The 57,671-nt window shown below is 62.6% G+C and carries 50 protein-coding genes, 1 tRNA gene and 1 pseudogene (1 of these 52 running past the window's edge); 34 read left to right on the top strand and 18 right to left on the bottom strand.

Translation table 11 applies throughout. The features are described 5' to 3' along the window. The 12 genes from DYI42_RS07030 to DYI42_RS06975 all read left to right on the top strand — a co-directional run. On the top strand, positions 1 to 1,833 hold the 3' portion of the coding sequence (locus DYI42_RS07030; RefSeq protein ID WP_213545224.1) for a BCCT family transporter. 6 nt of this gene lie to the left of the window's left edge; 1,833 of the gene's 1,839 nt are visible here — the last part of the coding sequence; the start codon falls outside the window, past its left edge; the stop codon is at positions 1,831 to 1,833. 143 nt (positions 1,834 to 1,976) lie between these two features. After that, positions 1,977 to 3,104: a vWA domain-containing protein gene (locus DYI42_RS07025; protein WP_213545223.1), complete on the top strand. Its 1,128-nt coding sequence runs from the start codon at positions 1,977 to 1,979 to the stop codon at positions 3,102 to 3,104. A gap of 259 nt (positions 3,105 to 3,363) precedes the next feature. Continuing rightward, a complete protein-coding gene (locus DYI42_RS07020; RefSeq protein ID WP_213545222.1) occupies positions 3,364 to 4,803 on the top strand; it encodes an alanine/glycine:cation symporter family protein in 1,440 nt (479 codons plus the stop codon). A 129-nt stretch (positions 4,804 to 4,932) separates the two neighbouring features. Then, the gene (locus tag DYI42_RS07015) at positions 4,933 to 6,315 is read left to right on the top strand and encodes a cryptochrome/photolyase family protein (RefSeq protein WP_213545221.1); all 1,383 of its coding nucleotides are present in this window, start codon (positions 4,933 to 4,935) and stop codon (positions 6,313 to 6,315) included. 137 nt (positions 6,316 to 6,452) lie between these two features. Beyond that, entirely contained in the window at positions 6,453 to 6,959 is a 507-nt protein-coding gene (locus DYI42_RS07010; protein ID WP_213545220.1) for a TrgA family protein, read from the top strand. Between the two features lie 47 nt (positions 6,960 to 7,006). After that, positions 7,007 to 8,140, top strand: coding sequence for an NUDIX domain-containing protein (locus DYI42_RS07005; RefSeq protein WP_213545219.1), 1,134 nt, complete (start codon positions 7,007 to 7,009; stop codon positions 8,138 to 8,140). Positions 8,141 to 8,347: 207 nt separating this feature from the next. Further along, positions 8,348 to 9,385, top strand: a complete 1,038-nt coding sequence (locus DYI42_RS07000; RefSeq protein ID WP_213545218.1) for a cysteine synthase A — start codon at positions 8,348 to 8,350, stop codon at positions 9,383 to 9,385. After that, entirely contained in the window at positions 9,382 to 12,030 is a 2,649-nt protein-coding gene (locus DYI42_RS06995; RefSeq protein WP_213545217.1) for a DUF3772 domain-containing protein, read from the top strand. The genes DYI42_RS07000 and DYI42_RS06995 overlap by 4 nt, the downstream gene beginning before the upstream one ends. Further along, on the top strand, positions 12,027 to 12,743 hold the full coding sequence (locus DYI42_RS06990; protein ID WP_213545216.1) for an alanyl-tRNA editing protein: 717 nt from the start codon (positions 12,027 to 12,029) through the stop codon (positions 12,741 to 12,743). The genes DYI42_RS06995 and DYI42_RS06990 overlap by 4 nt, the downstream gene beginning before the upstream one ends. 120 nt (positions 12,744 to 12,863) lie before the next feature. Then, on the top strand, positions 12,864 to 13,337 hold the full coding sequence (locus DYI42_RS06985) for a hypothetical protein (RefSeq protein ID WP_213545215.1): 474 nt from the start codon (positions 12,864 to 12,866) through the stop codon (positions 13,335 to 13,337). A 49-nt stretch (positions 13,338 to 13,386) separates the two neighbouring features. Continuing rightward, on the top strand, positions 13,387 to 13,725 hold the full coding sequence (locus DYI42_RS06980; RefSeq protein ID WP_213545214.1) for a hypothetical protein: 339 nt from the start codon (positions 13,387 to 13,389) through the stop codon (positions 13,723 to 13,725). 156 nt (positions 13,726 to 13,881) lie between these two features. After that, positions 13,882 to 14,334 (top strand): hypothetical protein, encoded by a 453-nt coding sequence (locus DYI42_RS06975; protein ID WP_213545213.1) that lies wholly within the window; start codon positions 13,882 to 13,884, stop codon positions 14,332 to 14,334. Between the two features lie 74 nt (positions 14,335 to 14,408). Here the strand turns inward: DYI42_RS06975 and DYI42_RS06970 are convergent, their stop codons facing one another. Further along, the gene (locus DYI42_RS06970) at positions 14,409 to 15,365 is read right to left on the bottom strand and encodes an MBL fold metallo-hydrolase (protein WP_213545212.1); all 957 of its coding nucleotides are present in this window, start codon (positions 15,363 to 15,365) and stop codon (positions 14,409 to 14,411) included. A gap of 262 nt (positions 15,366 to 15,627) precedes the next feature. On the opposite strand from DYI42_RS06970, the gene DYI42_RS06965 reads away from it, so the two are divergent. Further along, positions 15,628 to 15,717 (top strand) — tRNA-Ser (locus DYI42_RS06965). A 332-nt stretch (positions 15,718 to 16,049) separates the two neighbouring features. Here the strand turns inward: DYI42_RS06965 and DYI42_RS06960 are convergent. The 12 genes from DYI42_RS06960 to DYI42_RS06905 all read right to left on the bottom strand — a co-directional run bounded on the left by DYI42_RS06960 (position 16,050) and on the right by DYI42_RS06905 (position 28,572). After that, positions 16,050 to 16,778, bottom strand: a complete 729-nt coding sequence (locus DYI42_RS06960) for a M48 family metallopeptidase (RefSeq protein WP_213545211.1) — start codon at positions 16,776 to 16,778, stop codon at positions 16,050 to 16,052. Then, positions 16,768 to 19,833, bottom strand: coding sequence for a type I restriction endonuclease subunit R (locus DYI42_RS06955; RefSeq protein WP_213545210.1), 3,066 nt, complete (start codon positions 19,831 to 19,833; stop codon positions 16,768 to 16,770). Before DYI42_RS06955 ends, DYI42_RS06960 begins: the two co-directional genes overlap by 11 nt. Positions 19,834 to 19,839: 6 nt before the next feature. Beyond that, positions 19,840 to 20,580, bottom strand: coding sequence for a hypothetical protein (locus tag DYI42_RS06950; RefSeq protein ID WP_213545209.1), 741 nt, complete (start codon positions 20,578 to 20,580; stop codon positions 19,840 to 19,842). An 8-nt stretch (positions 20,581 to 20,588) separates the two neighbouring features. Beyond that, positions 20,589 to 21,002, bottom strand: coding sequence for a hypothetical protein (locus tag DYI42_RS06945; RefSeq protein WP_213545208.1), 414 nt, complete (start codon positions 21,000 to 21,002; stop codon positions 20,589 to 20,591). Next, the gene (locus DYI42_RS06940; protein ID WP_213545207.1) at positions 20,999 to 22,192 is read right to left on the bottom strand and encodes a restriction endonuclease subunit S; all 1,194 of its coding nucleotides are present in this window, start codon (positions 22,190 to 22,192) and stop codon (positions 20,999 to 21,001) included. The genes DYI42_RS06945 and DYI42_RS06940 overlap by 4 nt, the downstream gene beginning before the upstream one ends. Before the next feature lie 2 nt (positions 22,193 to 22,194). Beyond that, on the bottom strand, positions 22,195 to 24,648 hold the full coding sequence (locus DYI42_RS06935; protein WP_213545206.1) for an N-6 DNA methylase: 2,454 nt from the start codon (positions 24,646 to 24,648) through the stop codon (positions 22,195 to 22,197). A gap of 12 nt (positions 24,649 to 24,660) precedes the next feature. Beyond that, positions 24,661 to 24,855 carry a type II toxin-antitoxin system Phd/YefM family antitoxin gene (locus tag DYI42_RS06930; protein ID WP_213545205.1) on the bottom strand — a complete coding sequence of 65 codons (195 nt, stop codon included), beginning with the start codon at positions 24,853 to 24,855 and terminating at the stop codon, positions 24,661 to 24,663. Between the two features lie 92 nt (positions 24,856 to 24,947). Beyond that, a complete protein-coding gene (locus DYI42_RS06925; protein ID WP_440870628.1) occupies positions 24,948 to 25,256 on the bottom strand; it encodes a hypothetical protein in 309 nt (102 codons plus the stop codon). Between the two features lie 77 nt (positions 25,257 to 25,333). Further along, positions 25,334 to 26,644 carry a recombinase family protein gene (locus DYI42_RS06920; RefSeq protein ID WP_213545203.1) on the bottom strand — a complete coding sequence of 437 codons (1,311 nt, stop codon included), beginning with the start codon at positions 26,642 to 26,644 and terminating at the stop codon, positions 25,334 to 25,336. After that, a complete protein-coding gene (locus tag DYI42_RS06915; RefSeq protein ID WP_213545202.1) occupies positions 26,641 to 27,096 on the bottom strand; it encodes a DUF2924 domain-containing protein in 456 nt (151 codons plus the stop codon). The genes DYI42_RS06920 and DYI42_RS06915 overlap by 4 nt, the downstream gene beginning before the upstream one ends. Before the next feature lie 202 nt (positions 27,097 to 27,298). Further along, on the bottom strand, positions 27,299 to 27,622 hold the full coding sequence (locus tag DYI42_RS24205) for a helix-turn-helix domain-containing protein (RefSeq protein WP_244867656.1): 324 nt from the start codon (positions 27,620 to 27,622) through the stop codon (positions 27,299 to 27,301). 284 nt (positions 27,623 to 27,906) lie between these two features. After that, positions 27,907 to 28,572, bottom strand: a complete 666-nt coding sequence (locus tag DYI42_RS06905; protein WP_213545201.1) for a hypothetical protein — start codon at positions 28,570 to 28,572, stop codon at positions 27,907 to 27,909. Positions 28,573 to 29,348: 776 nt separating this feature from the next. Here DYI42_RS06905 and DYI42_RS06900 point away from each other — a divergent pair. Continuing rightward, positions 29,349 to 30,632: a site-specific DNA-methyltransferase gene (locus tag DYI42_RS06900; protein WP_213545200.1), complete on the top strand. Its 1,284-nt coding sequence runs from the start codon at positions 29,349 to 29,351 to the stop codon at positions 30,630 to 30,632. Next, a pseudogene (locus DYI42_RS06895) lies at positions 30,629 to 31,107 on the top strand (phage terminase small subunit P27 family). The gene DYI42_RS06900 and the pseudogene DYI42_RS06895 overlap by 4 nt, the downstream one beginning before the upstream one ends. A 1,590-nt stretch (positions 31,108 to 32,697) precedes the next feature. Here the strand turns inward: DYI42_RS06895 and DYI42_RS06885 are convergent. After that, positions 32,698 to 33,270, bottom strand: a complete 573-nt coding sequence (locus DYI42_RS06885) for an NADPH-dependent FMN reductase (protein ID WP_213545197.1) — start codon at positions 33,268 to 33,270, stop codon at positions 32,698 to 32,700. 149 nt (positions 33,271 to 33,419) lie between these two features. On the opposite strand from DYI42_RS06885, the gene DYI42_RS06880 reads away from it, so the two are divergent. From DYI42_RS06880 to DYI42_RS06850, 7 genes are all read left to right on the top strand, one after another. Further along, positions 33,420 to 34,685: an aromatic ring-hydroxylating oxygenase subunit alpha gene (locus DYI42_RS06880; RefSeq protein ID WP_213545196.1), complete on the top strand. Its 1,266-nt coding sequence runs from the start codon at positions 33,420 to 33,422 to the stop codon at positions 34,683 to 34,685. Next, positions 34,682 to 35,167 (top strand): aromatic-ring-hydroxylating dioxygenase subunit beta, encoded by a 486-nt coding sequence (locus DYI42_RS06875; protein WP_213545195.1) that lies wholly within the window; start codon positions 34,682 to 34,684, stop codon positions 35,165 to 35,167. The genes DYI42_RS06880 and DYI42_RS06875 overlap by 4 nt, the downstream gene beginning before the upstream one ends. Then, on the top strand, positions 35,167 to 36,138 hold the full coding sequence (locus tag DYI42_RS06870; RefSeq protein ID WP_213545194.1) for a PdxA family dehydrogenase: 972 nt from the start codon (positions 35,167 to 35,169) through the stop codon (positions 36,136 to 36,138). Before DYI42_RS06875 ends, DYI42_RS06870 begins: the two co-directional genes overlap by 1 nt. Beyond that, a complete protein-coding gene (locus DYI42_RS06865) occupies positions 36,135 to 37,145 on the top strand; it encodes a 2Fe-2S iron-sulfur cluster-binding protein (RefSeq protein WP_213545193.1) in 1,011 nt (336 codons plus the stop codon). The genes DYI42_RS06870 and DYI42_RS06865 overlap by 4 nt, the downstream gene beginning before the upstream one ends. A 25-nt stretch (positions 37,146 to 37,170) precedes the next feature. Continuing rightward, positions 37,171 to 38,718: an acetolactate synthase large subunit gene (locus DYI42_RS06860; protein ID WP_213545192.1), complete on the top strand. Its 1,548-nt coding sequence runs from the start codon at positions 37,171 to 37,173 to the stop codon at positions 38,716 to 38,718. A gap of 71 nt (positions 38,719 to 38,789) precedes the next feature. After that, a complete protein-coding gene (locus DYI42_RS06855) occupies positions 38,790 to 39,803 on the top strand; it encodes a TAXI family TRAP transporter solute-binding subunit (RefSeq protein WP_213545191.1) in 1,014 nt (337 codons plus the stop codon). A 102-nt stretch (positions 39,804 to 39,905) separates the two neighbouring features. Continuing rightward, entirely contained in the window at positions 39,906 to 41,819 is a 1,914-nt protein-coding gene (locus DYI42_RS06850) for a TRAP transporter permease (protein ID WP_274608799.1), read from the top strand. On the opposite strand, the gene DYI42_RS06845 is transcribed toward DYI42_RS06850, so the two are convergent. Beyond that, entirely contained in the window at positions 41,802 to 42,596 is a 795-nt protein-coding gene (locus DYI42_RS06845; RefSeq protein WP_213545245.1) for an IclR family transcriptional regulator domain-containing protein, read from the bottom strand. The genes DYI42_RS06850 and DYI42_RS06845 overlap by 18 nt on opposite strands. 139 nt (positions 42,597 to 42,735) lie before the next feature. Here DYI42_RS06845 and DYI42_RS06840 point away from each other — a divergent pair, with 139 nt between their 5' ends. Then, on the top strand, positions 42,736 to 43,446 hold the full coding sequence (locus tag DYI42_RS06840; RefSeq protein WP_213545189.1) for a recombinase family protein: 711 nt from the start codon (positions 42,736 to 42,738) through the stop codon (positions 43,444 to 43,446). Between the two features lie 240 nt (positions 43,447 to 43,686). Beyond that, positions 43,687 to 44,781 carry a response regulator gene (locus DYI42_RS06835; protein ID WP_213545188.1) on the top strand — a complete coding sequence of 365 codons (1,095 nt, stop codon included), beginning with the start codon at positions 43,687 to 43,689 and terminating at the stop codon, positions 44,779 to 44,781. Here the strand turns inward: DYI42_RS06835 and DYI42_RS06830 are convergent, their stop codons facing one another. Both DYI42_RS06830 and DYI42_RS06825 read right to left on the bottom strand, forming a co-directional pair. Beyond that, a complete protein-coding gene (locus tag DYI42_RS06830; RefSeq protein ID WP_213545187.1) occupies positions 44,782 to 45,186 on the bottom strand; it encodes a response regulator in 405 nt (134 codons plus the stop codon). Positions 45,187 to 45,279: 93 nt separating this feature from the next. Continuing rightward, positions 45,280 to 45,873: an acyl-homoserine-lactone synthase gene (locus tag DYI42_RS06825; protein WP_213545186.1), complete on the bottom strand. Its 594-nt coding sequence runs from the start codon at positions 45,871 to 45,873 to the stop codon at positions 45,280 to 45,282. A gap of 403 nt (positions 45,874 to 46,276) precedes the next feature. Between DYI42_RS06825 and DYI42_RS06820 the strand changes: the two genes are divergently transcribed. The 10 genes from DYI42_RS06820 (at position 46,277) to DYI42_RS06775 (ending at position 57,496) form a co-directional block, all read left to right on the top strand. Then, positions 46,277 to 47,659 (top strand): sensor histidine kinase, encoded by a 1,383-nt coding sequence (locus DYI42_RS06820; RefSeq protein WP_213545185.1) that lies wholly within the window; start codon positions 46,277 to 46,279, stop codon positions 47,657 to 47,659. A gap of 134 nt (positions 47,660 to 47,793) precedes the next feature. Then, positions 47,794 to 48,738 (top strand): response regulator, encoded by a 945-nt coding sequence (locus DYI42_RS06815; RefSeq protein WP_213545184.1) that lies wholly within the window; start codon positions 47,794 to 47,796, stop codon positions 48,736 to 48,738. Next, positions 48,738 to 49,085, top strand: coding sequence for an Hpt domain-containing protein (locus DYI42_RS06810; protein WP_213545183.1), 348 nt, complete (start codon positions 48,738 to 48,740; stop codon positions 49,083 to 49,085). The genes DYI42_RS06815 and DYI42_RS06810 overlap by 1 nt, the downstream gene beginning before the upstream one ends. Before the next feature lie 594 nt (positions 49,086 to 49,679). Then, entirely contained in the window at positions 49,680 to 51,464 is a 1,785-nt protein-coding gene (locus DYI42_RS06805) for a sensor histidine kinase (protein ID WP_213545182.1), read from the top strand. Positions 51,465 to 52,140: 676 nt separating this feature from the next. Further along, positions 52,141 to 52,446 (top strand): H-NS histone family protein, encoded by a 306-nt coding sequence (locus tag DYI42_RS06800; protein WP_213545181.1) that lies wholly within the window; start codon positions 52,141 to 52,143, stop codon positions 52,444 to 52,446. Positions 52,447 to 52,781: 335 nt separating this feature from the next. Beyond that, positions 52,782 to 53,906 (top strand): TRAP transporter substrate-binding protein, encoded by a 1,125-nt coding sequence (locus DYI42_RS06795; protein ID WP_213545180.1) that lies wholly within the window; start codon positions 52,782 to 52,784, stop codon positions 53,904 to 53,906. Between the two features lie 74 nt (positions 53,907 to 53,980). Further along, complete coding sequence (locus DYI42_RS06790) at positions 53,981 to 54,565, top strand: TRAP transporter small permease subunit (protein ID WP_213545179.1); 585 nt, start codon at positions 53,981 to 53,983, stop codon at positions 54,563 to 54,565. Next, a complete protein-coding gene (locus DYI42_RS06785; RefSeq protein WP_213545178.1) occupies positions 54,562 to 55,980 on the top strand; it encodes a TRAP transporter large permease in 1,419 nt (472 codons plus the stop codon). The genes DYI42_RS06790 and DYI42_RS06785 overlap by 4 nt, the downstream gene beginning before the upstream one ends. After that, entirely contained in the window at positions 55,970 to 57,319 is a 1,350-nt protein-coding gene (locus DYI42_RS06780; RefSeq protein ID WP_213545177.1) for an amidase, read from the top strand. Before DYI42_RS06785 ends, DYI42_RS06780 begins: the two co-directional genes overlap by 11 nt. Positions 57,320 to 57,334: 15 nt before the next feature. After that, the gene (locus DYI42_RS06775) at positions 57,335 to 57,496 is read left to right on the top strand and encodes a hypothetical protein (RefSeq protein ID WP_213545176.1); all 162 of its coding nucleotides are present in this window, start codon (positions 57,335 to 57,337) and stop codon (positions 57,494 to 57,496) included. A 9-nt stretch (positions 57,497 to 57,505) separates the two neighbouring features. Here DYI42_RS06775 and DYI42_RS06770 read toward each other — a convergent pair. Beyond that, positions 57,506 to 57,671, bottom strand: a 166-nt coding sequence (locus DYI42_RS06770) for a transposase (RefSeq protein ID WP_213545244.1), incomplete at its 5' end; no start/stop codon positions are given.

Below are 57,671 nucleotides of genomic sequence, written 5' to 3'. Positions count from 1 at the left end.
GATCCGACAGAAGACGACGGTCAGGGCATACCGGCGCCCGAGGGGGCGTCGGACCTTATCGACACCGAGTACGAGATCGGTCAGGACAATATCGACGGCTCTGTCGGGCCGTTCGGTTTCGACATTCACAACCCGGTCTTCATGATTTCGGGCATCGCGATCGTGGCCTTCGTGTTCTACACGCTGGCGCTGCCGGAGCAGGCCGGGTCGGCCTTCAGCTGGCTGTTCAGCGCCGTGACCAAGGGCTTTGACTGGTTCTTCCTCGGCGCGGCGAACATCTTCGTGCTGTTCTGCATCCTGCTGATCGTCACGCCGCTGGGCAACGTGCGGCTGGGGGGCAAGGAGGCGAGGCCCGATTACACCTACGTGGGCTGGTTCGCGATGCTCTTTGCCGCGGGCATGGGCATCGGCCTGATGTTCTATGGCGTCTCGGAGCCGATGAGCCACTACAGCAGCTCCGTGGGGGGCGTCTCCTACTCGGTGGATTACACCGGGCCGATGCCGGAAGGTGAGGAAGACACGCCCGAGGGCTGGGCCGATCGGGAGAGCTTCGATGCGGCCACCGGCATTTCGGGCGCGACGCCGGCCGATGTGCAGGCCAAGATCGACGCCGCCGTGCCCGAGGGGCAGGCGGGGCTCTTCTCTCCGACACAGGGCCGCACCGATTGGGCACCATTGGGCGCGGCTGCGGGCAACCAGGAAGAGGCGATCCGCCTCGGCATGGCCGCGACCATCTTCCATTGGGGCCTGCACCCATGGGCGATCTACGCCGTGGTGGCACTGGCGCTTGCGCTCTTCAGCTACAACAAGGGCCTGCCGCTGACGATCCGCTCGGCCTTCTACCCGATCCTGGGCGACCGGGTCTGGGGGTGGCCGGGCCACGTGATCGACACGCTCGCGGTCTTCGCCACGCTTTTCGGCCTGGCGACCTCTCTGGGCTTCGGTGCGACACAGGCGAATGCCGGTCTGAATGAGCTCTTCGGCATCCCCGTGGGGGCGACGACCGAGGTGATCCTGATCTCGGCGATCACCGCCATTGCGCTTGTCTCGGTGGTTCGCGGCCTTGACGGCGGGGTGAAGGTGCTCTCGGAGATCAACATGGGGCTTGCCGCCCTGCTGCTGATCTTCGTGCTGCTTGTCGGCCCGACCCTGGCGGTGCTCACCGGCTTCGTCGATTACCTCGTGGCCTACTTCCAGTACTTGCCGCAGCTCTCCAACCCGGTCACCCAGACCATCGCCGGAGACGCCGGGCGGGGCGACGTGAACTTCTCTCAGGGCTGGACGTCGTTCTACTGGGCCTGGTGGATTTCCTGGTCGCCGTTCGTGGGCATGTTCATCGCCCGCGTCAGCCGGGGCCGCTCGGTGCGCGAGTTCGTGATCTGCGTGTTGCTGATCCCGTCCCTCGTCTGCGTGCTCTGGATGAGCGTGTTCGGCGGCGTGGCGATCAGCCAGGTTGTCAACGACGGCTATACCGATGCGCAGGATGCGGCACTTGCCTTGCAGCTCTTCAAGATGCTCGACGTGCTGCCGCTGGCAGCGATCACGAGCTTCGTGGGCATCGTGCTGGTGATCGTGTTCTTCGTCACCTCCTCGGACTCCGGCAGCCTCGTGATCGACACGATCACCGCGGGCGGCAAGGTGGATGCGCCGGTGCCCCAGCGGGTGTTCTGGTGTGTCTTCGAGGGGGCGGTGGCCATTGTGCTGCTGCTCTCTGCGGGGGGCCTTGGAAGTCTGCAGTCGATGGTGATCTCCACCGGCCTGCCGTTCACGATCGTGCTGCTCATAATGTGCTGGGCGATCTTCCGGGGGCTTCAGGCCGAACGCAGGATCTGACCCAGGCGCAGAGCCAACCTGATGCGGCCCCGTCCGGAGCGATCCGGGCGGGGCCTTTTCATTGCTTGGTTTGAGATCTCCGCCGGCTGTGTCAGGCTACCGAGGCGCGCAGGCGCGTGTTTGCACAGGTTTAGGGGTGTTCGATGCGAGGATTGATCTGGACGCTGGCGGGGCTGTTCGCCGCAGGGCCGCTGCTGGCGCAGGAGGAGGGCGGTGGCGCGACGTGCGAAGCGGTCTTCGCCGATCTCGCCAATCGCTTCCCGGTGACCCTCGAGCAATGCGAGCCGCAGGAGGTCAGCTACAGCCTCGAAGACTGCACACCTCCCACCAGTTTCACGCCGGGCGCCGTGACCACCCACATCATCTTGGCGATCGACGCCTCGGGCTCGATGGCCGGAGCGGCGGGCAGCCTGTCGAAGATGGAGGCCGCCAAGCGCGAGGGGCGCAGCTTTCTGGCGGACGTGCATGAGGACATTGCGGTGGGGCTGATGGTTTATGGCCACAAGGGCACGAACCAGCCGGAGGGCAAGGCCGAGAGCTGCGCCGCCCGCGAGATGGTGCATGGCTTCGATGCCCCGCGCGACGCGTTGGAGGGCGCCATCGCCGCCCTGCGCCCTGTGGGTTACACGCCGATTGCCGGCGCGCTGGAAGAGGCGGGCCGCATCATCGCCGCGCTGCCCGAAGGCGCGCAGGAGGGCGAGGGGCCGGTGCCGGTGGTCTACCTCATCTCCGATGGCGAGGAGACCTGCGACGGAGACCCTGTGGCGGCGGCCAGGGCGCTGATCGAGGGCGGGGTAAAGACCACGGTGAACACCATCGGTTTTGCGGTGAACGCCCAAACCGAGGCGCAGCTTCAGGCCATCGCCGAGGCGGGCGGGGGCACCTACTATCCTGCCGAGGACGCGAGCGCCCTGCAACGCCAGCTCGATGCGATCAAGGAGGCGGAGAATTCGCGACACCGCCACGCCTATTGCGTCGACCTGAACGCGGGCAGGATCGCGGCAGCGACCAACAACGAGGTGCAGCGGATCACCGCCTGCTATCAGCAGAACGGTCCCACGGCCCTGCGCGGAGGCACCAACGCCTTCTTTCGCGATGCACAGCGTGAAGGCCGCCCCGAGGCGGCCTGCGCGGGCAAGGTGCAACTCATGGTGACGCGGCACCTGAGCGACAGCTCGCGCTGGCTGGCGGATCGGACGAAGGCCCTGAACGACAAGGCATTGGCCGAGGTGCAGGCCTACCGCGAGGGCGCGGGGCTCGGAGCGGAGTAATCGCCATCCGTGCCGCTGGTGAGGGGTGAGGCCCGCCCCGGCATGCACCCGTGAGGGGCGGCGACCATGCGTGCTGCGGCGGTGAGGTTTGTGTGCAATCCGCATTCATTGAGCGGGCATCTGCTCATTTGAGGGGCGTTTGCGCGGATTTCATGCGGTTTTCCGCCGGGGTGTGTCACGCTCGCGTTACTTGAGCGTCGTCGGTCCGGCAGGCTCAGGGCAAGGACACCGCGAACATAAACACAAGGAGACGCGGACGATGGGATTTCTGGACACGATCTTCAATGTCATTAACGACCTCACCTGGGGCTGGGCGCTCGTGCCTTTCCTCGTGGTCCTCGGATGTTTCTTCACCGTTGCCAGCGGCTTTGTGCAGTTTCGATTTTTCAGGCGCATGTTCAACGTTCTGACCGGCACGAATGAAGACAACGATCCGACCAAGATCAGCGCCCGCGAGGCGCTCTTCGTCTCGGTCGGGGGGCGCGTTGGCGGCGGCAATATCGCCGGGGTGGCGGTGGCGATCACCGCCGGGGGCCCGGGCGCGGTGTTCTGGATGTGGGCGATTGCGCTGGTGGGCATGTGCTCGGCGCTGATCGAGGCCACGCTGGCGCAGCTCTACAAGCGCACCGAGCCGGATGGCAACTACCGGGGCGGCCCGGCGCGCTCCATCATCCACGGGCTCGGGGCCAATTATCGCTGGCTGGCGGTGATTTACGCGGTCTGCCTGATTGCTTCCTTCTCCATCGGGTTCAACGCCTTCCAGGGCAACACGGTGGCGGGCGCGGCGCTCGACAGCATGAACATCCCGCGCATTGCGACGGGCGTGGTGCTGGCGGCGGCGACGGCCTTCATCGTCTGGGGCGGCATCCACCGGATCGCCAAGGCGGCCGATGTCATCATCCCGCTCATGGCCTTCATGTATATCGCCATGGCGCTGGTGGTGATCGTGCTGAACATCGGCGGGCTGCCCGGCGTCATCACCGACATCGTGGCCAATGCCTTCGGCTTTCGCGAGGCAGTGGCGGGCGGCATGGGCGCGGCGATTGCCAACGGGCTGCGGCGCGGCCTCTTCTCCAACGAGGCGGGCCTTGGCTCGGCGCCCAACGTTGCGGCCACGGCCTATGTGAAGCACCCGGTGAGCCAGGGCATCACCCAGAGCTTCTCGGTTTTCATCGACACGATCATCATCTGCTCCTGCACGGCCTTCGTGATCCTGCTGGGCGATGTCTATCAGCCGGGCGCTGAAGGCGTGGACGGGGTGGCGCTGACCCAGCAGAGCATGGTGAACCACGTCGGCGGCTGGGCGCAGTACTACCTGACGGTGGCGATCCTGCTCTTCTCGTTCAGCTCGATCATGTACAACTACTACCTTGGCGAGAACGCGCTGAGCTTCATGACGGGCAGCCCGATGGCGATCCAGGTGCTGCGCTGTGCCATTGTCGGCATCGTCTTTCTGGGGGCAGTGGCCCCGGGGGCGACTTTCATCTTCAGCTTCTCCGACCCGATGATGGGCATTCTGGCGGTGGTCAACCTGCTGGCGCTGGCGATGCTCTTCCCGGTGGCGGTGCGGTTGATCAACGATTTCCGCGGGCAGTTGAAGGCCGGGGTGAAGATGCCGGTGTTCGATCCGGCCAAGTTCCCCGACCTCGACACCGATCCGACCGCCTGGCCGGATGCGCCCAAGGCCCCGGCGGAGTAGTCGGCACGACGGCAAGACAAGCCGTGCCCGGAGCGATCCGGGCGCGGCTTTCGTTTGCGGGCCGGGCAGAAAGAGTGACCCATCCCGGGCTCTGATGCGTTAGGTCATCAGACGTATGAAGGAGCCCCCATGACCCGCACCACCATTCTCTGGCACCGCCGCGACCTGCGGCTTTCCGACCTTCCGGCGCTGACGGCGGCACGGGAGGCCGGCGCGGTGATCCCGGTGTTCATCCGCGAGCGCAAGGTGGATGCGCTGGGGGCGGCGGCGGCCTGGCGGATAGGGCTTTCGCTGGAGGCGCATGGGAAAGAGCTGGAGGGCGTGGGCTCGCGGCTGATCCTGCGCGCGGGCGATGCGCTGGAGGTGCTGCGGGCGCTGGTGAAGGAGACGGGGGCGGAGGCTGTCTATTGGTCTCGTGAGTATGACCCGGTGAGCATCGAGCGCGACAGCGAGGTGAAGGCTGCGCTGCGCGAGGATGGCGTGGAGGCGAAGAGCTTCCCCGGCAAGCTGCTCTGGGAGCCTTGGGAGGTGAAGACGGGGCAGGGGACGCCGTACAAGGTGTTCTCGCCGATGTGGAAGACCATGAAGGGCGAGGCGCCGGGAGAGGCGTGCCCACGCCCGCGCACGCTGGACGCGCCGGGGAGCTGGCCCGAGAGCGAGAGCCTCGACGACTGGGCACTGGGCGCGGCCATGCGGCGTGGGGCCGGCGTGGTGTCGCGCCATGCAGTGGTGGGCGAGAAGGCGGCGCAAGAGCGTCTGAGGGACTTCGTGACGGAGCGGATGCACAACTATCCCAAGGGGCGTGACATGTTGGCCGAGCACTGGACCTCGGGCCTCAGCGAAAACCTGACCTATGGCGAGATCTCCCCGCGCCAGTGCTGGAACGCGGCAGAGGGCGAGGGCAGCGAGACCTTCCGCAAGGAGCTGGCCTGGCGCGAGTTCGGCTGGCAGCTGGGCTTCCACTTTCCACATATGTTCGAGCGGGAGTGGCGCGAGGAATGGAGCCGTTTTCCGTGGAAGGACGATGAGCGCGCCGCCGAGGTGAAGGCATGGAAGCAGGGGCGCACCGGCGTGGAGGTGGTGGACGCGGCGATGCGCGAGCTCTACGTCACCGGCACCATGCACAACCGGGCCCGGATGATCGTGGCCAGCTACCTTACCAAACACATGATGACCGACTGGCGCGTAGGCCACGACTGGTTTGCCGACACTCTGATCGACTGGGACGAGGCTTCGAATGCGCTGGGCTGGCAATGGACGGCGGGCTGCGGACCGGATGCGGCGCCCTATTTCCGCGTGTTCAACCCGGCGAGCCAGGCGGAAAAGTTTGACGCGAGGGGTGACTACCGCGCGCGCTGGCTCGGCAAGGGCGAGGACGCCCGGAGTTTCTACGACGCGGTGCCGAAGCGCTGGAAGCTGGAACCGGGGCAGGACCGGCCCGAGACGCCGGTGGTGGGCCTCGACGAGGGGCGCAAGGCGGCGCTGGCGGCCTATGAGAACCGGGATTTCTGAGCACGCGACAATCGCACCGTGGGCCCGCAACCGTCGCCGCTTTCCCGCGCTCTCGCCTTAATTCTGCCCGCTTCTCATGGTGCATTCGCCCCATTCGAGGGGCCATTCCGGGCCCTGCCATCGTCATGGAGTGCCCCATGCCCACCGCGACTAAGTTGATGTCTGCCCTGGCTTTTGCCGTGCTGGCCTTCTTCGCTTCGGAAGTCTTCAAGCCGCTGCTGCCCGAGGGCACGCAGACGGGGATGCTTTCGATCGTCAACGCGGGCATCGGCTTCATCTGTGGCTGGATGATCATGGGCCGGCTCGCCGGGCGGGGCGTGTTTGCTGCCGCCGGGGGCGGGGTGCGCACCTCGCTGGCCATGGCCTTCTGGTGCCTGCTGTTCTGGTCGGTCTGGGACATGCTGCGGGAGTCCACCCGCCCGGGCACCTACGCCGGGCCGATGGAGGCGATCAACGGGGCGTTTGGCCTGCTGTTCGACAATGCGCTGCTGATGCTCTCGGATGCGAGATTGGCCTTTACCCTCGCGGAGGGAACCTATTTTCTGCCGCAGGTACCGCTGCTGCTGGTCATCGGCGGTATGCTCTGCGGCTGGTTCGCGGAGTGGACCGAGGAGCGCTCCGCAGACGCAGGCAAGATCGCCTGACCCGGCGGCCTGCGCCCTCCAGCACGGGGCGCGCGGGCGAGGCAGGAATGGTCGACATCTTCATTTACGGAACGCTGATGCACATGCCGCTGCTGCGGGTTGTGCTGGGCGCTGATTTTGACGCCGTGGACGTGCAGCCCGCACGGCTGCCGGGCTGGCGCGTGGAGGCGGTGCCGGGGGAGGTCTACCCAATGGTGCGGGCCGATCCGGAAGGCGTGGCCGAGGGGCTGCTGTTGAGCGGGCTCACCGAGGAAGCCCTGGCGCGCGCCGACTTCTACGAAGGGCTCGACAACTACGGCTACCTGCGCAAACCGGTGGAGGTGCAGACCGAGACCGGCACGGCGCAGGCGACGGTTTACGTGCCTGTGTCGGAAGATGGCCAGCGCGGCGCCCCCTGGCTGCTTTCGGACTGGGAAGCGCGTTGGGGAGAGCTCTCGGTGCTGGCCGCCGAGGAGGTGATGTGGTGGATGGGCCGCGCCTCGACCACGGAAGTGGGCAAGCGCTACGGTGTGATCTGCACCCGGGCGCAGGCCCGGCTCAACGCGCGCCAGACGGCGCCCACCACCCTGCGGCGCGCGGCGCAGGAAGGAGATGTGGAGGTGGTGGCGCTGTCGCGGCCCTACGCGGGCTTCTTCGCGGTGGAGGAATACGAGCTGATCCACCGCCGGTTCGGCGGTCGCCCAAGTGCGCAGATGCATCGGGCGGCCTTCGTCTCTGCCGATGCGGCCACGGTGCTGCCCTATGATCCGGTGCGCGACCGCGTGATGCTGGTGGAGCAGCTGCGCACGGGGCCGCTGGCGCGCGGCGATGCGCAGCCCTGGGTGCTTGAGCCCATCGCCGGACGCGTCGACCCGGGTGAGACGCCGGAAGATTGTGCCCGCCGTGAGGCGCAGGAGGAGGCCGGGCTGGAATTGCATCGCCTCATCCCGATTGGTGGGTATTATCCGAGCCCGGGCGCCAAGAGCGAGTTCCTGCATGGGTTCATCGGGCTGGCCGAGTTGCCGGACGGTGTGGCGGGCCTTGGCGGTGCAGAAGACGAGGGCGAGGATATCCGCGCGCACATCGTGGGTTTCGAAGCGGCCATGGCGCTGGTCGAAAGCGGCGAGGCGAACATCGGCACGACGCTGATCTCTTTGCTGAAGCTTGCCGGCCTGCGGGACGGGTTGCGCACCCCTGCCTGACGAATTGTCACGAACATTCTTCCCTCCCCAAAACTCTTTGTGAAAACGTCTTCTCACGCGTGGGCCGGGGCGAACCATGTCGTGCTATAAAGGGGTTTCGTGGGCCAGCGTCCTGCCGCCTCCACCCCGACCGCTGTTGACCTTGCGGGCCGGGGGCCTATCAAGTGGGAAAGTGCCCGCAGAGGGGCCAAAGGAAGGACGCCTGCTATGGATATCAAACCCGATCTTGCCGCCGCCGTGGGCAACACCCCGCTGATCCGGCTCAACAAGGTGAGCGAGGCCACGGGCTGCGAAATTCTCGGCAAATGCGAGTTCCTGAACCCGGGCCAGTCGGTGAAGGACCGGGCAGCGCTCTATATCATCAAGGATGCGGTGGAGAAGGGCATGTTGCGCCCCGGCGGCACGATCGTGGAGGGCACGGCGGGCAACACCGGGATCGGGCTGGCGCTGGTGGGCGCCTCGATGGGCTTCAAGACCGTCATCGTGATCCCGCGCACCCAGAGCCAGGAAAAGAAGGACATGATCCGCCTTGCCGGTGCCGAGTTGGTGGAGGTGGATGCCAACCCTTACCGCAACCCGAACAACTATGTCCGTTACTCGGGCCGCCTTGCCGAGCGGCTGGCGCAAAGCGAGCCCAACGGCGCTATCTGGGCCAACCAGTTCGACAATGTGGCCAACCGGCAGGCCCATATCGAGACCACCGGCCCCGAGATCTGGGCACAGACCGAGGGCAAGGTGGACGGGTTCATCTGCGCGGTGGGCTCGGGCGGCACGCTGGCGGGCGTGGGCATGGCGCTGCAGCCCAAGGGCGTGAAGGTTGGCCTGGCCGACCCGATGGGCGCGACGCTTTACAACTTCTACACCCACGGTGAGCACAAATCCGAGGGCAGCTCGATCGCCGAGGGGATCGGGCAGGGGCGTATCACCGCCAACCTCGAAGGCTTCACCCCGGACATGGCCTACCAGATCCCCGATGACGAGGCGCTGCCTTACGTCTTCGACCTGTTGGAAGAGGAGGGCCTGTGCCTTGGCGGCTCATCGGCGATCAACATCGCGGGCGCGGCGCGGATGGCGAAGGAGATGGGGCCGGGGCATACCATTGTGACCGTGCTGTGCGACTACGGCACGCGCTATCAGTCGAAACTCTTCAATCCCGAGTTCCTGCGCGAGAAGGAACTGCCGGTGCCGGGGTTTCTGACCCGTGGCACCCGCGATGACATGCCGGATGTCACGGTCGAGGCATGAAAGTGATCGGGCGCTTTCTCCAGATCGGGCTGCTGCTGGCCAGCCTTGCCATCGCCGGGCCGGGCGGGCTCTCGGCGCAATCTCTCGCTGAAGACATCGTCAACGGCACCGGTGCGGCGGGCGGCAGCGCCGCGAACGTGGAGCCGGTGAGCGAGGACGAGCAGGTTGTGCCGCCGGTCACCGATGCTTTGGAGACCGCCTCTCTCAGTATCGAAGGCGGGCCCGATTACGAGGCGTGGGAGCGCGTCGCCAACCAGGCCGAGGATGTGCTCGACGGAGGGGGTGCCTCTTCTGTCGCGCTTGAACAGCTGCGCGACCGCCTGACGGAATGGCGGGCGGAGTTTCTGGAGGCGCAATCGGCCAATTCCAGCCGGATCGACATTTTGCGCCGCCAGATCGAGGCGCTTGGTCCGGCGCCTGCTGAGGGCGAGGAGGAAGCCGCCGAACTGGCAGAGCGCCGGTCGGAGCTGAACTCTCAGCTGTCCCGTTTTCTCGTGCCGATCCGTGCCGCCGAGGAAGCCTATATCCGGGCCGACGGGCTGATTGGCGAGGTCGACGCTGTGTTGCGCGAGCGTCAGACGCGGGAGTTGCTCGACGTGGGCCCGAGCCCGCTGATCCCGGGCAATTGGGTCGAGCCGATGGGCGAATTGCTGAGCGTGCTCGGCACGCTTGAAGCAAACCTGCTCAGCAGTTGGGAAAACGAGATTCAACAGGCGGCGCTGCGCAAGAACGCGGCACCTGCGATCATCGTCGCCCTGATCGGGCTCATCCTGGTGATCAAGGGTCGCGGCTGGAGCATGGCGCTCTCGCAACGGCTGCTCACCCGAAAGAATCGCCAACAGCGCACGATGACCTTTGCCATGCTCGTCTCTGTCGGCCAGCTCCTGCTGCCACAGCTGGGCCTTGTGCTGATTGTCCTGGGCCTGACGATTACCGGCATCGGCGGGCTGTTGACCGACAGGATCCTGCAAACCATTCCGGTGATGGGCATCCTTATTTTCGGCGCGCGCTGGCTTGGCTTTCACAGCTTCCCGAAGATGGAGATCCTGCCGCCGCCGCTGGAGCATGACGAGGCGCAGCGGCGCGCGGGGCGCCTTTGGGCCACGCTGGCCGGTGTGTCAGGTGCGCTGAGTGCGCTGCTCTTCTCGCTCACCGCCTTCTCGGGGATCAGCGAAGAAGCGGCCACCTTCCTCAACGTGCCGGCTGTCTTGCTGGGCGCGCTGGCGCTGTTCCGGCTGGGGCAATTGCTGGTGGCGCATGGCCGTGGCAACGGCGAAGAGGCGGCGGAGATAGATGATGCGACGTCCAAGGGCTTTCGCGCCCGGGTCGTCCACCTGCTTGGCCGCGCGGCGATTCTGCTGGCGCTGGCCGGGCCGGTGATGGCGGCGCTGGGCTACCTGAAGGCGGCGGATTATCTCGTATCGGCGCCGCTCTCGACCCTGGCGGTCCTGGCGGTCGTTTCGCTCTTGCAGCGCTTCTTCTCGCATCTCTATGCGCTCTTCTTCGGTCGTCAGGCCGATGGCACCGATGGGCTGGTGGCGGTGCTGCTCTCCTTCGTCATCATGCTGCTGGCGCTGCCGATCCTCGCGCTCATCTGGGGCGCCCGCGTGGCCGACCTGACGGAGCTCTGGGGGCGTTTCATGGCCGGGTTCACCATTGGCGAGAGCACCATCAGCCCGTCGAACTTTCTGCTCTTTGCCGTGGTTTTCGTGCTGGGCTTCATGCTCACCCGCCTGCTCCAGGGGGCGTTGCGCACCTCGGTGCTCCCCAAGACGAAGATCGACACCGGCGGGCAGACGGCGATCCTCTCGGGCGTCAGCTATATCGGCATATTCCTGGCGGCCGTGGTGGCAATCACCGCGGCGGGGATCGACCTGTCGTCGCTCGCCATCGTCGCCGGTGCGCTCTCGGTCGGGATCGGCTTTGGCCTCCAGACCATCGTCAGCAACTTCGTCTCGGGGATCATCCTGCTGATCGAGCGGCCTATCTCCGAGGGCGACTGGATCAGCTCGGGCGGGGTGATGGGGATCGTGAAGAAGATTTCGGTTCGCTCGACCCGGATCGAGACCTTCGACAGGACCGATGTGATCGTGCCCAACGCGGACCTCATCAGCGGGCAGGTGACGAACTACACCAAAACCAACATGTCCGGCCGCCTGATCGTGCCGGTGGGCGTGGCCTATGGCTCCGACACGCGCCGCGTGGCCGAGGTGCTTCAGAGCGTGGCCGAAGAGCACCCGATCGTCATCCTAAACCCGCCGCCGCAGGTGGTGTTCACCGGGTTCGGGGCCGACAGCCTCGACTTCGAGATCCGGGTGATCCTGCGCGATGTCTTCTCGATCATCGACGTGCAGACGGAAATTCGCCACCGCGTCGCCGAGCGCTTTGCCGAAGAGGGCATCGAGATTCCCTTCGCGCAGCGTGACCTGTGGTTGCGCAACCCCGAAGCGCTGGGCGACGCCATTCGCGGCGCGCGCGAAGGCGGCGCGACGGTGGAGGCCGAGCCGGTGGTGCCGGGCACCGAAGCCAAGCCACCAGAGACGCCCGAAAGCCCGTCCCGCGCCGCGGCTCGCGTCGGGCTGACGAAAGATGACGTGGACGGCGCGGATGGCGACGGTGGCGGCGGCGGAGGAGGCGACAGATGACCCTGCATCTTTACCGGGACGATCCCTACATGCGCGATGCCAAGGGCACCGTCATCGCGCAGACCTCGGAAGGTGGCGTGGTGCTGGATGCCACCATCTTCTATCCCACCGGCGGAGGGCAGCCCGGTGACGCGGGGATGCTGCACTGGGAGGGCGGCCAGTTGGAGATCGCCACGGCGGTAAAAGGCGAGGGGGACCATGTGGTGCTGGTGCCCGCCGGGCCCGGCCCGCTGCCCGAGGTGGGCTGCGAGCTGCGCCAATCGCTCGACTGGGAGCGCCGCTATGCGCACATGAAGATCCACACCGCGCTGCACCTGCTGTCGGTCGTCCTGCCCTTTCCGGTAACGGGCGGCAGCATCGGGGCCGAGAAGGGGCGGCTGGATTTCAAGATGGAAGAGCCCATCGAAGATCGCGATGCCGTGGAGAAGGCGCTGAATGATCTGGTGGGGCGCGATCTGCCGGTGAGCGAAGACTGGATCACCGAACAGGAGCTGGACGCCAGCCCGGGCCTCGTGAAGACCATGTCTGTCGCCCCGCCGCGTGACTCGGGCAAGGTACGGCTGGTGCGGATTGGCGAAGGTGAGACCCAGGTGGACCTTCAGCCCTGCGGCGGCACTCACGTGGCCCGGCTGGGCGAAATCGGGGCGCTGAAGCTCGGCAAGCTGGAAAAGAAGGGCCGGGAAAACCGTCGGGTGAACATCACCTTCGTATGATCCCGTAGGGGTTGCCTAAGGGCGCGATGACGGCTTTCTTCACGTTGCGAGATGGCGACCCGGTGCTAAGCTGGTTTCGTTCTGCGGCATGATCGCCGCCTTGAGCGAGGAAGCCCGCCCATGGTCAAGCCGAGCTACGATCTGATCCGAACCTACCCTGCGGTGGCGGAATGGATGCCAATGGGCATCAATGCAGTGAAATCGGACACACGAGTTTTTGACGCCTATGTGCGCTTTTCCGGCCTGACTCCTGGCTTCGCGGCGAAATGCCTCTCACCGGGCTCGCTGCCGGAGGTGCGGCGCTATCCCAACGGGGTCTGGCCCGACGACGACAAGAAGGAATTCGGGTGGACATCGCCATTCATCCTGGAAGCCATTCATGTGAGCGAGCACGTCCTCCGGAAGGCAGAGCGCAAGCTCCAGCGCAACGGTGGAAAGAGCGCGACAGGCACGCTGGAACGCACGATCCTTCATGAAATGGTGCATTGGGCGCATGTGCGCTACGGCGCGCCGGACTGGTTGGCGAAAAAGGGCAAACGGTTCGAGGCGGGTTGGGCATTCGAGAAATGGGCATATGGCATTCCGGGCATCTGACTGCGGAACGCGCGGCGCAAGTTGAGCGTTGCCGCTGAAAGGAGCCCACATGTCTCAGAACACAGCCCTGAGCGTTACGCTCGTGGAAGCCCTGCTGACCCATCCCGATCTTGCCCGCCATCTCGCGGGCCTGAAGCGCCTGCGTGTCGCGGTGAACCCCGAGGCGGGCGTTGTCTCGGGCCACGGGAGTGCAGGTGGCACCGAACTGGTTGTCACAGGCCCTGTGGACGCCGAAACGGCGGAAGAGGCCTTTCACATCACGCGGGTTATCCCCCGGAGTGGCGGGCACCTGCGCCTTGATTTCACATATCCGCCCGCCAACCTGTCGGGCAGCGCCGAGATTGACGCAGAGGGCCGGCTTGTCGATGTGGAGGCATCGGAAAGCTGACGCGGCCCGCGCCCTTCAAGGCGGCGGCTTTGTTGCGGACCGGGCGGCAGGAAACAGCGCATGCGGCGACCCGCGGCCTCTTGCGCGCGTGGGATATTCGCAGATGTGCTAATCTGCTCAAGCCACCGCGTCAGATTTCTAAAAAGGCATTTTGCTATGAGAATCGGACCGAAGATAAAGGCGGATTTTCCGCGCGTGGACAGGCTGCTCGCATTCACCATCCCGCGGCAGGGCCAGAGGCAGAAGGTGGTTGAGATGTTCAGCGCACTTTCAGAACTTGATGAGATCCGCTCGGCGGCATGCTTTCGCGATGGCACTCTGCCCATCATCGACTGCAAGCCGATGGCGGATTATGGCGAGACCAACCGTGATGAGCCGGAAAGGGTGTGGATCGCCCGAGACCTTTGCGAAAAGCTACAGGCTCTCTCGCCGATGCATCGGGACAGCCTGCATCTTTCGGCCCTGATCGAGCAGACCGCCCTGCATGAGATGGTGCATTGGGCTGACCTCAAGAACAACGGCAGCTTTCATGGGCGCTCGGGGCCGGCGGATATCGGCGCCGAGTTTGAATATCGCGTTTTCGGGCGCGTGCTGCACGAACACCCCTGATGGCGCCCGGGCAGGCGGCGCTCCGGGCGCGCAGGCTAGGCGCGCACCGGAGGCCATTCCGCTATGACATTTGACTATCCGTAGGGGAAGGGGGCCGGCGTGAAGCCATAGCCCTCGCTGCGCTTCTCCACCCAGCCGATGCCCGGGAAGCCGATGTGCATGCCTGCCACCCGGGTGCCATCGGTGGCGACCTGGTCGAGCAGGGCGGCGCGGGTTGCAGCGGCCTGGGGCTGGTCGGTGTCAAACCCGATGGTGACCTCTGGCATGGCGAACTGGACCGGGGGCACATGCACGATATCGCCCCAGATCAGCAGCGCATCACCCTCGCTCTCCAGCATTACACCGGAGTGGCCCACGGTGTGGCCGGGCAGGTGCATCGCCGTCATCCCGTGGCCAAGATCGGCCCCGTCTTCGAAGGTTTCGACACGCTCGCCGAAGCCCGCCACAGCGTTTTCGGCGATGTCGAAGAAGCCCTGCGCCTCGGCCGGGGCCTGCTTGCGCACCTCCCCGCCGGTCCAGAAATCGAGATCGGCCGCATGCACCTTCAGCCCGGCCTTGGAGAAGGGGTTGCCCGCGTCGGTCAGCGCGCCGCCGACGTGATCGGGGTGCAGGTGGGTGGCCACAATGGTTTCGATGCTGGCGGGGTCGATCCCCAGCGCCGCCATGTTGGCGGCAAGCTGCCCCAGCCCCGGGCCCATGGCGGTGCCTGTGCCCGTGTCGATCAGCACCCGGGTGCCACCGGCCTCAACCAGATAGGCGTTCACCCCGGTCGGATGCGCCTCGCCGGGCAGGTGGGCGGCTTCGAGGAGAGAGGCAAACTCCTCCGGCGTGACCCCGATGAGCGCCTCGGGTGTGATCGGCAGGAAGCCATCGCTGAGGGCCGTCACGGTCGCGCCGCCGATCGGGAAGCTGCGGGCTGCGGCCACGCCCATGGGGCTGCCATCCTGTGCCATGACAGGCGAGAAGCGCAGCCCTGTGGTGGCCCCGAGGGCAGCGAAGGTGGAGGTGGCGAGAAATCTACGGCGATCCATGATGGGGCTCCCTCAGGTGTCAGATGACATCTGAGATAGGGCGAGCCCCGCAAGAGGCGAGCCGATGCGCAGGTTTTCGCGTTGGTTCAGCATGGCCGCGGGCGTTACGTGGTGCGTAAGGCCCGGGGCGAGAGGCGTGCTGGGCGAAACCGACAGTCGAGGTGCCCAACGACGCATCGAAAACGCAGGCCCCCGGTTTCGTCAAAACCACCCTCGCACCCCCTTGCACAAACCCGGCGGCTTCGTTTAAGAGACGCGGGCCGGAGAGGTGGCCGAGTGGTCGAAGGCGCACGCCTGGAAAGTGTGTAGGCGGGAAACCGTCTCCAGGGTTCGAATCCCTGTCTCTCCGCCACTTGCCCTCGCGAAAGCGTTCTCCCGATCCGGCTGCGGCCGGATTTTTCCGTTGTTTTCGAGGGTTATGCGGGAGGGGTTGAGCACTGGCCCCCGCGCCAGGAGGCCCGGAAGCGGTCTCTCAGGGCCGATATTCTCTGGACCTGTTGCCTGCGCCGATTTGGTGAATAGCTTGCAAGCTTCTGAAACTGTGAGGATTTCTAGAGTCTGAGGCTGAGCACTTCGATGCCAGGGGCGTTGGGCAGACGGGACCGGGATCGAAAACGTAAATGCCGATATCCTGCGTTCTGGGATGCATGCCAGCAGAGCGACGCTCGGACTGCGGCACAAATGCTATGTGCTCCAATCATCATGCGCCAAGGGCTCGGCGTTGAGCTCATCACGAACGATCCGCCAATTCGGAAGCATCCGGTCCAGAAGGGCCACGAACTGCTCTGTGTGGTTGCGCTCAAAGAAGTGCGCCAGCTCATGGACGATCACATATTCAAGACACTGCGGCGGCTTCTTGATCAGTTCGAGGTTCAACCAGACTCGACGTGCTTCGATATTGCAGGTGCCCCATTTGGTCTTCATCCGCTTGATGCCCCAGTTCGGCGTTGCGATACCGTATTCCACCGCGCAGCGCTCCATTAGGGGTCTCGCTCGCGCACGAAGCTCTCGCCGGTACCAATCGAGGAACACCCGTTCTCGAATGTCCAGATCGCTGTCATCGCGCACATGGAGATCGATTGTCTTGCTGTTGCGAACCCGAACCTGCCCTGATCTGGCCCCCTCGATCAGGTTCAGTCGATACCGTTGGCCTAGGAAGAAGTGGGTTTCCCCGGATACGTAGCGTCGCTCGGATTGGCGCGGCTGCGCCGCGAACTTGGCCTGCTGGCGCTTGATCCAGGCAAGGCGGGAGACAACAGCGAGCCGCACGGCCTCGTCACCCATCTCTAGCGGCGCTGCAACGCGGACACGTCCATTAGGCGGGTAGACACCGAGGTGCAAGTTCTTGATCGGCTTGCGAACCACCTCTACCTCTAAGCCTCCAACGGTCAGCTGGGCGGCATCAGTACTCATCCTGGTTCCACACCAGTTCAAAGATTACGTCGAGCTGCCCAGGGTCAGCGACGTGCTTCTTGATCGCGTTCCGAACCTCCTTTTCCTTGAACTTGTTGCCCCGCCACGAGTCCTTTTTGGTGAGGCGGATTTCTTCGTCGATCGCCAAAGCCAGGGCCTCGTCCCCATCGAGATTGTCGAAAAGCGCGCGCTTCGCCTTCGAATTCAGCTCGGCTGAATACGAGGCGGTCGTTTCGGCGCCCTGGGCCTTTTTCGTAAGCTCGACTATCTGAGCGAGATACTCCTGATAACTCAGCGCCTCGCGCTTGCGCTGCTCGATTAGGGCGTCCAGCAGTTCGGACATCTTCTCATAGTACTTCGGATTAATCGGCGTCTCGTCGATGATCAGCTTCCGGACGTTGTTCTCGATCGTCTCCGCCACGGCTTCTTTGCTCTGACGAATGCCCTGGGGCAAGGCGTTGACCGCATCCGCCCCCCTCTCAACTATAAGCTGGATCAGCGAAACATCGTCAAAGGCCGAGATCACTTCGCTTTCTTCGGCGCGGATATAGGTGTCGATCAGGTGCCGCATCGCCGGCTCGTACATCTTCAGATCGATATAGTCACCGCTCGACAGCTTCACCTCATTCCGCACCTTCTCGAAGTGATCGACATCCGCCTTGATACTGGCGACCTCGACCTCGGAGTAGCCGGCCTCGCTCATCTCGTTTGCCACATCGGCGTAGGCGCGCAACAACGAGGCCACCAGCCGATAGAGGGTTAGCCGCTTCGGCTCATTCTCCTTCAGCGCCTCCTTGTCGGCCGTGTCCTTTGCACAGAAGAAGCGCTGGTAGGCGAGGGTATCGCGAGGCGGCCCGACCGGTTCACAGAGAGCCCGGACAGCTTCCAAGGCCTCGTCCAGCCTCTCGCGCGCCTTTTCAAGCCGATCCGAAAGCAGGCCCGCTACATCCGCCTTGTCATAACCATCGAAAACCTCGGCCGTGTAGTCTTTGATCGAGGTCTCAAGGCTCTTGAACAGGTCCTTGTAGTCGATGATGTAGCCGTATTCCTTGTCGTCCCCGTCCAGCCGGTTCACCCGGCAGATCGCCTGGAACAGGCCGTGGTCCTGCATCTTCTTGTCGATGTAAAGATACGTGGCCGAGGGTGCGTCAAAGCCGGTCAGCAGCTTGTCCACGACGATCAGCAGTTTCATCTGCCCTGGCTCATCGATGAACTTCCGCTTCGCCTCCTTCTCGAATGCCTCGGGCTCCTTTCCCCCCAGCATCTTGTTGTAGATATCGTATTGTCCCAGGCGTTCCGTCAGCCCCTCGCCGCTTTCCTCGCCCTTTATGTCGTTCGGCGACGGTTTGTAGGAGGTGACGATCGCGCACTTGCCCGCCAGATCGGTCTTGTCGAACAGCTCAAAGAACTTGCACGCCTGATAGATGCTCGACGACACGAGCATGGCGTTGCCGCGGCCGCTTTGAAGCCGGTCCCGGGTCTCCATGTCCATCAGGATATCGGCCACGATCTTTTCCAGCAGCGACTGGCTGGACAGCACCTTCTGCAACGTGCCCCAGCGCTTTTTTAGCTGCGCCTTGGCCATATCGGTCAGGCCCTTGGTCTTGGCCTCGAACCATTTGTCGATCTTCGCCTGCGACGTGATGTTTTGATCGATATCCCGGGCCTCATAGCGCAGGTCCAAGACCACACCGTCCGACACTGCCTCGTCGAACTTGTAGGTATGGATATATGGGCCGAACACTTCGAGGCTGGTCTGCTTGTCGGCCTTCAGCAGCGGCGTGCCGGTGAAGCCAATGAACATCGCGCTGGGCAGAATCGCCTTCATCGCCTTGTGGAGATCGCCGCTTTGCGTGCGGTGGCACTCGTCAACGAAGACGAAGATGTCGCCCTTGGCCCGGAAATCCTTGGGCAGCGCGCTCTTCAAATCATCAACGTAGCCTTCGACATCCGCCTCGCTGTCCTCCTTGCCGCCGAACTTGTGGATCAGCGAGCACAGCAGCCATGGGTTCGTGTCGTTCAGTCGGGCGATCAGATCGGCGCCGGATTTCGTGCGTAGAATTTCCTCGTTAACCCCGTTGAAGACCTTCTCGATCTGCTCGTCCAACTCAGTGCGATCGGTGATCACCACCACCCGGCTGTCAGGCACGTTCTCGCGTATCCATTTGGCCAGCCATACCATCGTCAAGCTCTTGCCCGACCCTTGCGTGTGCCAGATGATCCCGCCTTCGCGTCGGCCGATGTGGTCCTGCGCGGCGCGCACACCGAAATACTGGTTATGGCGGCAGGTCTTTTTCACGCCGGCGTCGAACACCATAAAATCGTGGATCAGTTCAAGGAACCGCGGCTTGGCACACATCTGGACCAGCGCGCGGTCCAGGGGGTTTTCCGGCCCGCCTTCTTCTTTCCATGTCAGCCAGTACTTCTCGGGCGTCTCGATGACGCCATAGCGCAGCCCCTCGGTGTCGTTGCCCGCCATGATCAGCTGCATGGTGGTGAAGAACGGCTGGATGAATACCGGTTTCTGGTTGTCGAGGCTCTGCCGGATGCCTTGGGACACCGATACGGTCGAGCGCTTCAGTTCCAGCACGCCCAGCGCGATCCCGTTGACATAAATCACCACGTCCGGGCGCTTGCCGAAGGATTTGTCGCCCGCGGGCTTCACCGCGACCTCTTCGGCGATGGCGAAATGGTTGGCCTCAGGCTTCGCCCAATCGATCAGCCAGACGGTGCGGGTCTGGTCGCCCACATCGGCCTTCACCTTCACCCCATATCGCAGCAGGTCATAGACCGCGCGGTTGGTGTCGTAGAGGCTGCGGGACTGGTCGCTGGCCACCTTCGTCAGCTGCTGGATCGCGCGGGTGATCAGTTCGGGGGGATAACCCTGCCTTTCCAGGAAGGGGCGCAGATACTCGTCCTCAATGTTGCGGTTCGGGCGACCGATCTTTTCGGCGCGATCGATCCAGTTGCCCAGGTACTCATAGTCCAACGCGTTCCGTAACAGGTCGACGACGCGCTTCTGAGTTCTTCTCTCGATCTGGCCAACGGTGCTCATCGTGAACTATGCCTCAACAAATACGCGGCGCGGGGCCCAGATCCAGCCTTCCGAGTGCGGTATGTCATCGGTCGGCGGTTCAAGGCGCTCGCGGTTCAGATGGAAGTCTCGGGCGATGCGGGCGCAGACATCGGCGTCGTGAATGTCTGCCTCGCGACCGGTTTTCGGCATCGGTTCAGTATGAACCTGCGGCCCGAGGCGGGCGCGGCAGAGCGACGGATAGGTTTCGATCACGGTCAGATGCGCGCCATCTGTCCAGACGCCGGTCGACAGGCGTTGTGGGGCAAAACGGGCGACCACGTGCATCGCCTTCGTCGCCTGGCTGCCGATCATGTCCTTGATCGCCGACAGCGGCGTGACCCCTTCGGCCACCAGGCGCCGTTCGGTGTGGCGGAAAAGATAGGGGTTCGCTGCCGACCTACCGATCTGATCGACCGGGGTGCCGCCCGCGATCATGCGGGCGAAGGCCTCTGGGAAACCGAGTGGCGCGTCAATGGCGAGCGTGGCGTGCCAGGACTGGTCGGGCTTGCCCAGCTTGCAGAGCGCGAGCAGCGCGGCGAGGAAGTCCGCGGGCGTGGTTGCGCTGTTGATCGTCGCGCGCAGATTGCCGCGCCAAGGTTGACCAAGGATCTGATCCGCGTGATCCAGCACAACCAGCGCGTCGCGGCTGTTCGGATTCTTGTCACAGTTCCAGCCACCGACATCCCAGCCGATGAACAGGCGCTCGTGATGGTCGCTATTCACCATTCAGCGCCTCACGAATTCATCAAGTCGACCGCGGCAACGATCTTGGAGATCTGAAGCGATGCCGATGTCCTCTCGGGGCCGACTGCGAAAATGAAATCAGCCGGATAGTTCTTCGGCAACCAGTCGAGTTCTTCGTTTTCCGCAAGCTCGACGTCGATCCATCGCCCATCGTCTGAAAGCGCCGTAATCCGCTTGATTACGACCATCTGTCCGGCCGCTGTCAGCAGCCCGAAGGTCCAATGATCGGACATCATTCTGGATGTGTACCAGGCTGGCAGAACCTCAGCGGACGCGCCCGCGTCGGTGAGCATGGCGATCTTCTTCCGCGTGTTCTGCCACTCCCGCCAAGAGAAGTAGGCGGCCGCCCAGCCGGAGAGACCTCCGAAGACAACCAGCGCGTCGACGACCCACCCGAAGCTCATACCAGCCGGACCTTACCGGTCAGCAGGTTTTGCATCATGCCCTGCTTGATGGTGCGGGCTTTTTCGGCCTCGGCGTCCAGCGCAGCGAGTTCTGCGTCCATGTCGGAGAGGATTTCAGCAATGGCTGCTTGCTCCTCAGTATCGTTGGGATGTTGAACCTCCAAGTTGGCCAGGCTGCTCTTCTGAACGTTTGGCAACCCAGACCCAACACGCAGCCCCATTATGTCCGCCTGCCGAAGTTTCAACTCAAAATATAGCCACTTCTTTCCAACGCCGATTGGCCTCAAGGCATAGCAGTGACCACCACACCAAAACGGGGTGCTGATAAAATGGACGAAGCCGCAAGAGTTTCCGCCTTCGCTGATTGCAACAGTTTCCGCCGGCGTGTTGGGTAGGTCTGTGTATCCAGAGGGCGTCGTGCCACCATTGTAGTGGGGGACGGCACCGCCCTCCCGCAGTTGGCTGCTGTGCATCTGCACACCCTTGGAGATACTAGCGATTTCCCCAAGCCGCTTCACGCCCCAGCCGCCTGAGAAGCCCGGTAGTCGGGATTTTCCTGTGAGGAGCTGTTGCATGGCGGCCTGCTTGAGGTCGCGCTTCTTGGCGATCAGCGTTTCCAACGCCGCAATCCGCGCATCCGCATCCGAGAGCGCCTCGGCTATAGCACGCTGCTCTGCCAATGTGGGCGGGACAGGGACCTTGAGAAAGCGAATATCATCAACTTTAGCGTGACCAACGGTCGATCCGCCGATCTTGACACGGAGATTTTTCTGAACCTGCTCGGAGAGCAATGCACAAAGAAGATAATCTGAAACTGTTTTGCGCGGATCTGGACGATACATCATCATCCTTTGGCCGAGACAAAGCTTCAGGCCTTTTGGCACCAAACAGACTTCGCCGAGCGGTGCCTCACGAGTTATGAGCACATCGCCAAATTTTGGGACGGCCCGGGCAGTCCAAGTCTCAAATGACGCTGCGTCTGTGAAACGCAGATCGTCGTAGACGAATACGCCGTTTTTGACATTTGGTGTGCGCGCTACGGCGTACTCCCCACCCTCAACCACTGGCGGAGTTCTATTCTTACAGTCCACAACGAGTTCACAAATCTCTTCAGCCGGAAGCAAATCCCAATCCTCTGGGATCATGCCGATCTCTGTCTGTTTGAAACCCGAGCTGACCTTCTCCTGCATCGTCACGCGGCGAACCCCATCCGTTTCAGGTGTTCGGCCACCTTTGCGCCCATCGCCTGCGCGCGATCCTCCAGCACCGGCAACGGCGCGGCATAGCGTTCGGTCAGAAGCTTCACCCGCCCGGCCAGCGCCTGGCTGACGCGATCGACCTCGGCCGCCACATCGCCCTGCATCCGCGCCAGCCACTTGTCCTCGACGATCAGTGCCTTCACCTGATCCTCGGTCAGCTTGGCGTAGTGCCTGACCGTGGCCTGATCCAGCGCCGCCTGCGCCTCCTTCACCGCTTTGGCCGCGGACGCCTCGGCCTCGATCAGCCGCAGCGCCTGCTCGAGCATGGCCATCTCCTCGGCCGCATCGCGGTCGTGGCGGATGTCCTTGATCCGGTCCTTCACCGATTTCGCGGTCAGTTTGCCCTTTTCGGTCTTGGCATCGGCCAGCAGCCCATCCTCGCCGCCCTGCTCCTCGTCCAGTTCCTCGATCGCGCGGGCTGCTTCCTCGGCCTTGGCTTCCAGTGCCTCCAAAGCGGCCTTTTCGGCCGCGAAGAACCGGGCCACGATCAGCGCGGGCGGGATCAGTTCGGCCTTAAGCTTCCGCCGGCCCAGCGTGATGTCGGGCGTCTCGGTGAACTTGCCCTCGGCGTTCTTGACCAGTTCGCGGATCACACGCCCGGCCTTCCAGGCATCCTGCACGAGGATATAGACATCGTCCTGCATGACCTCAGACCAGTAGGTCATGAGATGCTGATACACGTCATAGCCATCGATCAGCGGCACGGGCTTGAAGCGGTCCAGCAGATCCTCGGAGATCACGTGGATCAAGTCCTTCGGCTTGTCGCCGATTGCGATACGCCGCAGCCGGTCGATATGCGCCGCGCGCCAGGCGTCTAACACCGCAGTGACGGTATCGGCATAGGCGGCGAACTCGGCATGGTTCAGGATGGCGGGCTTGACCTCAGCCGCCTCGACCATCGGGGTCAGGTATCCGGGCCGTTCGCCAGGCGCGAAGATGTCGTGGCGCACGGCGGGCACGACCTGCCAGAAGTCCTCCAGCGCATCGACATCGCGCACCGGGATGCCGCCCTTCAGATGCGCCTCGATATCCTGAAGGTCCTCGGGTTCCGAGGCATCGATGTAGCGGGGGATGTTGAGATTGAGGTCGTTCTTCTCGATTTCAGCCAGCGGGACCATCCGCGAGTATTTGTCGATCTGCGTCTGCTTGGTAAAGGCGTCGACGATCTTGTGGATGTCCTGGCTGCGCAGGCGGTTCTTGTTGCCGTCCTTCACGAAGCCCTTGGAGGCGTCGATCATGAAGATGCCGGTGCGGGCCTGGGCGTGTTCCTTGTCCAGCACGACGATGCAGGCAGGGATGCCGGTGCCGTAGAACAGGTTCGCCGGCAGGCCGATGATGCCCTTGATATAGCCGCGCTTGACGATCCAGCGGCGCAGCGTGGACTCGGCGTTGCCGCGGAACAGAACACCGTGGGGCAGAATGACAGCACCCTTGCCCGTCGATTTCAGCGAGGCAATCACGTGGAGCAGATAGGCGAAATCGCCATTCTTCTCGGGCGGGCGCTCGCCTTCGACCGTGAAGCGGGAGGTCAGGTTGGTCTTGCCCTCATCGAACACGCCGGTCGACCATGCCTTGTCCGAGAAGGGCGGATTGGCGACCACGTAGTCGAAGGTCTTCAGGCTGCCGTCCGCATTCAGGAAGTGTGGGGATGAAAGCGTGTTGCCCTTCCAGATTTCCGCGGTCGGACAATCGTGCAGGACCATGTTCATCTTCGCGAGCGCGCGGGTGGCGACGTCCTTTTCTTGGCCATAGATGGTAAGATCATAGGGCGCCTCGTCATGCGCCTTCAAAAGCAGTGAGCCGGAACCGCAAGTGGGATCGTAGATAGTCTGGTCGGCGCTGCGCGCGGCACCGATCCCGATCACCTCGGCCATGATCCGCGACACCTCGGACGGGGTGTAGAACTGCCCCTTGCTCTTGCCCGACTCGGTGGCGAAATGGCGCATCAGGTATTCGTAGGCATCGCCCAGAATATCGTCGCCATCGGCGCGGTTCTTGCGAAAATCCAGCTCCGGGCGATTGAAGATCGCGACAAGGTTTGAGAGGCGATCAACCATCTCTTTGCCGGTGCCGAGCTTCTCCGGGTCGTTGAAGTCGGCAACGTCGATCACGCCCTTGAGGTCGTTCGCCTCGGCCAGGTTGGCGATGATGATGTTGATCTTCTCGCCGATGTCCTTATTGCCGCGCAGCGCGACCATGTCCGCAAAACTGCCGCCTTCGGGGATTTCGATCAGCCCATCCGGGTCGCCGGAATACTTGTCGGAGACGTACTTTACGAAGAGCAATACAAGGACATAATCCTTGTATTGCGAGGCATCCATTCCGCCCCGAAGCGCATCGCAGCTCGCCCAGAGAGAACTGTAAATTTCCGACTTTTTGACTGCCACGTGGTCCTCGTTCTATTCGTTGATGCGATCCGTAGTCTGTGGGGCATTCCGACCTGCCTCGATAGTCTTCAATCGCTCGTATTCTTCTATCGCCATCACTACGACGACTTGCCGCCCATGCTTGGCCACGGCCACCGGTTCAGCTCGGGCGAGATCAATCAGCCGGCCAAAGCCGTACTTCGCGTCTTTCGCGCTCAGGGTCTGCATCTCACTCCCCGCCCTTGGCCTTGTGTATTTTTGGCCAATTTGGCCCAATGAAGCAATAGGAGTTGCTGCCCGGGATGTCGGAAGTCAGGAGGTCAGGTGTGACGGAAGGCGCTTGTCTGTTCGCTCCAGCTGGGCGGAAGCGGCTCGAGACATTGCGACAGCGTCACCTCCGGGCCCTGCTTCCCGTCCAGGATCGCCTCGACGATGTCGGGCGCGAGCAGCGTGAGCCGCAGAACGCGGGTCATGTAGGACGGCGCCATGCACTCCCGCTCGGCCAGTTCGGCGATGGTGGCGTACTCACCAGACTCCAGCATCCGCTTCCAACGGAACGCGCGGGCCAGCGCCTTGACCAGCGTGTTGTCCGTCCGCCGCGGTTGCGTGGCGCGCTCGGGCAACCGCATCTCCTTCCTCCCGCCGCGCTTCACGATGCGGAACGGCACGTGGAGCGTCAGAGTGTCCGGTATTGGTGCCCCGCGGGTCATGCTGCCGCCTCGATGCCACCGGCCAGCATCTCGCGGGCGAGGCCGCCGAGCCCGTCGACGCGAACCCGGACGTTCAGCCCGTCCGTGCCGATGTCAACGCGATCGACTAGCAGCGCCACGATGCGCGCCTGTTCGACGGGGAACAGCTCGTCCCACAGCGGGTCGAGCTGCTGCAAGGCCGCGCGTGCGTCGGCCTCGGAGATGTCTTCGGCGTAGGCACGCGCCGCCTTCCAGGTTCCCGCAACAATCTCCGGCTGGCGGAACACGGCGCGGAGCTGCTCTATGACGGCGCCCTCGATCTCGCCCGCAGGCACGCGGCCGACCGGACACGAACCAGCACCGTGCTTCAGCACGGTCTGACTGACATAGTAGCGGTACAGCCTGTCGCCCTTGCGCGTATGCGTCGGTGAGAACGCAGCGCCATCGGGCCCGAACAGCAGCCCCTTCAGCAGCGCGGGCGTGTCGGCGCGGGTGCGCGCGGCGCGCTTGCGCGGGCTCTCCTGCAGGATCGCATGGACACGGTCCCACGTCTCGCGGTCGATGATCGCGTCGTGCTCGCCGGGGTAGCTGTCGCCCTTGTGGACCGCCTCGCCGATGTAGGCGCGGTTGTTCAGCAGCCGGTAGAGGTACTTCTTGTCGATGCGGTTGCCGCGGGGCGTGCGAATGCCGCGTTTCGCCACCTCCCGCGCCAGCTCTGTCCCCGACCCGATCTCCAGGAAGCGGGCGAAGATCCAGCGCACATGCGCAGCGGTTTCTTCGTCGACCACCAGCTTCCGGTTCTCGACCCGGTAGCCGTAGGGCGGCACACCACCCATCCACATGCCCTTCTTGCGAGAGGCCGCGAACTTGTCCCGGATGCGCTCGGCGGTCACCTCCCGCTCGAACTGCGCGAAGCTGAGCAGGATGTTCAGCGTCAGCCTGCCCATGGACGTGGTGGTGTTGAACGACTGCGTGACGGACACGAACGTCACCCCGTTGCGGTCGAAGACCTCGACCAGCTTGGCGAAGTCGGCGAGCGACCGGCTGAGGCGGTCGATCTTGTAGACCACCACCACGTCGACCAGCCCGTCCTCGATGTCCGCCACGAGCTGCTGCAGGGCAGGGCGCTCCAGCGTTCCGCCTGAGACACCACCGTCGTCATACTGATCGCGGACCAGCACCCAGCCCTCGGAGCGCTGACTTGCGATGAAGGCCTCGCAGGCCTCACGTTGTGCGTGAAGGCTGTTGAACTCCTGCTCCAGCCCTTCCTCGGAGGATTTCCGGGTGTAGACCGCACAGCGGAGCTTCCGGGTGATTTTCTCTGTCATGCGCCCCTCCGATGGTTCTTGAGCCCAAAGAACACCCAGCCGTTCCAGCGGGTGCCGGTAATGGCCCGCGCGATGGCGGACAACGACTTGTATGGCCGACCGTGCCACTCGAAGCCGTCGGCGGTGACGGTCACGACTTGCTCGACACCCTGCCACTCGCGCAGGAGCCGCGTGCCCGTGATCGGGCGGCCACGGTCGGCACGCAGCTTGCTGTTCTTGCGATCACCTCCGTCCAGCTCCTCACCGAGCCTTTCCAGCCTACGGGCGGTCTCGGGTTTCAGCCCGCCATAGGCCAGTTCCTGGATGCGGTAGGCGAGGCGACTCTCCAGATAGCGGCGGTTGAAGGGTGGCGGTTCGCTGTCGAAGAGCTCACGCCACTGGGTCTTCAGCTCGGGCGTCGGGGTGGTCTTAAGCGCGGCCAGGCGCGCGGGGATGGGATCATGCGTGGTCATGCGGTCTCCTTTTGCGTTGGAGTTGCATGAGCGCTCTGGTCGGGCGGGTTGTGTAGGGAAAATTCTCCAGCCTTGGCAGATAGTTGGTCGCTCACACGCAGGTGAATACGAACCAGCCCGAGGGCCAGCAGCCGGCAGAGTTCGGCGCGGCGTTCGGCAGGGGTCATCATGTCTGGGGGGAGAGCGTTCGGACCGATCACAACTAGTCTACGCTGCGGCGCGATGTTTCAGCCATCGAAACATCGCTCAACGCGTAGCGGACGCCGCCGCCAATCGTGCGGTGGAACGGAAGTTTCCCTGCAGCGCGCCAACGCTGCAACGTCCGCCGATCGACTTTCCAGCGATCAGCAAGCTCTTTTTCTGTCAAAAATTTGTCTTCGGATGGCGACAAGCGACGCATCATACTTTCCTTGATAGCGGTTGATGCTTTGATTGTGCACTCCGCTCCGGAGACGTTGGCGGCAAATGTCCCCATTTTTTGCCTGGCGTGACGCCTTTTCGGTTTGCGCCGATCAACAGCTGTCAAGCATCCACAAAGGGCTCGGTCGAATGGCGTGCCGGACAGACCCTAGAAGGTGGGCGAGCTTTAGTCATCGCCGACCTTCTTTACTTAGGTGCTACGCTACGGCGTCTCGGCTAGACGCCCGAATATGCTTTGGAACCCATCGGCATCACGAACTTTGGTTGGTTGGCCTCGTGGCGCGAGCCCACAGCTTCCGGTTCGCCTCCATAGAGGTACCGAATCCCCGATCGCTAGCGATCTTCGCGGCTGAGCGAATTGATTTCCCGTCGTGTTGTAGTCTCCTCATCTCACTCAGGATTTGGGCATTGCCGCTCAGCCATGGCCGATCCCTTGGCATGTCCACCTTCACTTGCCTTATCAAGAATGGTTTTGCCTCTAGTGACATTGGGTAGGTGTCTGCGACTGCTAAACTGCCCCAGCAGGTACCCAAGCCTAACCAATGCATCTCGTTCATTGCGGCCGGACAATGAGTCCAAGGCCGCAATCTTTGATGCGATCTTCGCCTGGAAATGCATATCGGAGAGTGGCTCGACGACCCGCATGATGAATGCCCATCCATCGGTCAAACTTTCACCAGGGCGACATGAATCCTGCCTCTCCTCAATGGACATGCACGGCCAATCATCGGGCACAGGGCGCCAGCAATCGCCATCCGTGATTACTTGGGAAAACGGATCCGGATATCCCTTTGACCTAAGGTATGCCGTCAGCTCGCATCGCAGTTTCGTCAAGAGATCGATCTGGTCGGAGTGCTGCTTTGAAGCTTTTTCTTTCAGAATGCTAAAAAGATGGTCATCGGTGTTTTCCTCTGCCTCCAGATCCTGGGACGAAAGCGATTGGCCCGCTTTGGCGCGCCGCAGGAGTTGATACAATTTCTCTCGGTCCTCTTCAGTCAGCCTTGGGTTGTAAGAAACCGAGGACTTCCGATGCTCATGCATAGCGTCGCGGGTCACCTCCTCCGCGGGATGTGCTCCACCCTTCTTGTGGGGCGCTCTAGGCATAAATTCAGTATCTCCGGCTGGATCAGTGCACCTGATGGCGGCATGTGTCGCATGATGTCAGTCTATTGGGGCCGCCTTTTGCGTGTCACTCTTTATGTGCGCGACTCGCGCCCGGTTTATGCACATCGCTCGCCGGCCAGGACTTTTGGTCCCAAAAAGACGATGTGCCACGGTTGGCCACCTTCCCGTGCCAAAGGTGGAGAGCTCCGGGGATATCACCCGGCCCGGCAGGTGACGACGTCTTCTGGTCCCTGCCAGATACGCGACAACAAGACCCACCGGCGGGTGAAGCTGTAATCAGGCAGCGTGACTGTTCGGGGACCTGAGCCAAGGACGGTGAGGGGTCGGGAGCAAAGCCCGAGGGGAAGCGGATGGCCACCGAGAACAGGCATCGCGTGGATACGGAGCTGCAGCGAAGACCCTTCCTACACTTGGGGGGAAGGAGCGGGTGCCGGCTAAGCCTTATATTGCGACAATCCGAGACAGTGAACGACCTCCGGTCCTAACCATCGACCGAGGCAGTCAATTGTACAGATACGTGTTCGAGCAAGATGTCGCCTATTTTCGTAAAATGACGTAATATCAATACTTTGCGGTGTTCGCTATGCTGTCCAGCATGGGGGAGGGGGGTGTGTATCGCTGGCCCCGAACCCAGGGACCGGCGCCGGGTGGTCAGTTTCTCATACCCGCGAATTTCCAACCGGGGTCGAATGGAAGGCAAAGAGCAGATGAAGACTGCAGAAGGTAATTGGCCAGGCGCCAGTGTGGCGCTCGTCGCTGTCGGGGAATTGGTTCCGTACGCGCGCAACGCGAAGCTGCATCCCGAGGCACAGATCGGCCAGATTGCGGCGTCTATCGAAGAGTGGGGCTTCACCATCCCTGTGCTGATCGACGAGAGCAAAATGATCATCGCAGGGCACGGGAGGGTGCTGGCTGCTCAGAAACTCGGGCTGCAGGATGTGCCCTGCATCATTGCCGTTGGCTGGAGCGAGGCCAAGAAGCGGGCGTATGTCATTGCGGACAACAAGCTGACAGAGACTGGTGGCTGGGACAGCAATATGCTGGCTCTCGAGTTGAGCGATCTCATAGCTGAGGACTTCGATCTGGATCTGACTGGGTTCTCAAAGGGTGAAGTGGACGCGCTTCTCGACGATCTCTTGCGCGGCGAAGGAGCGGCTGAGGGTGAAGACGAGGTGCCCGACGTCCCCGAGACACCTGTCAGTCAGCCAGGGGACCTCTGGCTTCTTGGCAACCATCGACTGCTTTGCGGCGACAGCACCCGCAAGGCGGATGTCGAGCGGCTCTTCGATGGTGTCAAACCGCTGCTGATGGTCACTGATCCACCTTACGGGGTGAACTACGATCCTGCATGGCGCAACGCGGTAGGGGCCACGAAAACCAAGCGGACCGGCAAGGTGCTCAATGACGATCGCGCGGATTGGACGGAAGCCTGGGACCTCTTTCCCGGTGACGTCGCCTATGTGTGGCATGGCGCCCTTCATGCGGCAGGCGTGGCTCAAAGCCTTGTGACTTCTGGGTTCCGCATCCGTGCACAGGTTATATGGGCCAAAGACCGGCTCGTTCTCAGTCGTGGCGATTACCACTGGCAACACGAGCCCTGCTGGTATGCAGTGCGCAGTGACGGCAAAGGGCACTGGTCTGGGGATCGCAAACAGACAACACTCTGGCACATCTCGAATACGGGCCAGGACGCGGAGACCGTCCACGGCACCCAGAAACCCGTCGAATGCATGCGGCGGCCGATACTGAACAACTCCAACCCCGGGCAAGCCGTCTACGATCCGTTTCTGGGCTCGGGTACAACGCTCATTGCGGCCGAGACTACCGGTCGGGTGTGCCTCGCCATGGAATTGAACCCGGCCTATGTAGATGTGGCCATCATGCGGTGGCAGAAGCTCACCGGTCAGGCTGCCATTCTCGCTGGCGTCGATGAAACGTTCGGCGAGCGTGCTGCCAATACCGCGGAATCCGCGCAGGAGGAGACCGCATGACCCGCGGACCAAAGCCGAAACCGTCGGCGCTCAAGCTCATACAGGGCAACCCCGGCAAACGGCGGGTCAACATGAGCGAGCCCAAGCCGAAGCCAGTACGCCGGCCAAAGCCACCCATCGACCTGGATGAGGCTGGTCAAAAGGAGTGGCAACGTGTGGTTCGGGAACTGGATGCGCTGGGCTTGGTGAGCAAGCTCGATGTGGCAGTTCTCGCCGCCTATTGCGTGGCATTCTCGCGCTTCAAGGCTGCCAATGAAGCGCTGATGGCAATTGCCAACAAGGATACTTCCTTCCACGGTCTCCTGATCAAGACCCGGCAAGGCAACTGGATACAGACCCCTTGGTCGGGGTCGCGCGCCGTGCAGCTGACGACATGACACGCTTGGCGGCGGAGTTCGGAATGACACCTTCGGCGCGCACGCGCCTGGAAGTGAAAGCCCCCGAAGAGAGCAATCCATTCGCACAATTCTTGTGATGAAGGTTCGAGCTCTGCCCCGTCGGGCATTGGGGCCGACCAATGGGAGTTTGGCATGTCCTGGCTGGCCGAGATTTTATGCTTCCGTGGCCGGCTCTCACTCAACTCATAGCAGCATCAACTTCGCCTATTCTTCCCGCCAGAACTTCGGTGGCCCTGGTCGAGAAGCAACGTCGAGTTTCGAGCTTACCTCAAAGTGCGGTCGTTCGATGCTCGTCTCGCCAGTTGTCTTGACCAAGCCATAGGCCAATGTCGACTTGGCGGCTACTTGGAGTGCCTCTTTGCCTCGAATGTTACTCATGAGCTCCTTGGATTATCGCACTGCAGCTGATTCCCCGGCCGTTGGTGCGCTCCTTACGCGCGGATCCGAAACAAGACTTAGCGGAGTAGTGTCGTCATTTGGCTTGGGATGTCTATAATTGACATGATTACAAATACTTAAGAGCCGGTCTACTCTGGTGGCGCTGGTTCAGCACAAGGGGCTCTTGCGCCTTTCTGGCGAGCCAGCCGAGATTGGTGGAGGGTTTAAATGACCGTGGCATCAATCCCGAAACGGCACACCGCGGGGCGGGGACAAATGCCAAGCGCAGTCCGAAAGGCCGAAGCGTGTCCCCTGGCGCCAGACCCGGCGTCATCAAGTAGCGGCTGACCTCGGGGCGAGGGTCTGAGCGACCTCGGGGGCCTGAAGCGACGGGGCGGCTCCGGCCGAAACGCACGGCGGAAGGCACAGGGACCGGCTCGGGCAAGCGCCGGGGCTGGTCGTCCTATGCCTTCTGCTCGAGGGCTCACCAGCCGAAACACACCCCTGAGTAAACATTCTATTGAAGGACGACGCGCGCGCGACGTTAGATCTGGGGTTCCAAACATCATGGCGTAGCTTATCGCTGGCGTAACGGCATACTGCTTGAGCGGGTGGAACTGCTGCGGCGAACGGTCTGCGTTGACTATTTGATCCAGATGATCGGCTGGGGCAGTGGCGTGAACCGGGCATCCACCACACCGTACGACGTGCACTTCCTAGCGGATGGCGCGCCACAGGGCGATCACGGCTTTGGAGGCCACTTAGCCGGCCCCATTCCAACGGATGGTGCTTGACGGGGCAGCAGTAGACAGCGCCGGGGGTGCGGTCCTTTTTTATCCCGAGATTTTCGGGAGCCTAGTGCTGGCGAAGATGGCGACGGACCAGCAGGTATTTCTGACGAGCCCCTATGCATGACTTTCACAGGAGAATGTGCCCCAAGTCGACCTCCTACCGGCTTGCTATACGTGGCAGGGGATGGCAGCGCGCCTGGTGGGTCGGGAACCGTAAAGAAAGCCGGCTGCCGCTCGGGCGATCGCTGGGGCCCATCGCCGGTTGGAAGGAAGGTTAAGTGTGATTTCGGCTAAACGGCGAATGTTCGGTTCAAGACCAAGCGGAGAGTTGGGCGTCAACCGTCCGTTCGGCCTCATAGTGAGGCTGCCGCTACAAGTAGCATGATCAGTGTGCGGCTTTTGTTCAGGAATGGGTCCACGTAGGGCAGATAATTGTTTCAGCTGGTCGCTGCCTATCGATTGTATCTGTCAGATCGCTCGGCTGGCGAAGTCCAGAAGCTAGGCCGTGCTCTCGCTCGTTTCCTTCAACAGTTCGGTAACTCGACCGAGCGCCCCGTCCATCAAGAGTTTTGAGGAAGCGGCTGTAAGGTTGCCGTTCTTGTCGACCGGCCCACCTCGCGTGTCAGGGCGGAGCTGTTGCAAGTGCACGTCCATGGCGGCGACCTCGAGCAAGTGCTTCAGCGCGGGCAAGCCCCGCATGCCGCCGACGCCCATCGGTGCGGCCCCGACGAGTGCGGTGGGCTTTCCCGAGAGGACGGGGCGCGTTTCGGTTTCAGCGAGCATGAGCCAGTTCAGGGAGAGTCGAAACTGGGTGGAGAACGCGCCGGTGTACTCGTCGGCGCTGACAAAGAAGCCATCGGCTCCGTTAAAGAGTTTCGTGAGCGCTCCGACGCTCGGATCGTCGGCGGCCGAGGCAGCGATCGGGGGCAACGCGTACTCCATGAGGTCGACCGACAGGACGTTGATTTGACCGCCGAATTTACTCTCGGCAAAGCGCGCGGCTGCGATGGAGAGGCGCGAGTTTAGCGAGGTGCGAAGGCTGCTGCCCGAAAGGAAGAGGAGGGTGCGCATGGGTGTCCTTATTGTCTGGTCTCTTACGTTGAACATGCCGTGTCTTGACACTGGTTGGCGCCATACGTAAACACAAAAGTGCGAATATAGTACAGTGTTCGGATATCGCACAAGATTATCTGGCCACTGCCAAGGGAGGAAACGCGACGATGGATGGCGCCAGGCCAACTTCCGAAACCACGCCCCGTTGGGCCGAAGAAGACGGCGGCACCCGTGTGCCCTACTGGGTTTTCCAGCGCGAGGACGTGCGGAGGCTCGAGACGGACAAGGTGTTCCACGGGCCTTGCTGGAACTACCTCTGCCTCGAATGCGAACTTGTCGCCCCCGGTGACTTTGTTGCCGTCCATGTCGGCGAAACCCCGGTGATCGTTACCCGCGACGCCGATGGCCAGTTCTATGCCTTCGAGAACCGCTGTGCCCATCGGGGCTCGCTGCTGGCGCTGGAAGACCGGGGCAACGTCAAGGATTTCACCTGCGTCTACCATGCCTGGACGCACAGCCTGCAGGGCGACCTCGTGGGCATTGCGTTCAAGGACGGCATCAAGGGCTGTGGTGGCATCGCAGAAGGTTTCGACATGTCGAAGTACGGCCCGCGCAAGCTGCGCGTGCAAACGGTCGAAGGCATGATCTTCGGCAGCTTCGACGAGGATGTGGACGATCTCGAGGACTACCTCGGCGAGGAGCTGATCGGAAGGATCGCACGGGTCTTCAACGGGCGCACCCCGGTGGTGCTGGCCCGCTTCACCCAGATACTGCCGAACAACTGGAAGCTCTACGTGGAGAACACCAAGGACAGCTATCACGCCTCGATCCTGCACACGTTCTTCACGACCTTCGAGTTGAACCGCTTGTCGCAGAAGGGCGGGATCATCGTGAGCGAGGAGGGGGGCTGCCATGTCAGCTACTCGATGATCGACCGCGATGCCGAGGAGAAAAAGAAGAACGCGAGCCTCTACTCCGAGCAGAAGATCCGCTCGGACAAGGATATCGCGCTTCAGGACACCTCGATGCTTCAGGGCTTCAAGGAATTCCCCGACGATATCACCCTGCAGATCCTCACGGTGTTCCCCAACTTCGTGCTGCAGCAGATCCAGAACAGCCTAGCCGTCCGGCGGGTGCAGCCGACGGCCACCGATAGCACCCAATTGCACTGGACCTATTTCGGCTTCGAGGAGGATACCCCGGAAGAGCGGAAGATCCGCCTGAAGCAGGCCAACCTTGTCGGCCCGGGGGGATATGTCTCGATGGAAGACGGCTGCATCGGCGGGTTCGTTCAGCGTGCCACGGCGACAGCTTCGGGCGAGCGGGCGGTGCTTGCGATGGGCGGATATGACATCGGCTCCGGCAACGACCGGATTACTGAGGCCTCGATCCGAGGTTTCTGGACCGAGTACCGCGCGAGGACGGGCCTGTGAGGGATTACGTGCAAACCGCTGCGACCGCCGCTCGCATTGCCGAGGCCCAGGCTCGTTACGTGCACACCATCGACGATGGCAATTGCGTGGAGTGGCCCGAGTTCTTCGTGGATGACTGCTTCTACATGGTCACCACGGCCGACAACTTCGCACAGAACCTCGAGGCAGGGATCATCTGGCTCGACAGCAAGGCCATGCTGCATGACCGGATCCTGTCGCTCTTCGAGGCCAACGTCTATGAGCGGCACAGCTACCGGCACATGATCGGCCAGCCCTTCATCACCTCGATCGAGGGCGACGAGGTGGAGTGCGAAAGCTCCTTCATGGTGGCGCGGATCACCCGCGAGGGGCCGACGATGCTGTTTGCCACAGGGCGTTACATCGACCGCTGGCGGTTGACCGACGAGCAGGCGCTCATCGTCAAGCGCATCGTGGTGCTGGATAGCGGCTACATCGACACGCTGCTGGGTTTTCCGCTCTGATGGATTTCACTCGAGACCGTGTTCTTGTGTCGATCGGCGACCCGAACGGCATCGGCCCGGAGGTTGCAGTGAGGGCCGCCGCCGCGCTGGCGGACGAGCCCGCGCTCAGGCCGGTGCTGGTGGGCGATGCCCATGTGATCGAACCGCTGGCGGAGGCTGCTGGCTTCGCCCTTGCCGAGGGGCCAGGCGACTGGGGCGCGGATGGCGTGGTGGACGTGGCGCCCGTAGAGGCGCTTTCGAAAGCCGATCACACACCGGGCGAAGTTTGTGCCGAGGCGGGACGGGCAACCGTGGCCTATATCGAGGCGGCCCTCGCGCTGGTCGATGGAGGCACGGGCCGTGCTATCGTGGGCTGCCCGCATTCGGAAACCGCGGTCAACGCCTCGGGGCGCAAGTTTGCCGGCTACCCGCCGCTCATTGCAGAGCTGCGGGGCACCGGGCCGGACACAGTTTTCATGATGCTGGTGGGGGGCGGCCTGCGCATCATTCACGTCACGCTCCACGAGGGGCTGAAAGGCGCGCTCGACAGGTTGTCCCCAGATCTGATCGAGCGCGCCACCCTCGCGGGGGCCGGGGCTCTGAAGGCCTTAGGCATTGCCGCTCCGCGCATCGGCCTCTTCGGGTTCAATCCCCATGCCAGCGAGGGCGGACTTTTCGGCTCTGAAGACCTCGAGATCGTGACCCCGGCGCGCGACCGCCTGCGCGCTCAGGGGCTCGACGTGGAGGGCCCCACCGGGGCTGACACCATGCTGGCGATGGAAGGGTTCGACGCATTCGTCTGCATGTACCACGACCAGGGCCACATCCCGGTCAAGCTGAAGGCGGGGCGCACCGCCTCGGCTCTGGCGGTTGGCGGGGGCGTGCTGTTTTCCAGCGTCGGGCATGGGGCAGGGTTCGACATCGCGGGTAAGAACCGGGCCGACCCGGAAGCCATTCTGCGCACGATACGACTGATCGGAGGCATCCAATGAGCCACACCATTTCCGTGCAGGGCGAAGACATAGCGGTCGAGTGCAACGAGGACGAAACTGTGCTGGACGCGATGGAGCGCGCAGGCTTCGCCATTCCCTATTCCTGCCGCAAGGGCGTCTGCGCGTCCTGCGAGGGGGGGCTTTGCGCCGGTGAGGCGATGGTGCGGGGGCAGGGCCATCTGACCGGCCCCGAGCCGGGTGTGAAGTTGTGCCAGGCCCGGCCGCTGACCGATATCGAGATCGCGCCGCTGCGCATCCGCAAGGTTGATCCGGTGGCGCGCAAGGTGCTCGAAGGCAAGGTGCGCAAGATCGAGAATCCGGCCGAGGACGTTGCGGTGATCCACCTGCGCTTTCCCAACGGGCGCCGCGCGCCTTTTCGTGCTGGGCAATACCTGCGGGTGATCCTCCCCGATGGAGACAGCCGGAACTTTTCAATGGCCAACCCACCGCAGAAGAACGACGGCCTGGAGCTGCACATCCGGCATGTTCCGGGCGGAAAGTTCTCGGAGGCGGTTCTGTCGGGCCTTGCGCCCAAGGACGTGCTCGAAGTCGAGCTGCCATATGGGGAGTTCACCCTGACCGAGGCCGACACTCCGGCGCTGCTGATTGCCACGGGAACCGGATTTGCCCCGATTGCCTCCATCATCGAAAACCAGGTGCGCAGCGGCAGCGCGCGCCCGCTCCATCTTTATTGGGGCGGCAACACGGCGGCGGATCTCTACAAGCGCGTCGAGATGGAGGCGCTGGCGGCAAAGCATGAGTGGTTCACCTTTACGCCCGTCGTCTCTGGCGACGACCCCCGCTGGAAAGGCCGTCGCGGGCTGGTGCACGAGGCCGCGCTGAAGGACTACCCCGACATGGGCGGGATGGAGGTTTATGCCTGCGGTGCGCCGGTGATGATCGAAGCGGCGCAGCGGGACTTCTGCGCCAGGGCAGGGCTCGACCCGGAGATGTTCTTTTCCGATGCCTTCGTGCCGTCGGGTGATGCGGAGGCGCTCTCGGCATGACCGGCGGCGGGGAGGAGGCGCAGGGATGAACGGAGCAGAGGCATTGACGCGGGCATTGCTGGCGGGCGGCGTGGATACCTGTTTTGCCAACCCCGGCACGTCGGAGATGCATTTCGTCGCCGCGCTCGACAGGTTCGAGGACATGCGGCCCGTGCTCTGCCTGTTCGAGGGCGTGGCCACCGGCGCGGCGGACGGCTTTGGCCGCATGGTCGACAGGCCCGCCGCCACGCTGATGCATCTTGGCTTCGGGCTGTCCGGCGGGCTGGCCAATCTGCACAATGCGCGCAAGGCGCCTTCGCCGGTTGTAAACGTGGTGGGCGATCACGCCTCCTGGCATCGCGCCTCCGGCTCGGCGCTGGTGAGCGATGTCGAGGCGCTGGCCAAGCCGATGTCGGACTGGGTGAAAACCAGCGGCAGTGCCGCCGATGTGTCTTCCGATGCTGCCGAGGCCATTGCGGCGGCGCGCTCGCGCGGCGGCCAGGTGGCAACCCTTGTCCTGCCCGCAGACACCGCCTGGTCGGAGGGGGGCATCGAAGCCGCCCCACCCGCGCCAGCGCCGGAGTCCGCCGTAGATGAAGGGGCCATTTCAGCCGCCGCCAAGGCGCTCACGTCCGGTGAGCCGGCAATGCTGCTGCTCGGGGGGGCCGCCCTGCGTGCGGTATCGCTCGCATGTGCGGGTCGCATCGCCGCGGCCACGAGCGCAAGGCTGGCAACACCCTATGGCATCGGCAGGCTCGAACGCGGCGTCGGGCGGGTGCGGGTGGAGCGCTTGCCCGCGCTGATTGATCCGGCCCGAAAGGTCTTTGCCGGCATACGCCACGTGATCCTTGCCGGCACCGGGAAGCCTGCCGCGATGTTCGCCTATCCCGACAAGCCGCGTGCGATGGAGGATCCGGGCACGATCTTCCACACGCTCTGCGGCGACCCGGCCCTGGCACCCGCCGCGCTGGCTGCACTCTGCGAGGCGCTGGGCGCAAAAGTCGACGGGCCGGTGGAGCAGGCGCAGGATCCGGCAATTCCAGAGGGCGCGCTCACACCCGATGCGATCCTGCGGTGCGTCGCCGCCGCGATGCCGCCGCAGGCTATCATCGTCGACGAGAGCATATCGGCCGGGCGCAACTTCTTTCCGCTGTCGCAGGGTGCTGTGCCGCACGATTACCTGCAACTGCCCGCCGGAGCGCTGGGCAACGGCATTCCCGTCGCGCTGGGCGCGGCGCTGGCCTGCCCGGATCGTCCGGTGATCAACCTCGAAGGTGATGGCAGCGCGATGTACACGGTGCAGGGCCTCTGGACGCAGGCGCGCGAGCAGGCGAACGTGACGACCATCATCTTCTCCAATCGCCGCTACAACATTCTCGATGCCGAACTCAAAAATGTCGGCGTGGCGGGAGAGATGGGCTCTCGGGCCCGCGGCATGCTCAGCCTCGACAGGCCCGATATCGGCTGGATCGACATCGCCCGCGGTTTTGGGGTTGATGCGGTGCGCGTCGAGGACGCAGCCCGGCTGGCAACACTCATAGCCAGCGCAGCGACCCGGCAGGGCCCGCTCCTGATCGAGGCGGTGCTGCCGTGAAACAGGTTCAGAATTTTCCGTTGTTACCCAGTCAAACCGAACGTTGAAACGCGCAAAACCAGGGAGGAAACATGTTCAAACTCAACACATTCAAGCCGGTGGTCGCCGGCCTTGCTCTTGCAGCCGCCGCCATGGTGGCCGCGCCGCGGGCCGAAGCAGAGATTGTCGTCATGGGCGGCAACCCGGAGGGCAGCCTGTTCTACGCCCAGAGCCAGGCCATCGGCGCGGTAATCGGCAAGCACACCGACATTCGTGTCGACGTGCTGCCGCAGTCGCCTACTGTCTATTTTCCGATGTTCATGACGCAGGAAGCCGACATCGGCCTGTCCAGCCCGATCGAGGCGGACTTCGCAGCGCGGGCCGTCGGCCCTTATGAAGGCGTGAACGGGGGCGAGGGCTACCCGCTGACCACGCTGATGATCGGCTCGCCCATCCGCCTGTCGATCGTGGTGCGCGGCAATGCCGGCATCGAAACACTTGCGGATCTGAAGGGCAAACGCGTTGTGGCCGACTACGGTGCCTTCGCGGGCTCGTCGATCACCGCGGAGGCCGCCCTTGCAAACGCGGGGCTTACCGCCGATGACGTCGAGGTGGTTAGCGTGTCGAGCTACCCTGAAGGGGTGAGTGCCGTGATCGAGGGCAGGGCAGATGCCGCCGTGGGCTCGATGGGCAGTGGCATTCTGCAGCAGTTGAATGCCGCCGAAGGTGCCAAGCTCCTCTCCATCGACCCCTCCGACGAGGCGATGGCGCGCTCGCGCGAGATCGGCGCCGCCTTCGTGCCGCTCGAGGTCAAGGCGGGCCCGGTGGGCGCGGATGAGGACATCTTCGTTCTGAGCTATGGCACCACGCTCTATGCCCGCCCCGATCTATCGGACGAAACGGTGACAACGGTGCTCAAGGCTGTCTGGGACCACTACGAAGAGCTGAAGGCCATCCACCCGTCGCTTGCGACCTGGACACCGGACCGCTTTGCCAGCACCCAGACCATGGTGCCCTACCACCCGGCCGCCATCGCCTTCTACAAGGAGCAGGGCGTCTGGACCGATGAGGTCGAGGCCCGCAACGCGGAAGTCTCCGGGCAGTAACACCATTCGCCCTTCCGCCGCGCGCGGGAGGGCATCCCTTCCAGCCAGACCATCCGGCCCGGAGTGCGCGCACCCGTGGCCGTCGAGGAAAGCGAGAATAAAATGGATAACAGGCGTCAACTTTCCGGAGTCTGGAGACTCGCGGTTTTCGCTCTGGCCATGCTGATTCCGCTCGCTTCGGTCGTCTACGCGCTTCAGCTTCTTCCGCGCGTGGGTATCATTATCTACAAGGAACAGTTCCTCGCGCTCTTTCTCGCCCTATGCGTGGCGATCACGTTTCTGACCAGGCCGGCGCTTCGCCGTGAGGTCTTCGCCCTGCGCTGGATCGACCTTCTCTGCGCCGTCGCGGCTCTGGCCGTGGGCGGCTACATCTTCTTCGAATACGAAACCATCGTCCGCAACCTCGGACTCATCACGACCGACAAGGTGATCGTCAGCGTGATCGGCCTCGTTCTGCTGCTGGAGTCGGCACGGCGGCACGCGGGCTGGGCAATGGTCAGCGTTGGCCTGCTGGCGCTCGCCTATGCTTTCTTCGGGCACAACCTTTCAGGCATGTTCGAAACCCGCGTCATCCGCTGGGACAGGTTGGTCACCTACAACTACCTGAACGCGGGGGCCGTTTTCGGCACGCCGCTTTACGTCGCCGCGACCATCGTGACCAGCTTCGTGATCTTCGGACAGATGCTGTTTCTGGTGGGCGGCGGTGACGCGATTTCTGATTTCGCTTTGGCCCTGATGGGCAAGCGGCGAGGGGGGCCGGCCAAGGTGTCCATCGTGTCCAGCGCGCTGTTTGGCTCGCTTTCGGGCAGCGCCTCGGCCAATGTTTCGACAACCGGTATCCTCACCATCCCGTTGATGCGGCGGGTGGGCTACAGCGCCGAGAAGGCCGCCGCCGTGGAGGCCGTTGCCTCGACCGGCGGGCTCGTTCTGCCGCCGGTGATGGCGGCCACCGGCTTCCTGATGGCCGAGTTTCTCGGCGTGCCCTATGCCACCATCGCGCTTGCGGCGGCAGTGCCCGCGCTGCTCTTCTACTTCTGCCTCTACCTCCAGGTCGATATGGAGGCCGGCAGGGCCGGTCTTTCCGGTGCCCGGGGCGAGGATCTGCCCGATCTGCGCGACGCCTCTATCCAGATCATCCCCGTCGCCATCCCTTTTGCCGTGTTGCTCTATGCCCTTTTCGGCCTCAACTGGAACCCGGCGGCCGCCGCCTTTGCCGGCGCTTTGGCCACCGTGCTGCTTTCGCTTGCCCTGCCGAAATGGCGGCGCTCGTTCAAAGGCTATCTCAAGACCATTGCTGGTGCGGGCGAAGCTGCCGTTTTCATTGCAATCATGTGTGCCGTGGCGGGCATCGTGGTGGGCTGCCTCGGCCTCACCGGCTTGGGCTCCAGCCTGTCGCAGAACCTGGTGGCGATCTCGGGCAACAGCATCTGGATGCTGCTGATGTTCTCTGCGCTGGGCTGTATCGTTCTGGGCATGGGGGTGCCGGTGACGGCCACCTACATCATCCTCGTCATCCTGATCGGCCCCGCGCTTGAAGAGCTGGGGATCGACCGGCTGGCGGCCCATATGTTCATCTTCTACTTCGGCACCCTGTCGTTTCTGACGCCGCCGGTATGCCTTTCCGTTTTCGTTGCCGCAGCAATTGCCGGGTCGGCCCCGATGCGAACCGCGATGCACGCGCTCAAGTTCGCGGTCGTAGCCTACATCATCCCGTTTGCCTTCGTGCTGAACACCGGCTACCTGCTGGTTGGAACATGGGGCGAAATCGCGGCCGCCATCGTTGCCGGGATTGCCGGCGTGTTCATGCTCTCCTTCGCGCTGGTAGGCCATTTCGTGCGGCCGGTGGCGCCCTGGCTCCGCGTTGCGGCCCTTGCCGCCGGTCTCGCCGCGATTTTCCTCGTGGAGTATCACTGGGCCGTCGCGCTGGCTGCGCCGGTTCTGCTGGCGGCCTTCTACATGCTGCAGAAGCGGGGCGCGGCGGCAGACAAGCTGCGCCACTCAGAAGTTACGGGATAGGGCCTCGGCGTAGCGCCGCAAGACCGGCAGCAGCTCGCTCTTCATCTGCGCCGCCGACACCCGCGCCCGAGAGGCGGACACGCTCATTGCGGCAATCGTCTTGCCGTCGCGGTCCACCACGGGAACGGCCAGCGCGGCCATCCCGTCTTCAAGCTCCTCATCGGTGATCGCCACCCGCTCTTCGCGGACCTTCAGGATCACCTCGCGCAGCCTGCCCTTGTCGGTGACGGTGTGCCTCGTGAGCGGCTTCGGATCGAGCTGCTCGAGGTAGGTATCGAGCTTGTCGTCGGGCAGGTCGGCAAGGAGCACCCGCCCGGTGGCAGAGCAATAGCCAACCAGCCGACGACCGATACGCGCCAGCGACGACACGATCTTTTCGGCTTCTGCCCGCGCCACGAAGACCGGTTCGTAATTGTCGAGGACCGCCAGGGAAACGGACTCCTGAACCTCGTCCCGAGCGTGTTCGAGATGTGCCTGCGCCAGTTGCGGAAGCGAGGCGTTCTGAAAGTAGGCATCGCCCAGTCTCAGCAGGCGCGGGGCGGGGTGAAAGGCCGACCCCACCTGCGCCACGTAGCCGAGGTTCAACAGTGTCAAAAGGCTGCGCCTTGCGCTCGCGCGACTGGTATTCGTGGCTTGCGCCGCCGCAGAAATGGTCAAGGGTTTTCTGTCAGTGGAGAACACCTCGATAATTGCTAGCCCCTTTGCCAGCCCTCCGATGTTGTCGCCGCTTGTTGTCAAGTTTCCCCCTTCGGCGACAAATACTGGATCCAGTGCCACAGGGTCTTTGCCGTCGGTCGTGTTCGTATTGACCTTGCGAGATAAGGCGGAAGAGCGCAACTGATATGGCGTTGCTCAACTGATCGCGGCCGCAACTCGTCGTACACACCTGCCAAACCAACGTTGCGCAGGTGTGTACATGGTCAGAGAGACTGCCCCATCTTCGAAGTTCGTTGCCTACGAGCGGGTCTCCACCGCCCGGCAGGGCAGGTCCGGGCTGGGGCTTGAAGCTCAGCGGCAAGCCATCGATGACTTCGCCTCATCCCGACGCGCCACGGTCATCGCCCGCTTCACCGAGGTCGAGAGCGGCAAGCGCAACGACAGGCCGGAACTGGACCGGGCGCTGACCCTCGCCCGGCTTACCGGCGCCACCTTGGTCATCGCCAAGCTCGACCGCCTCTCCCGCAATGCGGCCTTCCTGTTGACCCTCCGAGACAGCGGCGTGCGGTTCCTTGCCGTCGACATGCCGGAAGCCAACGACCTGACCGTGGGCATCATGGCGCTGGTTGCTCAGCAGGAGCGGGAAGCCATCTCCCGACGCACGAAAGAGGCGCTGGCAGCCGCGAAGGCGCGCGGGGTGAAGCTGGGCAACCCCAACGGCGCCGCAGCCCTCAGGCGGGCAGGGGAGGGCGGTGCGGCGCTCCGTGCGACGGTGTCGCGGAACGCGGATGAGTTCGCGGCGGGGTTGGCGGAGGTCGTGGCGGCAATCCGGGCGGAGGGGCATGTGTCGCTGCGAGCGATCGCGGCGGAGCTCAATGCGCGCGGGATCCTCACCCGGCGGGGTGGGCGGTGGCAGGTGTCGAATGTGCGGGATTTGTTGAAGCGGCTTGGTCCTTCCTGGGTGACTTGAAGCTTTAGGTTAGCACTAACCACAAGGTTTCGGGCCCGACGCAAAATTGGCGTGTACTGCGCCATCTCGGTTGGGGATGATATCAGGCACTGCCAGTTTCCTTCATCACATCGCCTCAAACGTGCAGGACCTCCTTTCGCGGATCCAGCTCGCCGAGAATGGGCTCAATCCAGTCAGACTTATGACAGATTCGTCCGACAACTTTTGCGTTAGCTAGCCCCAAAACATTGTGCGCTATGCGTGAAGAAACTACTCAGGGTTCCTGCTCGGGAAAGGGTGTTGTGGATGAGGGAACGAGACATGCGAATTCTTGCAGTCGATGATGACGAGACTTTCTTGCAACTGCTTCGGACGGTACTGGGCGAAGCCGGATATGAAGATCTGGAGACCGCGCTCTGTGCGGAAGACGCAATGCGCAAGGTCGCGGAGGCGACGTCTCCATTCGATTGCGTTCTGCTCGATATCGCGATGCCCGGCACAGACGGTATCGAGCTGTGCCGTAGCATCCGGGCCCTGCCGGACTACCGTATCAAGCCGATCCTCATGCTCACGGCCAAACTGGATGACGCTTCGATCGAGCAGGCCTTTAATGCGGGCGCCTCGGATTACGTGACAAAGCCGGTCCGTGGCCTCGAGTTAGGGGCCCGCATTCGTACCGCGCGCCTGCTTGCCGAGCAGACGCGACGGTCGGCGGGTCTCGAGCGATCCGCCGCACAACTTGCGTCTCGCTTGGAAAAGCTGGCGCGCAGGCCGCTTGACGAGTCCTTCACCATCAAGGGCGTGTCGGCCAGCATGTCCGATCGCGATTTGGAACAGTTGCTGATGTTACTTCCCAGCAAGATATTCGCCACCGAGGCGTTCGCTCTGCGCATCGAGGGTATTCAGGAACTCTACGACAATAGCTCCGCTGAACAGTTCAACGCGCTGTTGACGGAAGTGGCGGGCAGCATCTCCGCAAAGCTCTCATCGACGCAGCACTTCATCTCTTATGCCGGAAGCGGCGTGTTCGGCTGCGTGGTGTTGGGCAGTGGCCGGCGTGAATTAGGTATTGATCTGAACTCGCCGGGGTTATGGAACCTGAAGTCCGAAGCGTTCGGTGATGAAACGCTAGATATCTGTGTGACCATGAGCAGAACACGGCGGCCGAAGTTGGAGACTGGAAAGGGATGCGTGCAGACGCTACGCATGGCGACTGCGGGAGCCACCGAAGACCGCCTTATGCACCGCCTGCAAATGGAACTCGACCAGAACAGGCTGCGAGATGGCGTCATCGTGCCGCGCCGACCGCGCTTGGGGGTCTCACGGCGCCAGCGACCGACACCAATCGATGCATAACTAGACGCCCTTTGCGGATTGCTCCCAGACCTCGACGACTTCGGTTGCCAGAGTGAGCGGGTCGAACGGCTTTGCAATGACACGTTGCGTGCCGAGGGTCATCAAGTGCGCAATGTCATCAGAGTGCGCCTTCGCCGTCATGAAGATAACGGGGGCAGTGGCAAGACCATCCAGTTGGCGCAACGCCGCAAGGGTTTCCTCTCCCGTCATGTCGGGCATCATGACATCCAAGAGAAGGATGTCGGGGGAGAATTTCTGGGCGACCTCCAAAGCCTCTAATCCGCTGGAGCATTGCAGGACCTCGAGTTCACCAACGACCGCAAGGGCAATCTGCGTAATTGCGCGGATGTCGTCATCGTCGTCTACATGAAGCACGCGAGGACGGGCCGTAGCGGGATCAGTCATTCAGTCAATCTGTCCGTATTTAGATCAGCGCCTTCTTAGTCACACACTAAACTCTTGGTAGAATGATAGCAGAATCCCGGCCTTTCGGAAAACTTAGTTTTTCATGGGTGTATCGGGTGCCGGAGCCGTGCTAACGACGAAAATTGCAGCCTGTGAGCGATCACCATCGAGTTCGAAGCGCGGCCCTGCTGGAACGGCCTCCATTCCGATCCTCTTCAGCCAGCGCTGGAACACTGCAGGTACTATACCGATGACATTGTCGGCCCCTTCTTCGCGCGCGGCCTCCGCCATCTTCAGCATCAGAAGGCGTTGCACTTCCGGACGCCACTGAGCGGGCACCGTGTCTAGCAGGAAAAGGCGTGTGGCCTCCCATATTCGGTCCGACACCGGTGCCTCCCCGAAGAGGGGGTCTAGTGGAAGTCCTTGGAGCAGTCCAAGTTGCGCATCACGGATCATATAGGAGTGCAGTCCACAGCGTGCCGTCGTTGGAGCGATGCGTATGCCGGCCAGTACCTTACCGTCCTCGTGCACGGCGATCCATCGCGCCTCAGGCGTGTCGTACTGGTCGAACTCCATGCCCCGGGTTTCAGAGAGCTGCCAGCCCTTCGATACGATAAAGACCTGCCGACGCGCCTTGAGGTATTTCACGAACAGATCGCCATGCAGATGCATCGTTTCGAGAGACATTGATGTGGCCTGAAGGCCGCTGGTTGCGGGAATCTTCGGCCTGCTCTGTGCCCTTGACTGCAGCCGCTCGGCGCGCCCGAACGTTAAGTGCTTCACAACTCCCGGTGTCACGAGCTCAGGGAACACTCGTTGAGCTTTGGTCAAGTCCCGACTGTGACAGTGATGCATTTTAGCCCCAACCCCTAGTAGATCACCCGGTTACCATCATTCTTATGAGTTGCATGCCGGCGCCATACTTTCGCCGCGTTAACCTCTTACTCAGCTTATAAGTGTGTCGGAAAGGCACCGTTCAAGCGCAGACAATGATCGCGGCGCCAAGGTTCGGAGAGGCAAGGTGACGCAGCAAACTAGAAGAGATGGGCCAGGACTACGATCACGAAAGAACGTGGTCCGGGCCAAGCAAATGAAGGATTATGCTGAGGTCGGACGAAAGCTCGTCTGGCAGCGGCAGATCATATTCGCGGCAGCCCTCGCCTTGGCGGGCTATTACTACAGCATTACGCTCGCTTTGATGACCGGGGGTCTCATTGCTTTGTCGGAGATTTACGACTTCATTGTCTTCCAGCGCATTCTCGCGTGGGACGGCCGCGATGCTGCGGTAGCGCGACGCCTACTCAACCGGCTCTATGTCGGGACAGTGCTCAGCGCCTCGGTCATCGTCTTTTATTCCGTCTCGATCGCTTTGGCTCAGGGTCCAGGGACACACTTCATGTCTCTTTTCTTTCTGTTCGCCGCCGCGCTCTTCGCCGCCATGAACAACCACCACATAGTACCAATTCTTGTCGTTCGGATCGGTATGTATGGGGCAACGTTTCTTCTCATCCCGATTTATGACATCTGGGTCACGGGCGCGACTATCCGGTCGGAACTTTGGGCGCAGCTCTTCACCAGCGTCTTTGTGCTTTACTTCGTGATCGATTGCTCGCACATCTATCTGTCGTTCTACCGGCGCAACCTCGACCAAGTGGAAGCGCTGAAGATAGAAAACCGCAAAGCGCAGCAGGCCTACAATGCAAAGAGCGAATTCATCTCGACGATGAGCCATGAACTCCGCACACCACTCACCTCCATCAAGGGGTCCATCGACCTCGCCCATGCCGGACACCTGGGCGCGATCAGCGAAAAGGCCGAGCAGGTGATGGGCATCGCCAAGCGCAATTGCACACGGCTGATCGAGTTGATCGACGAAATCCTCGACCTCCAGAAGATCGAGGCGGGGCGCATGCCCTTCAACATGCAGCGGATTGACCTGCGCGATCTGGTCGAGCAGTCGGTTGACGCCAACGCCCCTTATGCCGCGCGCCTTGGCGTGCGGCTCGCCTATGACTCCGATGTCGATCACCTGGCTGTGGTTGGGGACCCGGCGCGAATCGAGCAGGTGCTTACCAACATCATTTCCAATGCGGCCAAGTTCTCTCCCGAGGGCAGCCTGGTTCGCGTGCACCTGGCTGTCGAGGGCGGGCGGGCGCGGGTGTCGGTGATCGACGAGGGGCCTGGTCTTGCGGACCGCGATCGCGAGCGCGTCTTCGACAAGTTCAGCCAAGTCGATTCGTCAGACACTCGAAAGATCGGTGGCACCGGTCTCGGCATGAATATTTCCAAGCGGATCATTCAGGCCCACAAAGGCTTCATCGACTATCGGAAGAACGAGGACACCGGCACGACCTTCTATTTCGAGCTGGACCTCGCCGACGACCAGCGCGAGGCGCAGCCGGCCGAATTGGAAGCTGTGGCAGAGCTGACAGAAACTGGCGGGACCGCCCGGGAATGTATTGCCGCGAGCTGAGCAGTCCTGCACCCGTCCAGTAAATTTCCCGGCGAACTTTCAGAATTTATCAAAAAGTCTCTCGCAACTTGCGGGTGATCCAAATTTCGCCTTAATCGCCTCGTAGGATTCCTTCGAGCACAAGGAGTAGCTTGATGAAAATCCTCGCGGTAGACGACGATCCCATATTTCGGGCGGCGTTCGAGGCCGTTCTCCGGCATCATGACATCAATGATTTCGCGATGGCCTCGTCCGGGCAAGAAGCGCTGAAGTTGGTCGGTCAGGAGGCGGTGCCCTTCGACTGCATCTTCGTGGATATCCAGATGCCCGAAATGAACGGGATCGAGCTCACCGGTATTCTTCGTGCGATGGACCCGGAACGCCGCTCCCAGATTGTCATGGTCACCGGTATGTCCGGGCGCCAGTTCATTGATCAAGCCTTCATGGCGGGCGCGGTCGACTACATCACGAAACCGCTCGACGACCTTGAGTTTAAGACCCGCCTTGCTTCGATCCGGCGCGTGCACGAAAGCCGACTTCGTGCCGCTGCAATTCAGGATCAGCTGGAAGTGGTCACGTCACATCAACACCAGTTCGACTTCGAAGACGCCGAAACGCCGCCAGATGTAAAAGGGGTGATCTCCTTCGCCGCACTACGCAACTACCTGAAGGCTATCGGCCGTCCGCGGTATGCGATCAGCCAGCGCATCGGATTCAGCGTCGAGAACGCAGCAAACATTTATGTCCGTACCAATGACGAGGAGTTCCTAGACATAATGGCCGACGTGGCGGAGGTGATCGTCGACACGTTGAAATCCCAGAACCTGCTTGTTGCCTACGCCGGCTGCGGCGAGTTCATGGTGGTGACCTCGACCATCCACCTCGCCTCGCAGGAACAGCTCGAAACCCAGATCAACACGGCGCTGGAGGATTACCAGGAAACCTATCTCATCAACTGTGCACCGGTCGTGCGAGTGGGCAAGCCCACGCGCGGTTCCTTCTTTTCACGGAGGACGATTGATGAAAGCATCGAGGAAACCCTGATCTCCGCCCGTGCCCGACCGACCATGCAAGGATTCGCGATTAAGAGGTTCGCCTGATGAGCAGCACCTACCGGCCGCATAGCCCCGAGGAATCCGCCGCCCACGATTTCACCCAGATGCTCGCGCCTGTCCGGGCGGCCTTCATTGCCTCGCTACCCGAACATATCGAGGCCTTCGAGAACTACTGCAACCTAGAAGCCCGAGCAGCGCGGCTAGAGGTTGCCGACACGTTAACTCGCCGCGCACATCGGATCTTCGGTGTCGCTGAAACGCTCAGCTTTCCAAAGCTTGGGAGGACGGCCCTTAAGCTGGAAGTCGAGATGTCAAATGACGATACAGGCACCGACTTGTCGCAGCTTGCCGGGGAGCTGGTGTCGGAAATGTATCATGCTCTCAATTCCTGACTTCTGCTGACCCTCTGACACAGAGGAGGGCATCGCGGTGGCACCAGTTTGGGAACGCATTCGGCGGACAAGCCTACACCGGACGCAACCCGTGAAGCACACCTTCGACCGTGCCATCGCACGCGCTGAAAGCCGCGTGCAGAGGAAATGCAGCTCCGTAATGGCGCATCGCCTCCGACTGGTCAGTTCCTAGGGCACTTCAGCTGATGCGGTGCCTCAAGCACTGCGGAGTATTTATCCTGGGAGCTACGGGTATCCTTGTGCGCCGATGATGATCTGTTGCGTCGCGGTCTGTGGGAGAGCGCCGAACGATCTTAAGAGAGAAGCGGCTGAACGCGCTCGGCCCAGTTGGCCGGATACAACGACACTTTTTCTCCAACGTTGCCGTGCCGTGGCCAGTCCTCTGCCGAGAGCCAGCCAGGGCGATCAATTTGCAAACCGCCGATCGCACAGGAACTGGAGGTATCTGCAGCCCGGCACAAAGCGGTAGGGTGCGAGTAACAATGATCAGAAAAACAACTCGACGTCGAATTTTCACCACATCCCGATGCGATTGTTTTACGTAGCGACAACGGACGTGTGGGGCAGACTCGGATGACATGCTTGGATGGACTGCTTGCGGATCCAGTTTTCCTGGGGACGGCTGGGGTTAGTTTGGTCGCACTTCTTGCGATGATCCGTATGTTGAGAAAGCCACCCTTCAATGGGCAAGTCTTCTTGGCACTAACGTTCATTGGCGTAGCTTGGACCCTAATCATGGTCGGTCTTGAGGCTGCGTCGACCGGCTTCTCTTGCCAGATGACGTGGGCCACCCTCGCCTGGCCGGGGAATGCGCTTGTACCTGTCGCCTGGTGTTTTTTCGTGGTTGCCTACCTCAATGACGCCGATGAGATAGCCAGGAGCCGTCTGCGCGTTCTTCTTGCTTTAGTGCCAGCAGTCGTCTTTGCCGTGGCCGCAACTAACCCATGGCACCACCTTGTTTATAGCGAAGCGACGGCTATTCCCGCTGGTCAGGAGAATGTGCGATACATCCACGGGCCTGGTTTTTACCTGATAATCGCCAGCCTTTATATATTCGTGATAGTGGGGCTGGTGTGCATCGCGCGTGCCTCTACCCGGGCGAAGCGAACGGCTTGGCCGCTGCTCGCTGTGCTGGCGATCGTGACCTTAACGCCCCTGATGACCAATGCGGCGTATGTTGGCCTTGGTCTTACCGTGTTCGGGTTGGACCCGACGGCTTTCATGTTCACTCTCGGTATCTTGGTCTTCACCTGGATGCTCATGACGAGCAAGACGATGGACATGGCTAGCGTCGGCCAGTCTGTCCTGTTCGACAAGATGAGCGAACCGGTCGCGCTGATCGATCGCCGTGGTGCCGTGGTGCTGATGAACTCGGAGGCCAAACGCCGCGGTCTGAACGAGCTGAAGAGCGCCGCGGGGGCTATCTTGTTTGCCGAACACGGAGCGCATTCGGCCGGCGAAAGCGTGCAGCATCTGACCATCGGTAAGAGGGTCTACGAACCGCGTATCCAGCACATCGAGAACCCCTTGAACCCAAATGGTGCCCTTCTCGGGCGGAGCATCACCTTTGTCGACATCACCGAACGCCTCGCAATCAACGCGGCACTGGAAGAGGCCTTGAAACGTGCCGATGACGCCAACCGGGCGAAGGACGAGTTCATCTCTTTCGTGAGTCACGAGATGCGCACGCCTCTGACGTCGCTGCGAGGTGGCCTGACGCTGGCGCTGAGCGACCGCCTCGGCGAGTTGAGCCCGCCGCTCCGGTCTCCCCTAATGATTGCCCACCGCAATTGTGGCCGACTTGCGCGGCTCGTCGATAACATTCTGCTGGCGCAGAAGCTCGAGATCGAGGCGTTGGCGTTGGAGAACGTCCCTATCAACCTAGAGACCCTCCTCGACGAAAGCTTTGAAGAGAACCGAATGTTCGCCGAAGAGCGTGGTGTACAGCTACAGAAACGCAGCGCGGCGACTGAAGCGCACATCAACGGTGATGCATTCGCTATCCGACAAATCATCGACAACCTTGTATCCAACGCCATCAAGTTCTCGCCTCAGGACGAGGTTGTGGAGGGTCGTCTAGAGATGGCCGAGGGGCGTGTTAGGCTTTCAATCACGGACAGCGGACAAGGGATTCCACCCGGGCTCGAGAAAAAGGTTTTCGGCCGGTTTGACCAAGTCCTTGGAAGCGACCAGGGCGCGACAAAGGGCTCGGGTCTCGGACTGCACATCTCAAAGCAACTAGCTGCGAAGATGGAAGGAAACATATTCTACGAGAGTAGCCATGGGGAGGGAGCGACTTTCTACGTCGAGTTTCCTCAAGCAGTTCCGCAGAGGTTGGCACCGGTCCGCTGCGCTTGATCTTTATGAGACTGTCGCCCACCTTGAAATTTCAGGGTGCCAAGCAGCGTCGAACCTGAGCTTGAGTGTGTGTTTGACCAAGTAGCCACAGATGGACAATGTTGCAGAACGCAAAGTTGTGGTGCCTACAACTTGGTGCTCCCGTTAGGGGCCGCGCTAGTTACCTATCCTTGGTAAGTGCCGTACCTCGTACAACCTTGGATCGGTTTTTCGGCTCGAGGGGACGCATCTCTGTTGCAGTGCATTGAGTGCCGGAGAAGGTTGGGTATCAGGCCCATCCCCTCCGCCACTTGCCCTTGAGAAAGCGTTCTCCCGAACCGGCTGCGGCCGGATTTTCCTTTCTTTTAAAAGGGGTTTGCGGGGCAGACTGAGCACTGATGTTGGCGATCAGCAGCCAAAATATGTTCTCTCCGGCCGATTGTCTCCGAACCTGATGACTGCGCCGATTTGGTGCGGTTTCTGTAAGTCATTGAAGAAGTGTGACTTCGTGACTGCTAACCTGAACACTTCGACCCGGGTGCCAATCACCCTAATGTCCCTGCGTTCCAACGTTCACTGCTTCTTTTTCCTGTTGGGAGGGCGTTGATGTACTGCGAAATATTATTTGGTTTCAATAGCTGCGCTAGTACCTGGCCCCTTGAGGAAGATGTAGATAGCGAAGAATGAGCTTGCTGGAATGAGGCGGAAGCAACTTGATGCGCTTCGGCTCAAGATAGAAGCCAAGCTGAACGACATGGACAACCGCGACAAGCAAGCAGCCATAGCGTCCGCTGAGGCGGCAGCCAAGGGTTACGGCTTCACCCTGAACGAGTTGGTTGGGCAGCCAAAGAAGAAGCGTAAGGATGCCGGCAAGCCGACTTCACCCAAGTATAAGCACCCGGATAACCCAGCGGTGACCTGGTCCGGTCGCGGTCGTAAGCCTGCTTGGATCAAGGAAGGGCTGGAAAGCGGCAAGTCACTGGAGGAGTACCTGATCCGGTAAGAAGGGCGGGAAGCGGACTTTCGCGGCGAGCGCGAACGTGCTCCGGACCATCCGCTGAAGCGGACCATCAGGAGGGCCTGACTTGCTGGAGGCTGCATGATCGCAGACTGGAGCGGAGCGCGGTCTTTGGCTGAAGATTAAATGCTTCGATTGTCTTCATCGGTTCCCGGACATTGGCTGCCATGTCGCGGGATATGTGAATGTTACGCTTGCGCATTCCCGCACAGTTTTCCTTGAGACACGGTCGAGATGCGCTACGTTAACGAGCGCATTGAGCGGGCTGCTGCAACATCAAGGTCCAGCATCCGCCAAGGTGCACAACGGGAGGAGACAACATGAAACCACAAAAATATGACCGTCGCTCGTTCTTGAGGAAAAGCGCGCTGGCGGGCGGAGCGGCCACGGGTGCTGTACTGGCGGCACCGGCAGTTCTGGCCCAGTCGCCCATCGTGATGAAGATGCAGACCTCGTGGCCCGCGTCCGACATCTGGGACGAGTTCGCCAAGGATTACGGCCGGCGGGTAGAAGAAATGTCGGGCGGCCGGCTCAAGATCGACGTGCTGCCGGCGGGTGCCGTGGTGGCCGCGTTCCAGGTGCTCGACGCCGTGAACGACGGGCTGCTCGACGCCGCGCACTCGGTGCCGGTCTACTGGTACGGCAAGAACAAGGCGGCTTCGCTCTTCGGCACCGGCCCGGTGTTCGGCGGCTCCGCCACGACCATGCTGAGCTGGTTCTACGAGGGCGGCGGCGCGGAGCTTTACCGCGAGCTGACCCAGGACATCATGGGCCTCGATATCGTCGGCTACATGGGCTTCCCGATGTTCGCGCAGCCGTTTGGCTGGTTCAAGGGTGAGGTGAACACGGTGGCCGACCTCCAGGGCTTCAAGTATCGGACGGTGGGCCTTGCCGCCGACCTGATGCAGAAGCTCGGCATGTCGGTGGCGCAGCTGCCCGGCGGCGAGATCGTTCCGGCGATGGAGCGCGGCGTGATCGACGCCTTCGAGTTCAACAACCCGACCTCCGACCGCCGCTTCGGTGCGCAGGACGTGGCGACGAACTACTACCTGTCGTCCTATCACCAGGCCTCCGAGAGCTTCGAGTTCCTGTTCTCGCGGACCTTCCTGGAGGATCTCGACCCCGATCTCCAGGCGATCCTGAAATACGCCGTGGAAGCGGCCTCGACCGCCAACACCGCCAAGGCGATGCGGCAGTACTCCACCGACCTGGCCGAGCTGCAGGAAGCGGGCGTGAACGTGAAGCGGACATCGAAGGAAATCCTCGATGCCCAGCTGAAGGCCTGGGATGAGCTGATCCCCGAGCTGGAGCAGGACGAGTTCATGAAGCGTTGCCTCGACAGCCAGCGTGAGTGGGTCGAGAAGGTGGCCTACTACGAGCTGATGAACGCGCCCGACTATGCGCTTGCGTTCGAGCACTACTTCCCGGGCAAGCTGGCCCTCTGAGCCATCTGGCCTGACAAAACTCCCTGGCGCGGCGGTTCCGCGCCGGGGAAATTGACTGTGGGGAGGGGACAACCTTGATCGGGTTCATTCGGTTTGCCGACAACCTGTCGGCCTGGTTCGGCAAGGCCTTTGCCTGGCTCATCATCCTGATGGCCGTGGGCACGGGCTATGAGGTTTTCGTGCGCTACGTGCTGAACGCGCCGACCGCATGGGCACTGGACGTGAGCTTCATCATGTATGGCACCATGTTCATGATGGCGGGGGCCTACACGCTTTCACGCGGGGGGCATGTGCGGGGCGACTTCCTGTATCGGCTCTGGCAGCCGAAGACCCAGGCCAAGCTCGACCTTGTGCTCTACTTCCTCTTCTTTTTTCCCGGCGTGCTGGCCCTGATCATCTCGGGCTGGAAATACGCCGCCCGCTCCTGGCAATACGGCGAGGTCAGCATCAACAGCCCCGCGGGCGTGCCGATCTACCAGTTCAAGACGGTGATCGTGGCGGCTGGCATCCTGCTGTTCATCCAGGGCATCGCGCAGGTCTGCCGCTGCCTGCTGGCAATCCGTACCAATGAATGGCTCCAGGCCGAGGAAGATGTCTTCGAGACCGAAGACCTCCTGATGAAACAGGCCGCAGAGGCCGAAAAGGATGCTCATCCATGACGGATCCGCAAATCGCCCTGATGATGCTGGGGCTGTTCATCGTCTTCGTGTTTCTCGGTTTCCCGATCGCCTTCACCCTGATGGCCATGGGCATCGGCTTTGGCTACTACGCCTATTTCGACGCGCGGCGGCAGTGGCGCGGCTTCGACCGATTGGACGAAACCGCAACCACGTGGGACTCATGGTCGACCTGGTTTGAAGGTTTTATAAACAACCGAATATTCGACCTCTTCGTGAACCAGACCTACACGGTCATGTCGAACGAGGTGCTCACCGCCGTGCCGCTCTTCCTGTTCATGGGTTACATCGTGGAACGGGCCAACATCGTGGACCGGCTGTTCTCCACCCTCAACATCGCCTCCAAGGACCTGCCCGGCTCGATGGGCGTGGCCGCGCTCATCACCTGCGCGCTCTTCGCCACCGCCACCGGCATCGTCGGCGCGGTTGTCACCCTGATGGGCCTGCTCGCCCTGCCTCAGATGCTGAAAGCGCGTTACAACCCGTCCTTCGCCAGCGGCATCATCTGCGCGGGTGGCACGCTGGGCATCCTGATCCCGCCCTCGATCATGCTGATCGTCTACGCGGCGGCCTCGGGGGTTTCGATCGTGCGGCTCTACGCGGCGGCGCTGCTGCCCGGCCTGGTGCTGGTGGGGCTTTACCTGACTTATGTGATCGGTCGGTCGATCCTGCAACCCTCGGTCGCCCCGCGCCCGAGCAAGGATGAAGTGCCCGACATGCCGCTCGGCAAACTCTGGATGATGATCGTCACGTCCTTTTTGCCGCTGGCCTTCCTCATTCTCGCGGTGCTCGGCTCGATCCTCTTCGGCCTCGCGACACCGACCGAGGCGGCCTCCATCGGCGCGTTGGGCGGCATCCTTCTGGCCTTTGTCTACCGCGCGATGACATGGCAGCGGTTGCGCGAGAGCGTCTATCTGACGGTGCGCACCACGGCGATGGTGTGCTGGCTCTTCGTCGGCTCCTACGTGTTCTCGGCGGTGTTCTCCTACCTCGGCGGCGAGCATGTGATCTCCGAGTTCGTGCAGTCGCTCAACCTGTCGCCGCTGATGTTCCTGATCCTTGCGCAGTTGATCATCTTCCTGCTCGGCTGGCCGCTGGAATGGTCGGAGATCATCATCATCTTTGTGCCGATCTTCCTGCCGCTGCTGGCGATCTTCGAGGTCGATCCGCTGTTCTTCGGCATCCTCGTGGCACTGAACCTGCAAACAAGCTTCCTGACGCCGCCCATGGCGATGTCGGCCTATTACCTCAAGGGCATCGCCCCGCCGGAGGTGCGGCTGACGCAGATCTTCTCGGGGGTCATGCCCTTTCTGCTCTGCGTCCTCGTGTCGATGGTGCTGATGTATGTCTTCCCGCAGGTCGTCTTCTACCTGCCGGAGCTGTTCTATGGCCGCTGACGGGGGACAAGCGGCCAGCCTGCTGGCACTTGGCGCGGTGGAGCTGAGGGACCGACTCGCCTCGGGCGCACTCGATGCGATCACGTTGGTCGAGACCTGCATTGCGCGGATCGAGGCGCGGGAGGCGGAGGTGGGGGCCTGGGCCTTCTTCGACGCCGGCTTCGCCCGGCATCAGGCCAAGGTGATGGACGAGATGCGCCGCTCTGGCCGCCCGATCGGGCCGCTGCACGGGTTGCCGGTCGGGCTGAAGGACGTGATCGATACCGCCCGGATGCCCACCGAGAACGGCTGCGCGCTGGATGCGGGCCGGGTGCCGATGCAGGACGCCGCGATTGTCGAGAAGCTGAAGGCGGCGGGGGCGATCATCATGGGCAAGACGGTTTCGACCGAGCTGGCCTTCATGCACCCCGGCCGCACCCGCAACCCTCACAACCTCGCCCACACGCCCGGCGGCTCCTCCTCGGGCTCGGCGGCGGCGGTGGCCGACGGCATGGTGCCGCTCACCGTGGGCACCCAGACCGGCGGCTCGGTGATCCGGCCCGCCTCCTTCTGCGGCGTCACCGGCTTCAAGCCCACATTCGGCGCAATCTCGCGGCGGGGCGTTTTGAAGCAATCGCAGACGCTGGACACGCTCGGCGTGTTCGCCACCGACCCGACCGGCGCGGCGATGCTGGCCGATGTGCTCTGCGGCTACGATCCGGCAGACAGCGCCACCCGCCCCGCGCCGCACCCGGCGATGGAACGCACCGCCCTCTCGGCTCCGCCCATGCCCCCGGTTTTTGCCGTGGTGCGCCCGCCCGGTTGGGACGGGGCGCATGACGACCTCAAGGAAGCTTTTCTGGCGCTCGAGGAGGAGCTGGGCGAGCAGGCCTTTGCGGTGGAGTTGCCGGCCCTGTTCGGGGAGGCCGCCGCACAGCGCCAGCGGATCAACTTTGCCGAGATGTCGCGCAACTACTACCGCTACGAGCGCGACGGGGCCGAGACGTTGGGCGCGGTGACACTGGAGGCGATCCGCGAGGGCGCCGCCACCCCGGCGCGAGACTACCTCGCCGCACTCGACTGGCCCGGCATCCTGAACGCCGGGCTGGATGAGATCTTCACCCGCTGTGACGCGATCCTTTGCCCCGCCGCCCCCGGCCCCGCACCCGAGGGCCTTGGCTCGACCGGGGACGCCATCTTCAACGGGCTGTGGACGCTCTGCGGCACCCCTGCCGTCACCCTGCCTCTGCTGACCGCCTCAAACGGGCTGCCAATGGGCGTGCAGCTGGTGGGACGGCGCGAAGAAGACGGACGCCTCCTGCGCTCGGCGCGGTGGCTTTTTGAACGACTGAGTGAGTGAAAGGACCAACGGAACATGAATGCAATTCTCGCCTTCCTCGCCTTTGCGGTCATCGCCGCCTTCGCCGCGATCCTGGCCTTCGAAGTCCCAAGCCCGGATCTTGTCGTGGTCATTGTGCTGACATTAGCTCTGGTCGCCTACGACTTCATCACCACGATACGCGATCGACGCGATTAGGTTCAGGACTCATAGCCAGTAGATGACGATAACGGCGAGAGCGATGGTTGAGAGGAAGACCTTCGGGCATCTGTCGTATCGGGTTGCCACGCGCCTCCAGTCCTTGAGTCTGCCGAACATGATCTCGATCCGGTTGCGCCGTTTGTAGCGGCGCTTGTTGTACTTCACGGTTTTC

It is taken from the genome of Vannielia litorea (assembly GCF_018424695.1).
GTDB lineage: Bacteria > Pseudomonadota > Alphaproteobacteria > Rhodobacterales > Rhodobacteraceae > Vannielia > Vannielia litorea_A.
The sequence above is the reverse complement of the archived record's forward strand: the minus strand, read 5'-3'. Positions and strand labels throughout refer to the sequence as shown.

Excerpts from the sequence above, each read along its gene's own strand:
- DYI42_RS07025 (WP_213545223.1), top strand. The coding sequence starts at position 1,977 with ATGCGAGGATTGATCTGGACGCTGGCGGGGCTGTTCGCCGCAGGGCCG.
- DYI42_RS07020 (WP_213545222.1), top strand. The coding sequence starts at position 3,364 with ATGGGATTTCTGGACACGATCTTCAATGTCATTAACGACCTCACCTGG.
- DYI42_RS07015 (WP_213545221.1), top strand. The coding sequence starts at position 4,933 with ATGACCCGCACCACCATTCTCTGGCACCGCCGCGACCTGCGGCTTTCC.
- DYI42_RS07010 (WP_213545220.1), top strand. The coding sequence starts at position 6,453 with ATGCCCACCGCGACTAAGTTGATGTCTGCCCTGGCTTTTGCCGTGCTG.
- DYI42_RS07005 (WP_213545219.1), top strand. The coding sequence starts at position 7,007 with ATGGTCGACATCTTCATTTACGGAACGCTGATGCACATGCCGCTGCTG.
- DYI42_RS07000 (WP_213545218.1), top strand. The coding sequence starts at position 8,348 with ATGGATATCAAACCCGATCTTGCCGCCGCCGTGGGCAACACCCCGCTG.
- DYI42_RS06995 (WP_213545217.1), top strand. The coding sequence starts at position 9,382 with ATGAAAGTGATCGGGCGCTTTCTCCAGATCGGGCTGCTGCTGGCCAGC.
- DYI42_RS06990 (WP_213545216.1), top strand. The coding sequence starts at position 12,027 with ATGACCCTGCATCTTTACCGGGACGATCCCTACATGCGCGATGCCAAG.
- DYI42_RS06985 (WP_213545215.1), top strand. The coding sequence starts at position 12,864 with ATGGTCAAGCCGAGCTACGATCTGATCCGAACCTACCCTGCGGTGGCG.
- DYI42_RS06980 (WP_213545214.1), top strand. The coding sequence starts at position 13,387 with ATGTCTCAGAACACAGCCCTGAGCGTTACGCTCGTGGAAGCCCTGCTG.
- DYI42_RS06975 (WP_213545213.1), top strand. The coding sequence starts at position 13,882 with ATGAGAATCGGACCGAAGATAAAGGCGGATTTTCCGCGCGTGGACAGG.
- DYI42_RS06970 (WP_213545212.1), bottom strand. The coding sequence starts at position 15,365 with ATGGATCGCCGTAGATTTCTCGCCACCTCCACCTTCGCTGCCCTCGGG.
- DYI42_RS06960 (WP_213545211.1), bottom strand. The coding sequence starts at position 16,778 with ATGAGTACTGATGCCGCCCAGCTGACCGTTGGAGGCTTAGAGGTAGAG.
- DYI42_RS06955 (WP_213545210.1), bottom strand. The coding sequence starts at position 19,833 with ATGAGCACCGTTGGCCAGATCGAGAGAAGAACTCAGAAGCGCGTCGTC.
- DYI42_RS06950 (WP_213545209.1), bottom strand. The coding sequence starts at position 20,580 with ATGGTGAATAGCGACCATCACGAGCGCCTGTTCATCGGCTGGGATGTC.
- DYI42_RS06945 (WP_213545208.1), bottom strand. The coding sequence starts at position 21,002 with ATGAGCTTCGGGTGGGTCGTCGACGCGCTGGTTGTCTTCGGAGGTCTC.
- DYI42_RS06940 (WP_213545207.1), bottom strand. The coding sequence starts at position 22,192 with ATGCAGGAGAAGGTCAGCTCGGGTTTCAAACAGACAGAGATCGGCATG.
- DYI42_RS06930 (WP_213545205.1), bottom strand. The coding sequence starts at position 24,855 with ATGCAGACCCTGAGCGCGAAAGACGCGAAGTACGGCTTTGGCCGGCTG.
- DYI42_RS06925 (WP_440870628.1), bottom strand. The coding sequence starts at position 25,256 with ATGCGGTTGCCCGAGCGCGCCACGCAACCGCGGCGGACGGACAACACG.
- DYI42_RS06920 (WP_213545203.1), bottom strand. The coding sequence starts at position 26,644 with ATGACAGAGAAAATCACCCGGAAGCTCCGCTGTGCGGTCTACACCCGG.
- DYI42_RS06915 (WP_213545202.1), bottom strand. The coding sequence starts at position 27,096 with ATGACCACGCATGATCCCATCCCCGCGCGCCTGGCCGCGCTTAAGACC.
- DYI42_RS06900 (WP_213545200.1), top strand. The coding sequence starts at position 29,349 with ATGAAGACTGCAGAAGGTAATTGGCCAGGCGCCAGTGTGGCGCTCGTC.
- DYI42_RS06885 (WP_213545197.1), bottom strand. The coding sequence starts at position 33,270 with ATGCGCACCCTCCTCTTCCTTTCGGGCAGCAGCCTTCGCACCTCGCTA.
- DYI42_RS06880 (WP_213545196.1), top strand. The coding sequence starts at position 33,420 with ATGGATGGCGCCAGGCCAACTTCCGAAACCACGCCCCGTTGGGCCGAA.
- DYI42_RS06870 (WP_213545194.1), top strand. The coding sequence starts at position 35,167 with ATGGATTTCACTCGAGACCGTGTTCTTGTGTCGATCGGCGACCCGAAC.
- DYI42_RS06865 (WP_213545193.1), top strand. The coding sequence starts at position 36,135 with ATGAGCCACACCATTTCCGTGCAGGGCGAAGACATAGCGGTCGAGTGC.
- DYI42_RS06860 (WP_213545192.1), top strand. The coding sequence starts at position 37,171 with ATGAACGGAGCAGAGGCATTGACGCGGGCATTGCTGGCGGGCGGCGTG.
- DYI42_RS06855 (WP_213545191.1), top strand. The coding sequence starts at position 38,790 with ATGTTCAAACTCAACACATTCAAGCCGGTGGTCGCCGGCCTTGCTCTT.
- DYI42_RS06850 (WP_274608799.1), top strand. The coding sequence starts at position 39,906 with ATGGATAACAGGCGTCAACTTTCCGGAGTCTGGAGACTCGCGGTTTTC.
- DYI42_RS06840 (WP_213545189.1), top strand. The coding sequence starts at position 42,736 with ATGGTCAGAGAGACTGCCCCATCTTCGAAGTTCGTTGCCTACGAGCGG.
- DYI42_RS06830 (WP_213545187.1), bottom strand. The coding sequence starts at position 45,186 with ATGACTGATCCCGCTACGGCCCGTCCTCGCGTGCTTCATGTAGACGAC.
- DYI42_RS06825 (WP_213545186.1), bottom strand. The coding sequence starts at position 45,873 with ATGTCTCTCGAAACGATGCATCTGCATGGCGATCTGTTCGTGAAATAC.
- DYI42_RS06820 (WP_213545185.1), top strand. The coding sequence starts at position 46,277 with ATGAAGGATTATGCTGAGGTCGGACGAAAGCTCGTCTGGCAGCGGCAG.
- DYI42_RS06815 (WP_213545184.1), top strand. The coding sequence starts at position 47,794 with ATGAAAATCCTCGCGGTAGACGACGATCCCATATTTCGGGCGGCGTTC.
- DYI42_RS06810 (WP_213545183.1), top strand. The coding sequence starts at position 48,738 with ATGAGCAGCACCTACCGGCCGCATAGCCCCGAGGAATCCGCCGCCCAC.
- DYI42_RS06805 (WP_213545182.1), top strand. The coding sequence starts at position 49,680 with ATGACATGCTTGGATGGACTGCTTGCGGATCCAGTTTTCCTGGGGACG.
- DYI42_RS06800 (WP_213545181.1), top strand. The coding sequence starts at position 52,141 with ATGAGGCGGAAGCAACTTGATGCGCTTCGGCTCAAGATAGAAGCCAAG.
- DYI42_RS06795 (WP_213545180.1), top strand. The coding sequence starts at position 52,782 with ATGAAACCACAAAAATATGACCGTCGCTCGTTCTTGAGGAAAAGCGCG.
- DYI42_RS06785 (WP_213545178.1), top strand. The coding sequence starts at position 54,562 with ATGACGGATCCGCAAATCGCCCTGATGATGCTGGGGCTGTTCATCGTC.
- DYI42_RS06780 (WP_213545177.1), top strand. The coding sequence starts at position 55,970 with ATGGCCGCTGACGGGGGACAAGCGGCCAGCCTGCTGGCACTTGGCGCG.
- DYI42_RS06775 (WP_213545176.1), top strand. The coding sequence starts at position 57,335 with ATGAATGCAATTCTCGCCTTCCTCGCCTTTGCGGTCATCGCCGCCTTC.